This window comes from Streptomyces sp. NBC_00876, from assembly GCF_045207435.1.
Taxonomy (GTDB): domain Bacteria; phylum Actinomycetota; class Actinomycetes; order Streptomycetales; family Streptomycetaceae; genus Streptomyces.
Genome location: NZ_CP108800.1, coordinates 6,597,643 through 6,654,084, shown reverse-complemented (window position 1 = coordinate 6,654,084; position 56,442 = coordinate 6,597,643). Strand labels below are relative to the sequence as shown.

Below are 56,442 nucleotides of genomic sequence, written 5' to 3'. Positions count from 1 at the left end.
GTGCGGGCGATTACAGAACGAGCAGAGTGCACTAAATACAGATATATCCCCGACCCTGCTTCACCCGTACGGCGCGCCGCGCCCGTCGCCGCGCACTGCGATCAGCCGTGGTCGGCGCAGTTGCCGCTGTGGTCGCAGTAGGGGGTGTTCCGGGTGCGTCCACAGCCGCACAGCATCACCCGGGTCTCCTCGCGGGGACCGGCGGGAGTGTCGACCTCGAGATCGCCGCGCAGGTGGAGTACGCCATCGGGGTGCAGCGAGACACGGGTCGGCGCCTCCGGCTCCTCGTCGGGCCCGCCGTCGGTGCGGTGGTACTGCAGGGCGCCGCTCGGGCAGCGGTGGATGACGTCGGCGATGTCGTCGGCGACGGCTTCGCCCGGCCGGATCCAGGGCCTGCGGCCGGTGTCGAACACGGTGGGGAGGCCGCGGACGCACTCGGCGGCGTGCAGACACCGGTGCACGTCGTACTCGACGGTGATGCCGTCACCTTCGTACGACCTGGCCGCGGGGTGCGGGGGCGGTTCGGTGGTCACCGGAGACCTTTCTGGGGCAGTGCCGGACTCCGCACGGACAGCTCCTCACTCCGTACGGACGTCTCAAGCGTCTCCCCGAACCGCCCCCTCCGCTACTCGCACCGAGCTCCGTAACGTCACTTTCCGGACAGCTCCGCACGTTGATGATGAATCCGTGTGTGATCGGTGTTGCACATGTGAGCCCGCGTCCTTCCCGTTTTTGCAATATGACTAATATCTATCTGTCGAAGTTCTAAATGGAATTGACCAGTCGTGAGACTGGCACCATCCCCAAGGAGCATGCCCTGCGCACGCGCGCGTCTAGGCGGAGCGACTCGACCACAATGTCGCTGCGGACGGCCCTGCTCGTACTGGCCATCGTCCCCGGTGTCGCACTGGCCGCCCTCTGGGCCGTCACCAGTGGTCAGACTCTGCTCGACTTCCAGAAGCAGGCAGCCCAGGGGCAGTTGGCCCAGAAGGCCGGCCAGCCGTCCAACATCGTGTACTACAACCTTCAGGAGGAGCGCCGGCTGAGCGCCGAGGCCCTGGCTCACCCCGGAGGTGCCACGGAGGAGCTGCGCAAACAGCGCGCGCTCACGGACGAGGCGATCAGCAGCTTCCAGTCCCTCTCCGACATCGCCACCGACGACGCACCCGCCGAGGTCCGGGACGCGGTCGGCCAGGCCCGTACCGCCATCACCCAACTCCCGGCCCAGCGCACCCTCGTCGACGAGGGTGACGACGACCAGCAGAAGGCCGTGTACGGCTACTACACGGATCTGATCGCCGTCGATCTGAAGCTCTTCACCGCGCTCAGCCATGTGGACAACGGACAGATCACCACGCTTTCGCAGCCGCTGGTCGACCTGTTCTGGGCCAAGGAGATGATCTCGCGCACCGACGCCCTGCTGGCCCGGGGCTGGCCCGAGGGAAAGCTGAGCACCGAGGATCTCCGGCAGGTCCGGCAGGCTGTTTCCGGCCAGTCGTTCCAGTACGCCACCAAGGTCGTCCCCTACCTTCCGGCGGACGAGAAGGCCACCTGGGAGAAGATCTCCACCGGTTCCGCCTGGAAGGCCAAGACCGAGGTGGAGGACGAGGTACTGCGGCCGGCCGATCCCGACAGCGCCGGATTCGTCACGCTCGGCGCGAAGGAGAAGACCTGGCGCGGCGCGATGGACGAGCTCAACCCCCAGCTGATGGAGCTGATGGAGCACCGCACCGCCATGGTCGTGGAGGAGGGCAAGGGCAGTGTCATCTCCCTGCTGATCAGGGTCGTGGTGACCACGGTCGTCGGTCTCGCGGCCGTCATCGCCGTCATCTGGATCACCTGGCGCCTCACCCGTAATCTGCGCCGCCGGATCAGCGGGCTGCAGGAGCGGGCCGAGGAACTGGAGAAGGCCCTGCCCGATGTCGTCGAGCGGCTCGCCAAGGGCGAACGCATCGACGTCGAGGCCGAGGCCCGTGCCATCGGCAGCGACGGCGGGGGCGGCAAGGCCGACGAGCTGGCACGGCTCGGCAACGCGCTCGACCTGGCCCGCACCAGCGCCCTCCAGGCGGCCGTCAAACAGGCCGACCAGCACCGCGGCTTCGAACGGCTGCTCCAGCGCATCGCGCGCCGCACCCAGCAGCTGATCGGCCAGCAGCTCAAGAAGCTCGACGAACTCGAGCGCAAGCACGAGGACCCCGAGGTGCTGGACGGCCTCTTCGACCTCGACCACCTCACCGCACGGCTCCGGCGCTACGAGGAGAACCTGGTGATCCTCGCGGGCGGTTCCCCGCACCGGCGCTGGCGCAAGCCCGTACCGCTGCTGGACGTCATGCGCTCCGCCCAGGGTGAAGTGCAGGACTACCGTCGTGTGGTGCTGGACCTGGACGGCGCGCCCTGGCTCTCCGAGCGGGCCGTCGGCCCCGTCTCGCACGTCCTGGCGGAACTGATCGAGAACGCCCTCAGCTTCTCCAGGCCGCCCAGCCCGGTCGAGGTCAGGGCGGCCCGGGTGAGCCGGGGTCTGGCCATCGAGGTCGAGGACCGCGGACTCGGCATGGAGGAGAACCAGCTCGCCGAGGCCAACGAGCTGATGAGCCACCCGCCCCGGATGGACGTGCTGGCGCACTCCGACGACATCCGGCTGGGTCTGTACGTGATCGCGCGCCTCGCCGACCAGCACGGTCTGCGGGTGGAGTTCCGCCACTCGGCGTTCGGCGGCACCCGGGTCGTCGTGCTCGTCCCCGACTCGCTCACCGTCCCCGGACCGCACTCCGGCCCGGTGGCCGTGCCGTCCCTCGAGCCCGAGGGCGCCGCACCGGCCCCGGCGCCCGAGCCGACCCACGACAACGAGGCGCTGCCCAGCCGGGGCCGCGGCCAGGCCCTCGCCGGGGTGACGGCGCTGCACGCGTCGGGCGCACCGTTCGACACCACCGGCGCCCCGTACACGGTGGCGGACGAGCCCTTCCCCGACCGGGAGGAGCAGCCGCAGCCGGCCCCCGCCGGCGACCCGTTCGGCGACGCCTTCGGCGATCTGCAGCAACCGCACACGCCGTACGCCGACACCGCCCAGGGAACCCCGTACGGCTCCGCCGCTCCCGCGTCGCCGTACACCGGACCGGGCGAGAACACGTACGCCGGGCCCGGCGCGCCCGCGTACGGCGGATCCCGCCAGGACACGTACGCCCCGGCCGAACAGCCGTACATGAAGGCCGAAGGCCAGTACCCGGTGCCGCACCAGTCCTACCCGGCGGCCGAGGCACCGTACGCGGCTCCGCAACAGCCCTACCAGGGAACGTATCCACCCGGCGCCGCCATGGACTCGGCCGGATTCCCGATACCCGGGCCCCGGCAGCCGGAGCAGGCAGCCGGGCGCCACGGACGGCTGCCGGTGGCCGAACCCGACCACCCCGCTCCGCCCGCTCCCGGGACCACCGGCCACGGCGGTCCCGGCCGGCCCGCGCTGCCGGCGGCACCCGCGGCGGAACCCCCGTTGCCGCGCCGGGTACGCCAGGCCAGCCTCGCGGACGAACTGCGGATCACCCCGGCCGCCGGGCCCGCCGCGCCTCAGCCGCCCAGGCAGTCCGAGAACCCGCTGCCCCGGCCGGCCCCCCGCCGGGCGGGTGCCGCCATCGGAGCCTTCCAGCGCCGGTCCCGCGCCGCCCGTGCGACCGACGAACCGCCGACGCAGGCCGGGGCCCCCGCCCCCCTTCCCACGAGAGAAGAACGGTAATGAATCGCACAACCGCCACGCACCAGGATCTCGACTGGCTGCTGGACGGCCTGGTGGACTCGGTGGCCGAGACCCTGAACGCCGTCCTGCTGTCCGACGACGGTCTGGTGGTCAGCCATTCGCGCACCGTGGAGCGGGCCGACGCCGAGCGGCTGGCCGCCATCTGCACCGGCCAGCAGAGCCTGGCCCGCGGTGTCGGCCAGCTCTTCAACGGCGGCGGCGTGCACCAGGTGATCGTCGAGCTGTCGGAACTGTGGCTCTTCATCATCTCGGCCGGCCAGGGCACGCACCTGGCCGTCGTCGCCTCCCAGGAGGTGGACGCCGAGATCATGTCGCTCGCCATGCACAACCTCGTCCAGCAGGTCGGCCAGAAGCTCAGCACCCCGGTGCGCAGCGACTTCGACGCCTTCGGCGGCGGGGACGGGCCGCGCGCGTGACCCCGCACTGGGAGGAGGAGTCCGAGGAGGACGGGGCGGGCACCATGGTGCGCCCGTACACCATCACCCGTGGCCGGACCGCGCCCGAGCGGGACGACCTCACCCTCATCACCGTGCTGACGTCCGCGTACGACCCGCGGGACGGCAGCGGCGCGGCGGTCATGCCGGGGCGGCTCCAGCCCGAGCACCGGATGATCCTGGAGCGCTGTCTGCGCCCCGCGGCGGTGGCCGAGGTGTCCGCGGACCTCAACCTCCCGGTGTCGGTGACCAAGATCCTGCTGGCGGACCTGGTCGCCCACGGCCTGCTGATCGCCCGCGCCCCCCTGTCGGTGGCGCGGGCGTCCGGCGGTGCCCGGATGGGCGTGCTGGCCGCTGTTCGCGACGGACTCCGGAGACTCTGAGCCAAGATGACCATCAGTCAGGCGGCCCCCGCCGCCGTCAAGATCCTTATCGCCGGAGGTTTCGGCGTCGGCAAGACCACGCTGGTGGGCGCCGTCAGCGAAGTCGCGCCCCTGCGTACCGAGGAGTTCCTGACCAAGGCCAGCATCGGCGTCGATGACCTGGCCGGTGTCGGGCAGAAGGACACGACCACCGTGGCCCTGGACTTCGGCCGGATCACGGTCAGTCCGGAGCTCGTCGTCTACCTGTTCGGCACACCGGGCCAGGAACGCTTCTGGTTCATGTGGAACGACCTGGTCAACGGGGCACTGGGCGGCGTCGTGATCGCCGACACCCGGCGGCTGGAGACGAGCTTCGCCTCGATCGACTTCTTCGAGAGCCGGGACATCCCGTTCGTGGTGGCGATCAACTGCTTCCACGGCCACAACACCCGCACCACTGACGAGATCAGGGCCGCCCTCGACCTCGACCCCCATGTCCCGCTGCTGGTCGGCGACGTACGGGAGCGGTCGTTCGGCCGGGACGTACTGCTGGCCCTGGTGGACCACCTCATGAGCCTGCCCGTCGCGGCCGGCTGACCCTTCCGAGCCTGCCCGTCGCGGCCGGCTGACCCTTCCCCCGACTTTTCTCGCTCTGGAGAGATCCGAAATGGCAACATCGCTGCGCGTCCTGATCCACGGTGGCGGCATCGGCGGGCTGACACTCGCCACCGCCCTGGCCCGGCGCGGCCACACCGTCGAGGTCGCCGAGCTCCGTGACGAGCTGGACGCCCTGGGCGTCGGCATCATCCAGCCGTCCAACGCCCTGCACGTCATGCGGGAGATCGGGGTGCTCGACGACTGCCTCAAGGCGGGCTTCGAGTGGGAGGTCCTGACCATCGCCGACCCCGCCGGCAACACGCTGGCGGCCATACCGCAGCCCCGGATGGGCGACGCGCCCTCCAACAACGGCATCCCCCGCCCCGCGCTGGCCCAGGTGCTCGGCGCGGCCGCCACCGCTGCCGGGGCCACCATCCGCTTCGGCGCCACGATCACCGGACTCGACGACGACGGCGAGGGCGTGGACGTCACCCTGTCCGACGGCTCGGCCGCCCGCTGGGACCTGGTCGTCGGCTTCGACGGCATCGGATCGCCGCTGCGCACCCGGCTGTACGGCGACCGCTACGCCCCCCAGTACACCGGCTTCGCCAACTGGCGGGTCACCATGCCCCGTCAGGAGCAGGTCAAGGGCGTCGTGATGAGCAGCGCGGGCCAGGACGCCAAGGCGCTGCTCACCCCGATCACGGACGAGCTGATGTACCTGGGTGCGGTGTTCGCCGAGAACGAGGACTTCCGGCCCGACCCGGAGAAGGCCCACGAGCAGCTCAAGGAGCGGCTGCCGATGTTCTCCGGTCCGGTCGCCGAGGCGCTCGCCGCGGTCACGGGCCCGCAGGACGTGGTGTATTCACGCATCTCCCAGGTGACCGTCGAGGAGCCCTGGCACGTCGGCCGGGTGGTCCTGGCCGGTGACGCGGCGCACGCGAGCACCCCGCACATCGCGCAGGGTGCGGCGATGGCCGTGGAGGACGCGCTGGTGCTCGCCGAGTCGCTGGACGCCGAGGCTGATGTGCCGGCCGCGCTCGACGCGTGGGAGGACCGCCGCCGTCCGCGCGCCATGTGGGTGCAGGCCATGTCGCGTGCCGTGCTCAAGCAGGAGACGGGCGGGGAGACGACGCCCGAGGAGGACGAGCTGCTGAAGGTCGGCATCCCGGGTGCGGCGCACGTGCTGGTGCAGCCGTACTGATCATGCGCTGACCTCCCGAACCGCCCTTGAACGCCTGAACGCCCCGCGCCCGCCCGGATTCCCGGGCCCGCACGGGGTGTTCGGGTGTCCGGGCAGCCGGGTGTCAGGGCAGGACCGCCACCCCGTCGATCTCGACGAGTGCCTGTTCGTCCCAGAGCCGCACGGTGCCGATGACGGCCATCGCCGGGTAGTCGCGGCCGGCGAGCCGCCGCCAGATCCGGCCCAGTTCGGCGGCGTTCGCCCGGTAGTCGGCGACATCCGTGGCGTAGACGGTGACCCGGGCCAGGTCAGCCGGGGAGCCGCCGGCCGCGCGCAGGGCGGTCAGCAGGTTGGTGAGGGCGGTGGCGAACTGTTCGGGCAGCGTGCTCCCGGTGAGCACGCCCCGCTGGTCCAGCGCGGTCTGCCCGGCCAGGAAGACCAGGTTGCTCCCGGTGGCGGTGACCGCGTGCGAGAAGCCCGCGGGCGGGGAGAGTTCGGCGGGGTTGATCCGGTGGACCGGGCTCATGCGGACGGCTCCCGGTTCGCGTACAGCTCCTTGGCGATGATCGTGCGCTGGACCTCGCTGGCGCCCTCGTAGATCCGCGGGGCGCGGACCTCCCGGTAGAGGTGCTCGAGCAGATGGCCGCGGCGCAGGGCACGGGCGCCGTGGAGCTGGACGGCGGTGTCCACGACGTACTGCGCGGTCTCGGTGGCGAACAGCTTGGCCATGGCGGCCCGCCGCGGGACGCCCGGCTCCCCCGCGTCGTACGCGGCGGCGGCCGCGTACACCAGGAGCCGGGCGGCCTCGGTGCGGGTGGCCATCTCGGCGACCTGGTGGGAGACGGCCTGGAGGTCCCCGAGCGGCCCGCCGAAGGCGGTGCGGGTGGCGGTGTGCTCCACGGTGGCGTCGAGGGCGGCGCGGGCCATGCCGACGGCGAAGGCGCCGACGCTGGGCCGGAACAGGTTGAGGGTGTTCATCGCGACCCGGAAGCCGCGGTCCGGTTCGCCGAGGACGTCGTCGGGGGTGACGGGGACACCGTCGAAGCGCAGGGTCCCGATGGGGTGCGGGGAGAGCATGTCCAGCGCGGTGCCGGTCAGGCCTGGGCGGTCGGCCGGCACCAGGAACGCGGTGACGCCGCGGGCTCCGGCGCCCTGCGTCGTCCGGGCGAAGACCGTGTAGAAGTCGGCCTCCGGGGCGTTGGAGATCCAGCACTTCTCGCCGCTCAGCTGCCAGCCGTCCGGCGAGCGGGCGGCGTCCAGCGCGAGGGCCGCCGCGTCCGAGCCGGCCCCCGGCTCGCTGAGCGCGAACGCGGCGACGGCGCGGCCCGCACGGACCTCGGGGAGCCAGCGCTCGCGGTGGGCGGGGGTACCCGCCTGGACCAGCGGGTACGTCCCGAGGCCCTGGAGTGCCAGCGCGGTCTCGGCCTCCGTGCAGCCGCGGGCGAGCGATTCGCGCAACAGACAGAGATCGAGGGCACCGGAGCCGAACAGCCGCTCCAGCAGCCCGAGTTCGCCGAGCGCGGCCAGCAGCGGGCGGTTGACGCGCCCCGGCTCGCCCTTCTCCGCGAGCGGGCGCAGCCGCTCGCCGGCCAGGGTGCGCAGCTCCTCGCACCAGGCGGTCTGTGCCGGATCGAGTGAGAATGCCGTCATACCGGCGCCTCTCCTGTCGAAAGTCCCGGTGCCGTCCCCTTCGGGCCGGCTCCGTTTATCGCGGACCGTTGACTACCGTCACCCAAACGATACGCTCCAAGGGCGACAAGGGGGCGATCCTTCATGGACCCGAATACCTCAGCGCACATCGACAGCTTCGCCAGGGAACATCTGCCACCCGCCGACCAGTGGCCGGATCTGGTCTTCGACCTGCCCGAGCTGCACTATCCGGACCGGCTCAACTGCGCCGCCGAGCTCCTGGACCGCACGGCCGAGCGCCTCGGACCGGACCGGCCGGCCTTCCGTACGCCCGACGGCGGGGTGCTGAGCTACGGGGAGTTGCGCGACCTGGTCGACCGGATCGCCCATGTCCTCACCTCGGACCTGGGAGTGGTGCCCGGAAACCGGGTGCTGCTGCGCGGGCCCACCACGCCCACGCTCGCCGCCTGCTGGCTCGCGGTGCTGAAGGCCGGTGCGATCGCCGTCACCGTACTGGCCCAGCAGCGGGCCGCCGAACTCGCCACGATCTGCTCGATCGCCCGCATCAGCCATGCGCTGTGCGACGTACGGTCGGTCGACGACCTGGTGAAGGCGGAGGTGCCGGGGCTGCGGATCACGGCGTACGGGGGTGACGCACCCGACGACCTGCTGCGGCTGGCCGACGGCCGGCCGGGCCCGTACCGGGCCGTGGACACCGCGGCGGACGACGTGGCGCTGATCGCGTTCACCTCGGGAACCACCGGCCGCCCCAAGGGCTGTATGCATCTGCACCGCGATGTGCTCGCCATCGCGGACACCTTCTCGCGGCACGTCCTGCGGCCGGTGCCCGACGACGTGTTCGCGGGCAGTCCACCACTCGGTTTCACCTTCGGCCTCGGCGGTCTGGTCGTCTTCCCCCTGCGGGCGGGCGCCTCGGCTCTGCTGCTGGAGCAGGCGGGCCCCAAGCAGCTGCTGCCCGCCCTGGCCGCGCACCGGGTCTCGGTGCTGTTCACCGCCCCGACCGCCTACCGGGTGATGCTGGACCAGCTCGACGGCCATGACCTCTCCGCGCTGCGCCGCTGCGTCTCGGCGGGCGAGAACCTGCCCGTCGCGACCTGGCACTCCTGGTACGAGCGGACCGGTCTGCGCATCATCAACGGCATCGGCGCCACCGAGCTGCTGCACATCTTCGTCTCCGCCGCGGACGAGGCGATCCGCCCCGGCACCACCGGCGTCCCGGTCCCCGGCTGGCAGGCGCGGGTGGTGGACCGGGACGGCGAGCCGGTACCGGACGGCGAACCGGGACTGCTCGCCGTGCGCGGGCCGGTCGGCTGCCGCTACCTCGCCGACGAACGGCAGCGGGAGTACGTACAGCACGGCTGGAACCTCACCGGCGACACCTATGTGCGCGACGCCGACGGCTACTTCCGGTACGTGGCCCGCGCCGACGACATGATCATCTCCTCCGGGTACAACATCGCCGGCCCCGAGGTGGAGGACGCCCTGCTGCGCCACCCCGAGGTGGCGGAGGCCGCCGTGGTGGGCCGGGAGGACGAGCTGCGCGGCCGGATCGTGGCGGCGTACGTGGTGCGGCGCGAGGGCTCCGCCCTGTCGGCCGACGCGCTGCGTGCCTTCATGCGGTCCGAACTGGCCCCGCACAAATGCCCCCGCCTCATCACGTTCCTGCCCGCACTCCCCCGTACCGCCACCGGGAAACTGCAACGGTTCCGGCTGCGCGCGGACGAACCCGGTGCGGACTCCGGCACACCGGACCGAGAATGATCACATGATCGAACCGCACTCCCCCCGCTCGCTGATCGTCACCCTCTACGGTGCGTACGGCCGCACCCCCGGCGATGCCCCGATGCCGGTGGCGGAACTCGTCCGGCTGCTCGGCGCCGTCGGTGTGGAGGCCCCTGCGGTACGGTCCTCCGTCTCCCGGCTGAAGCGGCGCGGTCTGCTCGTCGCGGCCCGGACACCGGGCGGGGCGGCCGGGTACGCGCTCTCGGCCGACGCCCGCCAGCTGCTCGACGACGGGGACCGGCGGATCTACCGGCATCCGGACCCGCGCATCGAGGACGGCTGGGTGCTCGCCGTGTTCTCCGTACCGGAGGCCGAACGCCACAAGCGGCACCTGCTGCGCTCACGGCTGTCCGGGCTCGGCTTCGGCACGGCCGCACCCGGCGTGTGGCTCGCACCGGCCGCGCTGTACGAGGAGACGCGGCACACCTTGGAGCGCCTCGGACTCGCCCCGTACGTGGAACTGTTCCGCGGTGACCACCTCGGCTTCGCGGCCACCGGGCAGTCGGTGGCGCGCTGGTGGGACCTCGACGCCGTGGCCCGGGTGCACGACGGTTTCCTGGAGCGGCACGAGCCGGTGCTGCGGTCCTGGGAGGCGCGCCCGGACGAGCCGCCTGCTCCGGAGACGGCGTACCGGGACTACCTGATGGCACTGGACTCCTGGCGGCAGGTGCCGTACGCGGATCCGGGGCTGCCGAAGGAGCTGCTGCCGGCGAACTGGCCGGGCGGCAGATCGGCGGAGGTGTTCGGACTGCTGCACGAGCGGCTGCGGGACGCGGGGGCGGAGTTCGTCGGCGGATAATCCGATGCCGCGTCGGCGGTCCGCCCGGCAGAATGCCTCTGCATGACCTGGACCTTCACGGATGATGTCGAAACCTTTCTCGATGCGGCCGGCGCGTCGCTGACGGCCCGCCCGGCCGAGAGCACGGTCATGCTGACCGTCACCGCGGCGCTGCGCCGCCACGGCCCGCACGCCTTCGGCGACCACGCCCCGGTCTTCGGCTGGTGGCGCGGTGCCGACGGCGAGGTGGCGGGCACCATGCTCCAGACGCCGCCCTACCCCGCCTCGTTGAACGCGCTCGCCCCGGAGGCGGTGGGCCCCTTGATGGCCGCCCGCCCGCTCACCCACGTCAACGCGGACCGGGTCACGGCACTGGCGGTGGCGGCCCATTGGCCGGGGCACCGTGTCGACGAGGAGGAGCGGCTGTACCGGCTGGGCGAGCTGGTCCCGCCGTCGCCCGCTCCCGGCGGCCGGGCGAGGGCCGCGACCCCTGCGGACCGGGAGCTGCTGCTGCGCTGGTTCGCCGCGTTCGCCGTCGACATCGGTGGGCCGAACGCCGGTCAGAGCGAACGGCAGGGGCGGGCTGTCGACGAGCGGACGGCGGACGGCCGGCTGACGCTCTGGGAGCACGAGGGCGTCCCCGTGTCGATGGCGGGCATCTCGCTGCAGATCGCGGGCAGCGCCCGCGTCGCTCCGGTCTACACGCCGCCGGAGCACCGTGGCCGCGGGTACGCGGCGGCGGTGACCGCCGAGGTCAGCGCCGCGGCCCGGGGAGCGGGTGCGGACGAGGTGCTGCTCTTCACCGATCTCGCCAACCCGACGAGCAACGGCGTGTACACGCGCATCGGCTACCGGCCCGTCTCGGACCGGCTGGTGGTCAGCGCGCAGGAGAGCGATGGATGACAGGACCGAGCCGCTCTGGCTGGTCGCGGCACACGTCGTCCTGTGGCGGCGGTACGGGGATCTCGGGCAGGAACTCCGGCCCGGCACCAAGGCGTTCCGGGGCGGGGCGAAGGTCTACGTCGTCGACACCCACCCCGGGACGGGGAACGAGCAGCTGACCGCGGTGGGCCACGGCCGGCACACCGGGCGGTGGATCGCCATCGACACCGGAACCCGTCATCTGCACACGTTCAGGGCCCGGTTGGTCTACAGCCCGGCGGTTCTGAGGCGGTGCGGAACACGGCCGCGGACCCGTGAGGAGGCCGAGGAGCTGGCCGCACTGCTGGAGCGGGTCGCGCGTCACGAGCGGCACGCCCATCACGCCGCCCCGCACCCCGATCCCTGCCTCTGCCACGCGTGCCTGCCGCTCAGCCCAGCGTGAGCCGCGGCTTCGGTGCGTCCGTGCGGCCCGTCGGCGGGGTGCGGCTGCCTGCGCGGTACGGGAGGGGCCAGGGCGCGCCCGGTCCGGTGTAGCCCTGGTCGGCCGCCGCGTGGAGCGTCCAGTGCGGGTCGTACAGATGCGGGCGGGCCAGGGCGCAGAGGTCGGCGCGGCCCGCGAGGAGCAGGGAGTTGACGTCGTCCCAGGAGGAGATGGCGCCGACGGCGATGACGGGCACGCACAGGGTGTTGCGGATCCGGTCGGCGTACGGCGTCTGGTAGGAGCGCCCGTACTCGGGCCGCTCGTCCGGGACGACCTGGCCGGTGGAGACGTCGATGGCGTCGGCGCCGTGCGCGACGAACGCGCGGGCGATCTCGACGGCGTCCTCGGCCGTCGTGCCGCCCTCGGCCCAGTCCGTCGCGGAGATCCGGACGGTCATCGGCCGGTCGTCGGGCCACCGTTCGCGGACCGCGTCGAAGACTTCCAGCGGGAAGCGGAGCCGGTTCGCCAGGGTGCCGCCGTAGGCGTCGGTGCGGTGGTTGGTGAGCGGGGAGAGGAATCCGGAGAGCAGATAACCGTGGGCGCAGTGGAGTTCGAGGAGGTCGAAACCGCAGGTGTCGGCCCGCTCGGCGGCGGACGCGAACTGCTCGCGGACGGCGTCCAGGCCGGCGCGGTCCAGTGCGTGCGGGATCTGGTTGACGCCCGGCGCGTACGGGAGCGGGGAGGCGGCGGTGAGGGGCCAGTTGCCGTCGTCGAGCGGCTGGTCGATGCCGTCCCACATGAGCTTGGTGGAGCCCTTGCGGCCGGAGTGGCCCAGCTGGATCCCGATCGCGGTGCCGGGCGATCCGGCGTGCACGAAGTCGGTGATCCTGGTCCAGGCGGCGGACTGCTCGTCGGTGTAGAGGCCGGTGCAGCCGGGGGTGATCCGGCCCTCGGGGCTCACACAGACCATTTCCGTCATGACCAGCCCGGCGCCGCCGAGCGCCCTCGCCCCGAGGTGGACGAGGTGGAAGTCGCCGGGGACGCCGTCGGTGGCCCGGTACATGTCCATGGGCGAGACGACGACGCGGTTGCGCAGCTCCAGTCCGCGCAGCCGCAGCGGGGTGAACATCGGCGGGGTGCCGGGGGCGCAGCCGAACTCGTCCTCGACGGCCGCGGTGAAGGAGGCGTCGCGCAGCCGCAGGTTGTCGTGGGTGACGCGGCGGCTGCGGGTGAGGAGGTTGAAGGCGAACTGGCGGGGCGGCTGGTCGACGTAGGTGCCCAGCTCCTCGAACCAGCGCAGGCTGGCCGCTGCGGCGCGCTGGGTCGATTCGACGACGGGGCGGCGTTCGCTCTCGTACGCGGCGAGGGCGGCGGGCAGTCCTGGCTGTTCCTCGATGCAGGCGGCGAGGGCGAGGGCGTCCTCGACGGCGAGCTTGGTGCCGGACCCGATGGAGAAGTGCGCGGTGTGGGCGGCGTCGCCGATGAGCACCGTGTTCCCGTGCGACCAGCGCTTGTTGACGACGGTGCGGAAGGTGAGCCAGGAGGAGTTGTTGGAGCGCAGCGGCCGGTGGCCGAGGGCGTTGGCGAAGATCTTGGCGCAGTGCCGGGTGGACTCCGCCGGGTCGCAGGTGTCGAATCCGGCCGCACGCCAGACCTCCTCGCGCATCTCCACGATGACGGTCGATGCATCGGCGGAGAACGGGTAGCCGTGGAGCTGCATCACGCCGTACGCGGTCTCGGCGGTCTCGAAGCGGAAGGCGTCCAGGGCGAAGTCGGCGGCGAGCCAGATGTAGCGGCAGCGGTGGCCGGTGAGGCGGGGTCCGAAGCGGTCGGCGTGGGCGTCGCGGGTGAGGCTGTGCACCCCGTCGGCGGCGATCACCAGGTCGTACGAGGCGGCGAGTTCGGCGGCGGGCGGCGCCTCTTCGCGGAAGCGGAGCCGGACGCCCAGGCCGGCGCAGCGCTCGTGCAGGATCTCCAGCAGCCGGCGGCGGCCGAGCGCGGCGAAGCCGTGGCCGCCGGAGGTCTGGGTGTGGCCCCGGTGGACGATGTCGATGTCGTCCCACCGGACGAACTCGCGCTGGAGCGCGGCGTGCACGGTGGGGTCGGCGTGCTCGATGCCGCCGAGGGTCTCGTCGGAGAGGACGACACCGAAACCGAAGGTGTCGTCGGGGGCGTTGCGCTCCCACAGGGTGATCTCGCGCTCCGGGCCCAGCCGCTTGAGCAGCGCCGCGGCGTAGAGCCCACCGGGGCCGCCGCCGATGACCGCGATACGGCGCGGTGCGGGCGGGTCCGTGGGGGGCCGGCCGGTGGCCGTCATCGCGTTACCGGCCCTGCCACTTCGGCGGCCGCTTCTCGGTGAAGGCGGCGTGGAACTCGGCGTAGTCCTCGCCGTGCATCAGGAGGGCCTGGGTGGCTGCGTCCATCTCGACCGCGGCGGCCAGCGGCATGTCGAGTTCGGCCGTGAGCAGCGCCTTGGTCTGGGCGAGGGCGAGCGCGGGTCCGTCGGCGAGGCGGCGGGCGAGCGCCGCGGCGTGCTCGTCGGCCCTGCCCTCCTCGGCCAGGTCGCTGATCAGCCCGATGCGCTCGGCCTCGGGAGCGCGCACGGGTTCGCCGAGCATCAGCAGCCGGGTGGCGTGGCCGAGGCCGACCACCCGGGGCAGCAGGTAGGCGGCGCCCATGTCCCCGCCGGAGAGTCCGACCCGGGTGAAGAGGAAGGCGAACCGGGCGGAGGGGTCGGCGACCCGGAAGTCGGCGGCCAGCGCGAGAACGGCGCCGGCCCCGGCGGCGACCCCGTGGACGGCGGCGATGACGGGGAACGGGCACTCCCGCAGGGCCCGTACGACCTGTCCGGTCATCCGGTTGAAGTCGAGCAGCTGGGCGGTGTCCATCGCGAGGGTGGCGCCGATGATCTCGTCCACGTCACCGCCGGAGCAGAAGCCCCGCCCCTCACCGGCCAGCACCAGGGCCCGCACGGAGCGCTCCCGTGACAGTTCGGCCAGGAGGTCGCGCAGATCCGCGTAGGCGCCGAAGGTCAGCGCGTTCAGTTTCTCGGGGCGGGCGAGGGTGACCGTGGCGACACCGTCCCGCGTCTCGACCCGCAGATGGTGCCAGCGCTCCGTGCGCGGCGCTGAGCTGGGAAACGGACTCATGGAGGGTGATCCCCTTCAGCCGTCGGGCTGCTGCTTGACCCGAATTTATCACCCGTACGTGACTCTCGTCACGAGTACGCGATATGTGGAGCGTAAGGCGGTAGTGACGAAGGTCCCCTTCGTACCGGTCAGCAGGCCCTTGCCCGTCTCGTGCGGCTTCGTATGGTTGAAACCAGGAAGTCTTGAGCGCCAGCCACCTCGGGGCCCAGGACAGTCCGTGCTCCCCGGATCCGCGCTCGCCAGAAAGGAGGCCGCCGTGCCGTCCGATGCCCCCGCCCCCGGCTCCTGGCGAGTCGCACTGCCGCACTCCGCGGCCGCCGTGCCGATCGCCCGCGCGCTGATCCGGACGGCACTGGCTGACATCGACGCCCCGGCCGACACGGACACCGCCGAACTGCTGACCGCCGAGCTGGTCGCCAACGCCGTGGAACACACCCCGGGCGACGAGCCCGTCGAGCTGGTGGTGGAGCTCCTGCCGAGCGGCTGCCAGGTGGAGGTGCACGACCGGGATCCGGCCCCGCCGGGCGATCTCTCCCGCCCCGAGCCGGGCAGTGAGCCCGACCCCTGGCAGGAGCACGGACGGGGGCTGCTGCTGATCCGCACCCTCAGCTCGTCCTGCGGCCACCGCCCGACGGAGCACGGCAAGGCGGTCTGGTTCACCCTGCCGTCGCTCTGACCGGGCGGCGGACTCAGCCGGCGGCCGGGGCGGCCAGCCGCGAGCGGCTGCGCCCGTAGCAGGCGTACACCACCGCACCGGCCAGCAGGAACACCGCGAACTGCACCCAGGTCGTCCAGCCGGTCCCGTACATGAGGTAGACGCAGAAACCGACGCCGAGGAGCGGGCTGAGCGGGTACAGCGGGACCCGGAAGGAGCCCTTCACCTCGGGGTTGCGGCGGCGCAGCACGATCACGGCGATATTGACCGCGACCATGGTGGCGAGCGTCCCGATGGTCGTCAGGTTCACCACCACGTCCAGCGAGGAGAAGGCTGCCGGGACGGCGAAGACGGCGGCGACGATCCAGGTGTTGGCGACCGGGGTCGCGGTGCGCGGCGAGACCCGTTCGAAGACCCGCGGGACCAGGCCGTCGCGCGACATCGACATCAGGATGCGGGTCTGTCCGTACATCACCGCGAGGACGACCGAGGCGATGGCCACGACCGCGCCGAAGGCGATGATGCCGCCGCCCACCGTCGAGTCGGTGACCTGGTCGACGATCAGGGAGAGCGCGGCCGGCTTGTCGGAGACGGCGTCCGGGCCCAGCGCGCCGATCGCGGCCAGGGCCACCGCGCAGTAGAGCAGCGTGACCAGGCCGATGCAGATCATGATCGCGATCGGGATGTTCCGCCGGGGGTTCTTGACCTCCTCGCCCGCGGTGGTGATGGCGTCGAACCCGATGTACGAGAAGAACGCCAGCGACGCGCCCGCGGTGACGCCGCCCGGGCCGTGGGCCACGAACGGGGTGAGGTTGCCGGCCTCGAAGGCGGTGAAGGCGATGACGCAGAACAGGATCAGGATGGTGATCTTCAGAACCGCCATCGCCGCCGTGGCCCCGGCACTCTCCCGGATACCGCGAACCAGCAGGGTGGCCGCCATCATGACGACGATCACCGCGGGCAGGTTGATCACGCCGCCGTCACCGGGTCCGGCGGAGAGCGCGGCGGGCAGCTGCCATCCGAAGAGGCTGTTCAGCAGTTCGTTGACGTACTGGCTCCAGCCCACCGCCACGGCCGAGACCGACACCCCGTACTCCAGGAGCAGACACCAGCCGACGAGGAAGGCGAGCCGCTCCCCGAGTGTGGCGTAGGCGAAGGAGTAGGAGCTGCCGGAGACCGGGATCGCGCTGCCCAGTTCGGCGAAGGAGAACGCGGTGAAGATACAGGTGACCGCCGCGAGGACGAACGACAGCACGACGGCGGGACCGGCCTCGGCCACGCTGTCGGAGAGGCCGACGAAGATGCCGGTGCCGACGACGGCGCCGACCCCGAAGCACACCAGCTGGAAGAGGCCCATGGTGCGCTTGAGACCGTGGCCCTCCAGGTCTGCGCCCGATTCGGCGATCAGCTGGTGGGGGTCCTTGACGCGGTGCGGCGGGCCGGGCAGGCGCAGGGGGCTCACGGCGGTGATCTCATCTCTGGCGGTACACGTGGGGGGTGTGGTGCGGCTGAGGCAGTGGGGGCCGTCGCGCACACGAAAATGGGGTTCGAGCGTGCGAGCTCGAACCCCACCAAGGGGAACCATCATAGGCACCCAGGCGCATGTTCACCCAAACGGGTGCATGACCATGCGATACGGACGGGTCAGCGCGTGGCCATGGTCGCCACGAGGACGGCCTTGATCGTGTGCATCCGGTTCTCCGCCTCGTCGAACACGACGGAGTGCGCGGACTCGAAGACCTCGTCGCTGACCTCCAGCTCGGTCAGGCCGTGCCGGGCGTGGATCTCCCGGGCGACCTTGGTGCCGAGGTCGTGGTAGGCCGGGAGGCAGTGCAGGAACTTCACGCCGTCGTTCCCGGTGGCGCGCAGGACGTCCATGGTGACGGCGTACGGCACGAGAGCGGCGATGCGCTCGTCCCAGACCTCCTTGGGCTCCCCCATCGAGACCCAGACGTCGGTGGCGACGAAGTCGGCGCCGCGCACACCCTCGGCGACGTCCTCGGTGAGGGTCACGGTCGCCCCGCTCGCCTCGGCGAGCCGGTGGGCCTGCGCCACGACCGCCTCGGCGGGCCAGTAGGCCTTGGGCGCGACGATACGCACGTCCATGCCCAGCAGGGCGCCGGTGACCAGGTAGGAGTTGCCCATGTTGAAACGGGCGTCGCCGAGGTAGGCGAAGGCGATCCGCTCGACCGGCTTCTCGCTGTGCTCGGTCATCGTGAGGACGTCCGCGAGCATCTGGGTGGGGTGCCAGTCGTCGGTGAGCCCGTTGAAGACCGGCACTCCGCCGTACGCCGCCAGCTCCTCGACGGCCTCCTGGCTGTCGCCGCGGTACTCGATCCCGTCGAACATCCGGCCCAGGACACGGGCGGTGTCGCGCACGGACTCCTTGTGGCCCATCTGGGAGCCGGAGGGGTCGAGGTACGTGGTGGACGCGCCCTGGTCGGCGGCGGCCACCTCGAAGGCGCAGCGGGTGCGGGTCGAGGTCTTCTCGAAGATCAGCGCGATGTTCCTGCCGCGCAGCCGCTGGACCTCGCTCCCCGACTTCTTCGCCGCCTTGAGCTCGGCGGCCAGGTCGATCAGGCCGCGGAACTCCTCGGCCGTGAAGTCCAGCTCCTTGAGGAAGTGGCGGCCTGCGAGGTCTATGGCCATGGTGACTGCTCCTGGGTCGGGCGGGGGGACGCATACGGTAACCCTGGAAGTCTATACGATGCAATGCATCGCTATACAGAACCTTTCCGGTCTCTCCCCCGCACCCCGCCTACACCGGGTCACGGACCACCGGGCAGCTCATGCAGCGGGGGCCGCCGCGCCCCCGGCCCAGTTCGCTGCCCCGGATCTCGATGACCTCGATGCCTTCCTTGCGCAGGTGGGTGTTGGTGGTGGCGTTGCGCTCGTAGGCGACGACGACGCCCGGCTCGACGGCCAGGACGTTGCACCCGTCGTCCCACTGCTCGCGCTCGGCCGCGTGCACGTCCTGGGTGGCGGTGAGGACCCGGATCGAATCCAGCCCCAGCGCCTGGGCGATGGCGCTGTGCATGTGCTCGGGCGGATGGTCGGTGACCTTGAGGTCCCGCGGGCCGTCCCCGGGCTCGATGGTGTACGAGCGGAGCATGCCCAGGCCCGCGTACTTGGTGAAGGTGTCCCCGTCGATCATCGTCATCACCGTGTCGAGGTGCATGAAGGCCCGGCTCTTGGGCATGTCGAGCGCCACGATCGTCCGGGCGGAGCCGGCGTCGAAGAGCCCGCGGGCCAGCATCTCCACGGCCTGCGGGGTGGTGCGCTCGCTCATCCCGATGAGCACCGCGCCCCGGCCGATGACGAGGACGTCGCCGCCCTCGATGGTGGAGGGGTAGTCGTCCTGGCCCTCCGACCAGTGGTGGAAGGCGCCCGCCTCGGGTCCGGTGAAGAGTGGATGGTGCCGGTAGATCGCCTCGAAGTGGACGGTCTCGCGCTGCCGGGCCGGCCAGCGCATGGCGTTGATGGAGACGCCGTCGTAGATCCAGGCCGAGGTGTCGCGGGTGAAGAGGTGGTTGGGCAGCGGCCCGAGCAGGAAGTCGTCCAGGTCCATGACGTGGAAGCGCACGGAGGTCGGCTCGCGGTGCCGCTCCAGGAACTCCCGTTTGGTCATCCCGCCGACCAGGGCCTCACAGAGTTCGGCGGCGTTCAGCTCCTCGAACGCGGCACGCAGGTGCTCGGTGGCGAGGGGGCCGTACTCCTTCTCCGCGAAGACCCGGTCGAGCACGAGGCGCCTGGCCACGGGGATCTCCAGCGACTCGCGGAGCAGATCGCCGAAGAGGTGCACCTCGACTCCCCGGTCGCGCAGCACGTCCGCGAATCCGTCGTGCTCCTGGCGGGCCCGGCGTACCCAGAGCACGTCGTCGAAGAGGAGCGCGTCCTTGTTGCTCGGGGTGAGGCGTTTCAGTTCCAGATCGGGGCGGTGCAGGATGACGCGGCGCAGCCGCCCGGCCTCGGAGTCGACATGGAATCCCATGCCCGTATCCTCACCGCGCGGAGCGCCGTTCACCCGGCGAATCGCCAGCCGGTTCTTCCGGCGGGCCGGGACCTGTCATGGTCCCGGCCCGCCGGCAGGCCCTACAGCCGGGGGTCCACCGGCTCCGACTCCAGGGCCAGGACCGCGAAGACGGCCTCGTGGACCCGCCACAGCGGCTCCCCCTCGGCCAGCCGGTCCAGGGCTTCGAGGCCCAGGGCGTACTCGCGCAGGGCGAGCGACCGCTTGTGGCCGAGGAAGCGGCCGCGCAGCCGTTCCAGGTTCTCCGGGCGGGTGTACTCGGGGCCGTAGATGATCCGCAGGTACTCCCGTCCGCGCACCTTGATGCCCGGCTGCACGAGGCGGTCCTTGCCGTCCCTGACCAGCGCGCCGAGCGGCTTGACCACCATGCCCTCGCCGCCGCGGCCGGTCATCTCCAGCCACCAGTCGATGCCCGCGCGGACCGATGCCTCGTCGGTGGTGTCGACGACGAGGCGCCGGGTGACCTGGAGCAGGCCGGTGGGGTCGTGCTCCACGAGCCGGTCCAGCCAGGCCAGCTGCTCGTCATGGGGTACGGAGGCGAGCGAGCGGCCCTGGACGGCCAGGATCTGGAACGGTGCCAGCCGCACCCCGTCCAGGCCCTCGGTGCTCCAGCAGTAGCGGCGGTAGGCCTCGGTGAACGCCGCCGCGTCCTCGGCCCGGCCCTTCTGCCGGTCCGTCAGCGCGCCGACGTCGAGGCCGCGCGCGGCCGCTGCCTCGAGCGCCGCCCGGGCCGGTGGCAGGACCGCGCCGGACGCGGCACCGACCGCCGCGTACTGCGAGCGCAGCAGTCCGGCCGCCTTGAGGGACCAGGGCATCAGCTCGGCGTCGAGCAGCACCCAGTCGGTGTCCCACTCCTCCCACAGTCCGGCAGCGGTGACCGCCTCGCGCAGCCGGCCGAGCACGGTCTCGGTGAGCGCGGCGTCGTCGAGGAACGGGCGTCCGGTACGGGTGTGCAGCGCGCCCGTCGGGCCCGCCCCGCCCTCCAGGGCCCCGCCTGCCCCGAAGCGCTCGCGCGCCACGTCGGCGTCCCGGCAGACCAGGGCCACGGCCCGCGAGCCCATGTGCTTCTCCTCGCACACGACCGCGGTCACGCCGTCCGCCCGGTACTGGGCGAACGCCTCGGCCGGGTGCTCAAGATAGCCCTCCTCCTGCGAGGTGGCGGTCGGTGCCATGGTCGGCGGCAGATAGGCGAGCAGCCGGGGGTCGACCGCGAACCGGCTCATGACCTCGAGCGCGGCCGCCGCGTTCTCCTCGCGGACCGCGACGCGGCCCATGTGCCGGGTCTCCACGACCCGGCGGCCCTGCACATCGGCGAGGTCCAGCGGCCGGCCCTCCCGGCCGCCCGGCGCCTCGGTGGTCAGCGGCTTCACGGGCTCGTACCAGACCTGCTCGGCCGGTACGTCGACGAGTTCGCGCTCCGGCCAGCGCAGCGCGGTCATCTTCCCGCCGAACACGGCCCCGGTGTCCAGGCAGATGGTGTTGTTGATCCACGAGGTACTGGGGACCGGCGTGTGGCCGTAGACCACGGTGGCGCTGCCCCGGTAGTCCTCCGCCCACGGATAGCGCACGGGCAGGCCGAACTCGTCGGTCTCGCCCGTGGTGTCGCCGTACAGGGCGTGCGAGCGGACCCGGCCGGAGGTGCGTCCGTGGTACTTCTCGGGCAGTCCGGCGTGGCAGACGACCAGCTTTCCGTCGTCCAGCACGTAATGGCTGACGAGCCCGTCGATGAACTCCTTGACCTGCTCCCGGAATTCCGGGTCCTTGGCGTCCTCCCGCTCCAGCTGCTCGATGGTCTCGGCCAGCCCGTGGGTCTGCTGGACCTTGCGGCCCTTGAGGTAGCGGCCGAGTTTGTTCTCGTGGTTGCCGGGCACGCAGAGCGCGTTGCCGTCCGACACCATGGACATCACGCGGCGCAGCACGCCGGGGCTGTCGGGGCCGCGGTCGACGAGGTCTCCCACGAAGACCGCCGTGCGGCCCTCGGGGTGCGTCCCGTCCACGTATCCGAGCTTGCCGAGCAGGGTCTCCAGTTCGGAGCTGCAGCCGTGGATGTCGCCGACGATGTCGAACGGGCCGGTGAGGTGGCGGAGGTCGTTGTAGCGGCGCTCCAGCACCACTTCGGCGTGCTCGGCGTCCTCCTCGGTACGCAGGATGTGGACCTTGCGGAAGCCCTCGCGCTCCAGGCCGCGCAGCGAGCGGTGCAGCTCGCGGCGGTGGCGCTGGATCACATGGCGCGGCATGCCGGCGCGGTCCGGGCGGGCCGCGTTGCGGGCGCGGCAGACCTCTTCGGGCAGGTCCAGGACGATCGCGATGGGCAGCACGTCGTGCTCCCGGGCCAGCTTCACCAGCTGCCGGCGGCTCTCGGACTGGACGTTGGTGGCGTCGATGACGGTCAGCCGGCCGGCGGCCAGGCGCTTGCCCGCGATGTAGTGCAGGACGTCGAAGGCGTCGCGGCTGGCGCCCTGGTCGTTCTCGTCGTCGGCGACGAGGCCACGGCAGAAGTCGGAGGAGACGATCTCGGTCGGCTTGAAGTGCCTGCGGGCGAAGGTGGACTTGCCCGAGCCGCTCGCCCCGATGAGGACGACGAGGGAGAGGTCGGTCACCGGCAGGGTGCGCGTGCGGCTGGTGGTGCTTTCACCGGTACTGCTCATGCGGCTTTCGCCTCCTTCTCGGTCGTGCCGGTCTCGGTCGTGCCGGTCTCGTTGGTGTCGGTCTCGTTGGTGTCGGTGGTCCCGGTCGTGCCGGTCCCGCCGGTCCCGGTCGTGCCGGTCCTCGGAGCTGCTGCGGGCTTCCCGGTTCCGTCGGCCGCGGTCATCGTGAAGACGGCCATCTGGGTGGGCGGCCCCACCTCGGGGTCGTCGGGTCCCACGGGTACGAACTCCACCTCGTACCCGTGCCGGCCGGCCACTTCGCCCGCCCAGTCCCGGAATTCGGACCGGGTCCATTCGAAGCGGTGGTCACCGTGCCTGACGTGCCCGGCCGGGAGGGTCTCCCAGCGGACGTTGTACTCGACGTTCGGCGTCGTCACCAGCACGGTGCGCGGGCGCGCCGAGCCGAACACCGCGTACTCCAGCGCGGGCAGCCTCGGCAGGTCGAGGTGCTCGATGACCTCGCTCAGCACCGCGGCGTCGTAGCCCCCCAGCCGCTTGTCCGTGTACGTGAGCGAGCCCTGCATGAGCGTCACGCGGGCAGCCTGCCGCTCCCCCATCCGGTCCAGCTTCAGCCGGCGCGAGGCGATCGTGAGGGCGCGCATCGAGACGTCGACGCCGACGATCTCGGTGAAGCGCACGTCCTTCAGCAGCGCCTGTACCAACTGGCCCTGGCCACAGCCCAGGTCGAGCACCCGGCTCGCCCCGGCAGCGGTCAGCACCGCCAGGACCGCGGCCCGCCGCTGCTCGGCGAGCGGCACCGGCCGCTCCTCGGTGTCGGCCGTCTCGTCGACGGCGTTGTCGATGCTCTCGACGTCGAGGTCGTCCGACTCCGCGAGCCGCACCAGTTCCAGCCGCTGCATCGCCTGCCGGGTCAGCCCCCAGCGCCGGGACAGATAACGGCTGGTGATCAGCTTCTGCTCGGGGTGATCGGCCAGCCAGCCCTCACCGGCCCGCAGCAGCTTGTCCACCTCGTCCGGCGCCACCCAGTAGTGCTTGGCGTCATCGAGCACCGGCAGCAGGACGTACAGCTGGCGCAGCGCGTCGGCCAGCCTCAACTCGCCCTCGAGCACAAGCCGTACGTAGCGCGAGTCCCCCCACTCGGGGAACTTCTCGTCCAGAGGTACGGCCACCGCCTCCACCCGCGACCAGCCGAGTGGCCCGAAGAGTTTCTGCACCAGCTCGGCACCACCACGGGCCGGAAGGGCAGGCACCTCGATCCGCAGCGGCATCGGAGCCGCCGCGCGCTCCGGCATCGCCTTGCAGGTGCCGCTCAGCGCGGACTTGAAGACGGTGCTCATCGCGACGGACAGCAGCGAGGACGCCGCGTAGGGGCGGTCGTTGACGTACTGCGCGAGGGCCGCGTCGGGGGCGCCGCCCCGGCCCTTGCCCTTGCCCCGACGCACCAGCGCCACGGGATCCACCTCCAGCAGCAGCGCCGCCGTGCAGTGCTCCGCGGATGCCTCGGGGTAGAAGACATGCGCGGTGCCATGGGAGGTGGAGAACGTCTGCGCCTTCTCGGGATGCTTGTGCAGCAGAAATCCGAGATCGGTGGCGGGACGCTCCGGGATGCCGGTGGTACTGATCGTCAGGAACACACGTCCGAGTATGGTCCGGTTCGCTTGCTCCGACCAGGCAATTTCACTCCTCCCCAGGTCCGGTTGTCCCTTCCGCGGCCAGCAGTACGGCCAGTTCCGCGATGGCGGCGGGACCGACCCGGCAGCAGCCGCCGACCAGCCGCGCGCCCGCGTCCTGCCACTCCCGCAGCCGACCGGGGCCGAACGTGACGTCCCCCGTCCACCCGCGCCTCCCGGCACCCCAGCGCTCCCCGCTGTTCGGATAGACGACGACCGGTTTTCCGGTCACCGCCGCCGCCGTCCGGGCAGCGTCGTCCACGTCCGCCGGGTCGCAGCAGTTCACCCCGACCGCCACCACCTGTTCGTCTCCGGCGGCGAGACCGAACGCCTCCTCCAGCGACTGGCCGGCCCTGGTACGCCCTCCGGCCACGGTGTAGGACAGCCAGACCGGCACCCCGCACTCCCCCGCCACCCGCAGCAGCGCCCGTGCCTCGTCCGTATCCGGCACCGTCTCCAGCGCCAGGACATCGGGACCTGCGGCGGCGAGCGCCTCGATCCTGGGGCGGTGGAAGCCCTTCAGCTCCCGGACCGACAGCCCGTAGCGGCCCCGGTACTCCGCCCCGTCCGCCGTCACCGCCCCGTACGGACCGACGGACGCTGCGACCCACACGTCCCGGTCCACCGCGCCCGCCGCCCGCCGCGCCAGCTCCACGCTGCGGGCGAAGAGTCCGGCCGCCTCCGCCCGCCCGGTCCCGCGCTGCCCGAACCCCTCGAAGCTCGCCTGATAACTGGCGGTGATGAGCACCTGGGCACCCGCCCTCACATACGCCGTGTGGGCCGCCTCGATCTGCCCGGGACCGTCGGCCAGCAGCCGGGCTGACCACAGGGCATCGGACAGGTCGCAGCCCTGCGCCTCCAGCTGGTTGGAGAGTCCGCCGTCGAGGAGGACCGTGCCCTCGGCGAGCGCGGCCGCCAGGGTGCGCGACGGCGTCCCGGGATGCCGGACCGGCGCGCGGTCGGGAGCCCGGTCGGACGGGCGGTCGGGAGGGCGGACCGGCGGGCGGTCGGGGGACACAGGGGCTCCTCTCTCAGCCGAGCTGGGACTGGACCTGCGACGAGATCAGATCCAGGTGCTCCAGGTCGTCGAGGTCCAGCACCTGGAGGTAGATCCGGGACGCGCCGATCGCCCCGAACCGGCCGATCTTGTCGACCACTTCGGCGGGCGAGCCCGCCAGGCCGTTGGCCTTCAGCTCCGCCACGTCCCGTCCGATGACCGCGGCACGGCGCGCCACCTCGGCGTCGTCCTTGCCGACGCATACGACCAGGGCGTTGGAGTACACCAGGTCGTCCGGTCCGCGGCCCGCCTGAGCGGCCGCCTCCCTGACCCGGCCGAACTGCTTCTCGCTGTCCTCCAGCGAGGCGAACGGGATGTTGAACTCGTCGGCGTACCGGGCAGCCAGCCGCGGCGTCCGCTTCGCGCCGTATCCGCCGATCAGCACCGGCACCTTGGCCTGCGCGGGCTTGGGGAGCGCGGGCGAGTCCGTGAGCTGGTAATACGTGCCGTCATAGCTGAACGTCCTGCCGGCCTCGGTCGCCCACAGCCCGGTGACGATCGCCAGCTGCTCCTCCAGCCGGCCGAACCTCTCCTTGGGGAACGGAATGCCGTAGGCCTTGTGCTCCTCCTCGAACCAGCCTGCCCCCAGGCCCAGTTCGACCCGGCCGCCGGACATCTGGTCGACCTGCGCCACCTGGATGGCAAGCACACCGGGGAGCCGGAACGTCCCCGCCGTCATCAGGGTGCCGAGGCGGATCCGCTTGGTCTCGCGCGCCAGTCCCGCCAGGGTGATCCAGGCGTCCGTCGGACCGGGGAGCCCGTCACCCTGCCCCATGTGCAGATAGTGGTCGGAACGGTAGAAGGCGTCGAAGCCGAGGTCCTCCGCGGCCTTGGCGACGGTGAGCAGCGTGTCGTAGTTCGCCCCTTGCTGGGGCTCGGTGAAGATTCGAAGATCCATGCATCCATCCTGCACCTCCGGACGTCTCGCGCTCCTCTCCCGCTCCTTCCACGCGCCGCCGTGTGCGGGGCCTGAATGTCCCGCGCGCCGCCGCGTCCGGGGCCCCGGACGCCAGGCGCTCACCGCACGCCGGCTCCCGGCCCCACCGGTCCGCGCCCACTACACGCCGGCTCCCGGCCCCACCGGTCCGCGCCCAATACACGCCGGCTCCCGGCCCCACCGGTCCGCGCTCACTGCATGTCGGCTGCCGGTCCCACCGGTCCGTGGAGCACCCCATGAGGGCCGTCCCGCTCCCGGCCGCGCTCCAGATCCTGCCGGCGCTCCCGGTCCCGCTCGTCGAGCAGCCGGAGCATTCCGTGCACCCGGTCGGTCGACTCGTCGGCGGCGTCGATCGCCTCCATGCACTGCCAGTACAGGCCCTGCTCATCGGTCTCGCACGCCACGCCGACCAGGGCTATCCCGACCTCCCCGAGCAGCGCGCCCAGACCGGTCAGCGCCGTGCGCGGGTCCGCGACCTCGGAGAGCTGCACCGCCCGGGCCACCCCGGCGCGGGCCGCCGGGTGCTCCAGCGCCCCGTTGCTCCGCCCGCCGATCTCACTGAGTCCGCTCGCCTCGCCCCGTAACTCCTTGGGACCGCTCGCCGCCAGCCGGCTCCCGATCGCCTGGGCCAGGGCTTGCGCCTGCCAGGCCTCGGCGATGATGTCGGGCGTGCCCCGGCTCTGCGCCAGCGCCCTCCTGATGACCGCTACAAGCCGCTCCGCTTCCATCGGTTGCCCCCGTTCGACGCGAAAACCCGCTCACCTCTTCCATTACCCACAGTGAGGGTGGTGGTACCGAAAGGCCAGGGGATTTCGGAAATCTGTGGACACTCATTCAACTGTTCATAAATCGATCACTCCACAGAGTGACGATCTTGGTGGTCTGTCGGCTCCGGCACCGGAAAGCGGCCCTCATTCCGCTCGATCTTGGCCTCCAGTGCCGCCAGCACATCGATGCCCAGCACCTCGCAGAACTGCAGCAGATAGGCGAGGACGTCGGCGACTTCGTCCGCCACCCGGGGCCCCGTCGCGGGGTCCCTCATCACCCGCGCCGACTGTTCCGGCGTCAGCCACTGGAAGATCTCCATGAGTTCGGATGCCTCGACGCTCAGCGCCGACGCCAGATTCTTCGGGGTGTGGTACTGCCCCCAGTCGCGTGCGGCCGCGAATGCGGCGAGCCGTTGCTGCAGTGCCTGTACGTCGCGTTCTGTCACGGCCCCAGGTCTACCACCGCCGCGCCTGCGCCCCGCGGGCCCCCGGCGCGCGGGCGCGACGCCCCGCGCACCCCGCACAGCCGCACCCCCGCCGCGCAGCCGGGACGCCCGCGCATCCGCCGCGGCACCCCTGCGCCTCCTACGCCCCCGGCACGCCCGCAGCCGTCACGCCCTCGACCTCCATGCCGATGGGCGACAGCAGGAAGACATTGCGGTCCACCCGGTGCATCCCGCTGCCCAGCCCGAAGACGACACCGCTGGTGAAGTCCAGGATCCGCTTGGCCACATCACCCTCGGCGCTGGTCAGATCGAGGAGGACCGGGATCTGCGCGACCAGGTACTCGGCGACCTCGCGCGCGTCCGCGAAGATCTGGACCCGGAGCACCACCATGCGCCGCTGCTCGGCGCCCTGCGGCTCGTCCGGGACCGTGCGGTGGTCGACCCGGGAGGGCCACTCGTTGCGGCTGCGCAGCGGTACGACCTGAGCCAGCCCCTCCCACTGCTCGTCGGTGACGTCATACCTGTCGTACCTGCTCACCGGACCACCCCGTCTGTGCATCGGTTGGCGTTGCGCCGGCTGCGCTCACTGTTCATCGGGCAATTCTCTCGCCCCTCACCCGTTCGGCCTACCAGCGACACGGTTCAGGAGCCGATCGGCACGGCCGGTTCGCCGGCGCGCGCCTGCGCGGAGCTCGCAGCCGCCGTGGTGTCGAGGGGGGTGAAACGTACCGGCAGGTGTGCCAGGGCGCGGTGGAACGGTCCGGGCCGCCACAGCAGTTCACTCACCGGAACGGAGAGTTCCGCATCGCACAGCTGGCTGGTGAGCTGCTCGATCGCGGTCATCGCGATCAGCAGGGCGGGCTGCTTCGCCGGGCATCGGTGGGGCCCGGCCGACCAGGCGAGGTGGGCGCTGGCTCCGGAGCGCACACCGGTGTCCGAAGTGGCCGGTCCTGACTGGGTGTTGGCCGGTCCTGACTGGGTGTTGGCCGGTCCTGACTGGGTGTTGGCCGCTCCGAAGGAGACCAGGACGAGCTGTCCGGCGCGCAGCCGGACGCCGTGGAACTCGGTGTCGTGACGCGGATAGTGTGCGGCCAGATTGGCGATCGGCGGGGCCTGCCACAGGACCTCGTTGATCGCCTCGTGGGCGGTCATCGCACCACCGTGCAGTGAGCCCGCGTACCGCTCGTCGGTGAGCATGTGCAGGATCGCGTTGCCGATCAGATTGGTCGACGGATCATGGCCGGCGCTCATCAGCAGGGTGATCTGACGCACGGTCTCGTCGTTGTCCAGACGCGCCGGGTGGGCGAGGAAGTACGACGTCAGATCGCGGCGCGGCCGGGCGCGCCGGGCGGCGACGAGGCGGGTGACGACGTCGACGAGGTCGGCGTACGCGGCGGCGGCGCCCTCGGCCGAGTTCATCATCCCGCCGACACCTGCCACGATCCGTTCGCCGTCCTCGGGATCGACACCGAACCAGGTGACGAAGACGTGCAGCGGGAGCAGCCGGGCGTACTGGGCGATGAGGTCGCCGCTGCCGGTGGCGGCGAACTCGCCGATCAGCTGCTGGGCGACCCTGGCCACCTCGGCCCGCAGGATATGCGGTTCGATCAGGGCCAGGGTGTCGTTGATGGCCTCGCGGTAGCGGGCGTGCTCGGCGCCGTCGCTGAAGAGCGCGGTGGGCCGGTGGCCGAGCACGGGCAGCACCGGCGAGTCCGGGGGGACGGTCTTCTGCCAGGCGCGTGGGTCCTTGCTGAAGGTGTGGGTGTCGCGCAGCAGGTCGATGGCCGCCTGGTAGTCGGTGACGAGCATCGCCTCGACGCCGGGGGCGATCCGGACCGGTGCGATCGGGCCGTGCTCACGCAGCCTGCGGTAGTGCCCGAGCGGGTCGGCCGCGAAGCCCGGTCCGTAGAGGGCAAGGGGCTGCGGAGGCTGGACATACGGTGTCATGACGGGTCCTCGGGCTGCGGCATGCGGGTCAGCGCGTGTTCGGCCAGCGCGATCAGGGCGTCGATGCTGCCGCGGCGCTCCCTCGCGTCGCACTGGACCAGGGGGGTCCCGGCATCGAGGTCGAGGTGCTTGCGCAGGACCTCGTCGGTGTGGGCGGGTGCGTCGGGGAAGCGGTTGACGGCCACGGCGTACGGGAGTCCCTGTTCCTCGACCATGTCCATGACGGCGAAGGAGTCCCCGAGCCTCCGGGTGTCCACCAGGACGAGCGCGCCCAGCGCTCCGCGTGCGATGTCGTCCCAGAGCGGCAGGAACCGCTCCTGGCCGGGCGTGCCGAACATGTAGAGCACGAGGTCGTCGGGGACGGTGAGCCGTCCGAAGTCGATGGCGACCGTGGTGGTGGTCTTCTCGGGGAGTCCGGCGGTGTCGTCGAGCAGGGTGCTGGACTGGGTCATCGCCTCTTCGGTGTGCAGGGTGGCGATCTCGGAGAGCGTACGGATCAGGGTGGTCTTGCCCACGCCGAAGGGACCCGTGACGACGAGCTTCATCAGGGTCCGGGCGGCGGCGGGCAGATAGCCGACGCCGGTCCGGTCAGGGGAGGGAGCGGAGTCCAACGAGCAGCCTCTCGACAAGTGACCGGTCGATCTCCCCGGCACTGGGTATCGGCGGTCGGATGAGCAGAAGTCCGGCGGCCGCGAGATCCGTGGCCAGGAAGACGGTGGCGCTGACCGGCAGGTCCAGATGGGCCGCGCACTCGACGACGGTGAGGGCTCCCGGTTCCAGCAGTTGGCACAGTCGGCGCTGCTGGGAGCCGGTGTCGTCCGGCAGGGAGGCATCGGTGCGTACGAGCACGGCGAGCCGGTCGAGTGCGGGGCCGGCGGGGCGGGACCGGCCGCCGGTGACCAGATAGGCGGGGATCAGACGGCGTGCTGGGCCGGGGGTCATGGCCGGGCGGTGGTGTCCGGTTGGCGGGCGGGTGCGTGCATCGCCCGGGTCAGCGCGGTGACCTGCACCTGCATCTGGTAGGCGATGTCGCCGAGTTTGGCGCCCGGTTCGGCGAACAGGGCGAGCGTGGTGTTCTTCCCGGCCGGGACGACGATGGCGAAGCCCAGGTCGGACTCGACGACCGTCTGGGCCAGTTGCGGGGCCTCGATGTCGGTGAAGGCCGTGGTGAAGGCACGGGCCGCGGCGTGCAGCGTGGCCGTCATCGCGGCGACCCGTTCGCCGGAGGCCCGGTCGAGGCCGGCCGACGCGCCCTCGACGAGGCCGTCACCGGTGGCGACCACGGCATGCTGGACCCCGGGCAGTTCCAGCAGCGGGGTCAGCACCCATGCGAGGTCACCGGTGGTCGGGCTGGGGGCGCTCACGTCTCGTCGTCTCCTTGGTCGTCCTGGTCGTCCAGGTGTTCGTGGCCGTCCGAATCCGGTGCGGGGGCCCGCCCGGTGACGCTCCTGCCGTTGAGGGTGCCCTGCTGGAGCGCCGCCCAGGAAGACTCGGCCTGCTCCGGTGTACGGGAAATCTGTACGGGGGCCGGGGCGGCGGCCAGGGCAGCGGCCGGGGCGGGGCGCGGTGCGCGCCGGCGCCTGCTCGGCAGCCCCGAGGGTTCCGCGGGGGCGGGCTCCGGCGCGTGGTGTTCGGGCGCGGCCGGGGCGGCCGGTTCCGCGGGAGCCGGCTTCGACGACACGGGTGCCGGTACCAGGGCGGAGAGGTCGCGGTCCCCCTCCAGCACGGTCAGCAGGTGCGCGGGGACGCGCAGGATGGTCCGCATGCCGCCGAACGGCGAGGCCTCGATGTGGCAGTGGAAGCCGTACTGCACCACGAGCCGGCCGATGACCGCGAAGCCGGTCTGCGGCGGGTCGCCCAGCTCGGTCAGCAGCACCTCGGACGGGCCGGCGAGCAGGGCGCGGGCCCGGTCGAGTGCGTCGTCGTCCATGCCGATGCCCGCGTCGTCGACGACCAGGAAGGCGCCCCGGCCGCCGCTCTGCTGGACCGTCACCTGCACATCGGTGTCGGGGTGCGAGTACGCGGTGGCGTTGGCCAGCAGTTCGGCGAGTGCGATCGCGAGGGGTTCGGCGGCCCGGGCGGCCAGCGCGAGCCGCTCGTCGCGCAGATGGTTGGCGACCTTGATGCGCTCGTAACCGGCGACCCGGGACTGGGCACCGAGCACGACCTCGACGAGCGGGGAGTTCTGCCGGGCCAGGCCGGGCCAGGCGTCGCAGAGCACGGCGGTGGACTGGGTGCGGCGCAGCGCGAGTTCGTTGCGGAAGTCCAGTTGCAGGATGCGCGGGTCGTCGTACTCGTGCTGGAGCTCGTGCAGCAGCTGCTGGGACTGGTTGAGCAGGGACTGGATCTTGGCCGAGGTGCCGCGCATCGCCGCGCGGGCGGCCGCGTCGACGCGCTGCCGCTCCTCGGTGACCGCGGTCCGGGCGGCCTGTACGGCCTCGGTGAGCAGCAGGGCGGCGGCGCCGTCGACCTCGGCCGCCTCCCGCAGTCCGGGAACCTGCGCGCTGGGGTGGGAGAGGGCGAGCGCGGCGGCCGGTATCCGCTTGCGCGCCAGCTGCCGTATCTCGTCGACGAGCGCCGCGGTCCGGGCCTCGGCGGCCTTCGCCTGGCGGTCGGACAGTTCGGCACGGGCCACGGCCAGCTGTTCCGAGCGCGCGGCCCCGTACGAGCGCGCCGTCGCCGTCACAGCGGCTATGACGGCGATCACCGCCAGGATCCATCCCATGCCGTTACCGCGTTTCTGTCGTCGGGTCGGTCCTGCGGCCGGGGCGGCGGAGGACCTGGCGGTCAGCCCGCCCGGCCTGCCGTGCCACGGGCCTGCTCCACTTCCTGCGCGATGGCGGCCACGTCCGACATCACCTGGAGCACGCTGGGCAGTTCGGATCCGTCGAGCCCGCGGTACTCGCTGCCTATCGTCACCACCAGCCGCTCGGGGAGCCCCAGTTCGGGGTGGCGTCCCTCGCCGATCACCCGGCGGGCCGCCTCGATGGCGGGCACTCCGGCGGCGTGGAACGCGTGGGCGCGCTCCCGCACGTACTCGAGGTAGACGATGTGGTCGCGGACCCCGGCCCGGTCGAGAACGGGGCCGTGGCCCGGTACGACGGTCTCGGCGCCGGTGTCCAGGATCTGCTCGCAGGCCGCGATGATGTTGCCGATCGGGCCGGCCCAGTGGATCGGGTGGTCGCCGGGCTGCTGCGGCGTCGACGAGAAGATGATGTCGCCGCTGAACACGACGCCCTGTGCGGGCAGGTGGACCATCAGGTCCCCCACGGTGTGCGCGGGCGGCAGGGCCGAGATGTGGACGGGGTACTCGCCCAGGGTCAGTTCGAGCTCCCCGGTGAAGTAGGTGGTCGGCCGGACCGGTTCGGTCTGCGACCAGTCGAACGGGCCGAAGTGACGCCCGAGGTACGCGCCGAGGTCGGTGGCCGGATCACTGCCGTTGACCAGTGCGTGCTGCTGCTGCGGGGTGGGCTCGTAGTGAATGTGCTCCTTGGCCTCACGCGTCGCGATGATCTCCGCGTCCGGGAGGACCCCCGCGCCCCAGAAGTGGTCGCCGTTGGCGTGCGTGACGATCACCCGGTCGATGGAGACCCCGTCGGGGAGCAATTTCGTGCTCTCGGCCAGGAACTGCCCCGCCAATACCGCGTCATAGGGGGTGTCGATCCAGAGCGCACCACGGGGCGAGACGAGCAGACCGCAGTTGGCCAGCCCCCAGCCCCGCTTCGGCGGGAGCCATGCGTACAGGCCCCGGCCCAGGTCAACGACGTCTCCACCCGTGATCGGCATGGACGCGATTATGCCGACCGGTTTCCGGCCGCGCGTTCGAACCCGGCCACATTGCTCACCGGTTGGCGTGAAACCGACCCTTACGCACGCCTACGGCCGCTGGCCGGTGACCGTACGAGACCGGGGAAGCCCTGCACCACAGGGAATGATTCGGATGATCAGGCGGAAAGCGACCGGACATGTTCACTTGCGTCACCGGTGCGCGGCGGGCCGCCGTCAAACCGGAAAGGGCCGATTACCCACCGAGCATGGCTGAAAACCGACGCTGAAAACCCCCCGCCGGACCGCTGGGAACGGTCCGCCGGGGGGCTCGTCGCTCAGGGCGCCGCGCTCGAACTCGAACGAGAGGCCCTAGTAGGTCGCGGGCACGCTCCACTGCTGGTTGGCGCCGCCGTGGCAGTCCCACACCTCGAGCGCCGTCCCGTTCGTGGTGACGCTCCCCGGGACGTCGAGGCAGCGGCCGGAGGCCTTGTTGACGAGTGCGTGCGTGGAAGCGCTGTACGTCCACTGCCGGGCCGGATCGGTGACCGCCCCGCCCGCACCGGTTCCCGCACAGTCGCGCACCCGCACGGCCGCGCCGTTGCCCGTGCCGTCCGCGGTGAGGCAGTAGTCGGACGGCAGGCGCAGCGTGCCGTCGGCCGCTCTCACCCAGGCCTGGTTGGCGCCGCCCGAGCATGTGTAGAGGTCGGCGGCGACACCGTCCGCGACACCGCCGAAGGCGTCCAGGCACTTCCCGGCGGGCCCGGTCACCGCGCCACGCACCGAGTTTCCGACGGAGAGGTTCTGCACGGTCGCACCGGCGGCGACATCGATCCGGGTCGCGCAGGCGTTGTCGCTGCTGGACGTGGCGGCGACCGCGCCGGTGACCGTACCGCCGTTACCGGTGGGCACCCCGAAGCGGGCGTCGCTGAACGGCTGGTCGTAGCAGGTGGCGCGCGGGTTGTTCCACTCGAAGTACTCGGTCCAGTCGACCATCCCGGACGGCGAGATCGCGGTGGCCGGGGTCTTGACGGTGCCGAGCTTGTACGAGGCGCCCGTGGTGGCGTCCGCGACGGTGGCGCCGAACCAGCCGCCGCCCTCGGCCGCGACCTTGAAGGTGTAGCGGTGGCCGGCGGTCCAGTCGAGGTTCATCCGGCAGCTCATGCCTTCGCCCTCCCCGCCGAAGGACTGGCACCAGCTCCCGGTGGAGCCCGCCGTGGCCTCGGAGACGTCCCAGACGGAGAAGAGGAACGTCCGCTTCGACCCTCCGTTGGACTGCATCCCGATGTACGCGCCGCTGCCCTTGTCGAAGCCGAACTGATGGCTCCAGAAGATGTTCGCCCGGTATCCGGGGTCGTGCAGGACGGTGGTGGACCAGGTGACGTCGGTCAGTACCGGGGCACCGGAGAAGGAGTAGTTGGTGTAGGTGCCGGGAGTCGTGCCGAGTTCCGCGGCCTGTGTGGGGGGCGCCGTGCCGAGCAGGGCCAGAGCGGCTGCCGCGGCGGTGGCGGTGATCGTGCCGAACAAGTGGCGCAGGGTCATGCGTTGCACCTGCTTCTGATGGGGGGAATGGGGATCGTTGCTCTTGCATGCACCGGCTCGGTGCATCTCGTGCGGTGAAACCCGCCGGACAGGGCCGGGGCCCTGTCCGGCCATCCCGGTCAGATCCTCAGGAACGGACCTGACCGCGTTCGAAGTACGCGATCAGCTCGGGGTCGAGGGCCGGCACGTCGTGGGGCGCACCGCCCTCGCGCAGGGAGCGGGTCGCGAGGACACCGGCGGCGACGCTCATCCGGGCGGCGACCGGCGAGGTGTCGGTGACGCCCCCGTCGCGCACGAACCGGCAGAACTCCTCCATGATCCGGGTGTCGCCGCCGCCGTGCGAACCGCCGGCCTCCGGCACCCGGTAGGTGATGTCGGCGTCGGCGCGGTAGCCGCTGGGGCCGGTGTTCCACACCTTGACCTCGTCACCGGGGCTGTCGCCGAAGTTCTCCAGCCGCCCCTCGGTACCGATCACGGTGTAGTTGCGCCAGTAGTCCGGGGTGAAGTGGCACTGCTGGTAGGCGGCGACGACGCCGTTGTCGAGCTGCATGTTCATCACCGAGACGTCCTCGACGTCGACGATGTGGTGCAGGTCCTTGCGGGCCGTCGGCGGCCAGTCGAACTCGCGCAGCCAGTTGTCCGGGCGCGGGGTGCCGGCCTCGCGACGCGGCAGGTCACCGTAGACGAGCAGGTCGCCCAGCGCGTTGACGCGCTTGGTGTAGCCGCCGGCCAGCCAGTGCAGCACGTCGATGTCGTGCGCGGCCTTCTGGAGCAGCAGTCCGGTGGTGCGGGTCCGGTCGGCGTGCCAGTCCTTGAAGTAGTAGTCGCCGCCGTAGCCCACGAAGTGGCGTACCCACACCGCCTTGGGCTCACCGATGTCGCCCCGGGCGATGATGTCGCGCATCAGCCGCACGACGCCCATGTGGCGCATGTTGTGGCCGACGTAGAGCCGGGTCCCGGTCTCGTACGCGGCGCGCAGGACGTTGTCGCAGCTCTCGACGGTGATACCGAGCGGCTTCTCGACGAAGACCGCCTTGCCGGCCCGCAGCGCGTCGATCGCGATGACCTCGTGGGTGTCGTCCGGGGTGGCGATGATGATCGCGTCGAGGTCGTCCCGGTCGAGGAGCAGCTTGTAGTCCTCGACCGCGACATCGGTGCCGAAGCGCTCGGCCTCGCGCCGGCGCACCTCGGGGTCGAGGTCGCAGACGGCGGTGATCGCCGATCCCTGTCCGGGGTGGTGGGCGGACATCGCGATGGAACGGCGCAGGCCGAGTCCGATGACACCGAGTCGCAGGTCTGACACGGGAGTCCCTTTCTCTGTATGTACGGGTCGTGCGGGCGGAGACTACTTTCCGGCGAGCGAGGCCTCGAACTCGGCGCGCATCCTGTCGCCGCCGCCGGAGCGCCACTTGCTCAGCTGCTCCTTGAAGGCGGAGAGCGGCTTGCGGCCGGCGACGATGTCCAGCTGGCAGTCGCTCATCGCGGTGGTGAGCGAGGGGCTCTTGCTGGTGGACGTGTCGGAGAAGTGGCCGCTCGTCGGGTTGGTCTGGCTCATCTTGAGGAGCTCCTGCTGCCAGCCGTGGATGTCCGCGGCCAGCTCCGGCTGGCCCGGCAGGTAGATGTACTCGGGACCCGCGGCGAGGAAGGCCAGCGGCATGGCCGTGGTCACCGCCTCGGAGTTCCCCTTGGCCGTGAGCTTGACATCACCCTTCGCCGTACGGGTGTAGTGCTTGCCCTCGATGCCGTTGTCGAGGAAGAGCCGCTCCTCGGTACCGAAGGGGGCGGCCAGGTAGTCCATGACGCCCAGCAGCATCTTCACACGCTTGGCGTCCGCCTTCTTGCTGATGGCGGTGTAGCCGACCGAGCCGTAGCCCATGCTGTACCTCGGCCGGGCACCGGCCTTGGCGGCGAAGGGCACGATGACGCCGAACGGGAAGTCGTACGTCTTGACGTCCACCAGGAAGCTGGGGAAGGACTGCACATAGGCGCCGAGGGAGCCCTGCGCCATCTTCTCCATGGTGGTGCTGAGGTTGGGGTCCGGCCAGAAGAGACCGGCCTTGGCCACCTTGACGGCGAAGGCCAGGGCCTCCTGGTACTCCTCCGTCTCGTACATGTGCGTCAGCTTGCCGCCCTCGAGCCGCCAGCCGCTGGGCGCGCCGAACCACTGGGCGAACTGGCCGATGTGGTTCACGTACGCCGGCTCCAGGACGTACTTGTTGCGCTTGGGGTCCGCGAGCTCCTTGCCCTTGGCCAGGAAGTCCTCGGCGCTGCTGAACTCGGCGCCGCCGACCGGCTTCCAGAAGTCCTGGTTGACGACGTAGACCTGGCCCATGGAGCCGTAGGCCACGGTGACACCGCGGATCTTGCCGTTGACGACGGCGGTCTTCCACGCGGTGGTCGGCAGGTTCGCCAGGTTCGGGTAGTCCTTCACCGCGTCACCCGAGAGCTGCGGGGTGAGGTCGTGGAACTTGGCGTCCAGCAGCTCGGGAACCCGCTGGATGCCCTGGTTCGGCGGGAACCAGACCAGGTCGGGTATGTCCCCGCCGGCCATCATCGCGTTGAACTTCGTCAGGTAGGCGTCCACGCCCTGGTCCACGACGATCGTCATGTCGAACTGCGCCCCGAGACGCTTGTTCAGCTCCTGCCAGTAGGCGTTCTTGGCCTGCGGCGGGGCGGGGGTGGTGAACGTCTCGGTGAGGGCGGTGATGCGGCTGCCGTCACCGGGCGCCTTGGCCACCGACTTGGTGAGGGCCTTGGGGTAGCGCAGATAGGTGGCGTCGAGACCTGCGGCGTTGCCCGCCAGGTCCGCGGGGGCGGTCTGGGCGGGAACGTACGTCGGCAGCTTGAGCTTGGCCGACGCCTTGGAACCGCCCTTGCTGACCGTGGCTCCGCTGCCGCAGGCGCTCAGGGTCGACAGACCGGCCACGGTCAGGCCGGCGATTCCCGCGGCGCCCATGAAACCGCGCCGGGACAAGTGGGTGGACATGGGGCTCCTTGAGGTGTGAGGGGTGCGGGACGGCGGCGCGGGGGCTGATCAGCCCTTGATCGCACCGGTGAGGACGCCCTTGACGAAGAACTTCTGCAGGAAGGGGTAGACGCAGAAGATGGGCACGATGGCGATGATCAGCACGGCCATCTGCAGCGAGGTCGCGGGCGGCACCGCGTGGACGCCCATGGCCGAGGCGTTGATGCTCTGCCCGTTCAGGACGTAACTGCGCAGGATCACCTGGATGGGGAACTTGCTGGAGTCGTTGAGGTAGAGCACCGCGTTGAAGAAGCTGTTCCAGTACCCGACCGCGTAGAACAGGCCGACCACGGCGAGGACGGCCTTGGACAGCGGGAGGACGATCCGGAAGAGGACCGTGACCTCACCGGCGCCGTCGATCCGCGCCGCGTCGTACAGCTCCTCGGGAATGCTCTGGAAGAAGGAGCGGACGACCACGATGTTGAACGCGTTGAGCAGCACGGGAAGGATCAGCGCGGCGTAGGTGTCCAGCATCTTGAACTGCTGGACCGCCAGGTACGTCGGGATGATGCCGGGCGCGAAGAGGAAGGTCCCGAGCACCAGGAGCAGGATCGGCTTGCCGAGGACCGTGCCGGGGCGCGAGGTGCCGTACGCGATCATCACCGTGCACGCCAGGCTGAGCGCGGTGCCGACGAGGGTGATGAAGATGGAGACCAGCGCGGCCTGCGTGACGACCCCGCCGGAGAGGATGACGCGGTACGCCTCCAGCGTCGGGTGGTGCGGCAGCAGTACGTAACCGCCGTTGGCGTTCAGCTCCTCGCGGCCGGCCAGGCTGGTGCCGATGGCGAGGACGAACGGGTAGAGCACGATCACGGTGAGGACGACCAGGGCGGCCGCCTTCGCACCCTGCCCGTACCAGTGCGGGCGCTCCATCCACGGCGGCCTGCCGTGGGAGGCGCGGGGACGCCGGCCCCGGTCGCCGGACCGCGCGGTGCGCAGCCGGGTCGCGACGGACTGCTGACTCATCGGTAGACTCCCTGCTCGCCGAAGCGGTGGGCCAGCTTGTTGGCGGCGAGGATGAGGGCGAATCCGATGACGCCCTTCATCAGGCCGGCGGCGGTGCTCATGCCCCAGTCGCCGTCCACGACGCCGTGGAAGTAGACGTAGGTGTCCATGACTTCGGAGGCGTCCGGGCCGACGGCGTCACGCTGCAGGATGATCTGCTCGAAGCCGACCGAGAGGATGTCGCCGAGCCGCAGGATCAGCAGCATCAGGATCACCGGCCGGATGCCCGGCAGGGTGATGTGCCAGATCCGGCGGAGCCAGCCGGCGCCGTCCATCGCGGCGGACTCGTACTGGCCCATGTCGATCGAGGCGATGGCGGCCAGGAAGATGATCGTGCCCCAGCCGCAGTCCTTCCAGATGGCCTGCGCGGTGATCAGGAACTTGAAGGTGCCGGGGTCCGTCATCACGTTGCCGATGCTGACCCCGTGCTCCATGAGCAGCGTGGTGACCGAACCCGCGCCGCCGAGCACCTGCTTGAACATCGCGACGACGACGACCCAGGACAGGAAGTGCGGGAGGTAGACGACGGTCTGGATGAACCGCTTGATCTTCTCGCTGATGAGCGAGTTGAGCAGCAGCGCCAGCGCGATCGGTGCGGGGAAGTACAGGAGCAGCTGGATCGCCGTGATCTGCAGCGTGTTGGAGACCGCGCTCCAGAACTCGGGTTCGGCGAGCAGCGCGGTGAAGTTCGCGAGGCCGACGAACGGGCTCTGCTTGAAGCCCAGGAACGGCTGGTAGTCCTGGAAGGCAATGACGTTGCCCGCGAGCGGCAGGTAGAAGAAGAGCGCAAAATACAGCACACCCGGCAGACAGAAGAACAGGAGCGCCCGGTCCCGTTTGAGGCGGTATCGGAGCGGCTGCCGTATTCGGTTCTTCCTGTCCTTCCTCTTGGCGGGGCGGTCCGCGTCGCCGGGGTCGCGGGGCTGCGGCACGGACGACCGCACCGCTGTGACCGGCGCATCTGCCATCGTCACAGGCACCTCCAGAGCTGATGGAGCAAGAGAAACGTCCCGCATACGTGGAGGCGGCGCACACCGGAACGAGGTGTGGCCGCTGCTCCTTCGCGGCGACAGGCACATAGTTCACGACTGCGCACCCCGATGGCAAGAGTTGTTCATTTCACAGAGGTAACGAACATCTATTGGCAGGGAAAAGTCAGCCCGATCAAGATCGCAAAGCACCCCAGGACTCGAAAATAGGCACAGAAGAGACACCATTCGGTCACACAGCGTGCACATAGTTCGCCGACCGCCTGCCGGAATCGATCACATGACGCTCCGTCATGCTCGATCCTGCATGCTCCGTTGCATGATCCATCACATCGGAGCATGGGCGGGCGGACGCACAACGGCGGGTCGCCGCACACAGGATGTGCGGCGACCCGCCGTCGGGTGGAGCGCTCGAACGGGAGGGACGGACAGGACAGTTCAGGTGGTTCGGACGGACCGGACAGTTCAGGTTGTTCAGACAGACCGGACGGTTCAGGCGGTTCAGGCGGTTCAGACGGCGATGACCGTGACGCCGGCCTCCGTGAAGCGCGCCGACGCCTCTGCCGAGATCCCCTTGTCGGTGACCAGGACGTCGACCAGCGCCAGGTCGCAGACCCGCGCGAAGGCCCGCTTGCCGATCTTCGACGAGTCCGCCGCCACCACGACGCGCTGGGCCTGCTGCGCGAGCAGCCGGTTGATGCTGGCCTCGCCCTCGTGATGGACGTACGCGCCGCGTTCGGTGTCGATCGCGTTGACGCCCAGCACGGCGACGTCCAGCGTTATCTCGCCCAGCACACCACTGGCCAGCGGGCCCGTCAGCTCGTACGACTGGGGCCTGGCCACACCGCCGGTCACCACGATCTTGATCTGCGGCCGGATCACCAGCTCGTTGGCGATGTTGAGGGCGTTGGTCACCACCGTCAGCGTCGGCTGGCCGGCCACCCCGGCCGCGCCTTCACCCACGAGGTCGGAGCGCACGGCGAGCGAACGGGCCACCTCCGTGATCGTGGTCCCGCCGGTCAGCCCCACCACCTCGCCCACCGCGACCAGTTCGGCGACCGCGCGGCCGATGGTCTGCTTCTCCGGAGCGTTGCGTCCGGTCTTGTAGCGCAGGGCCAGTTCGTAACTGACCCCGTGCGCGACCGCGCCGCCCCGGGTACGGGTGAGCAGTTGCTGCTCGGCAAGCTGGTCCAGGTCACGGCGGATGGTCGCGGCCGAGACATCCAGCGCCCTGGCGGCGTCCTCGACGTCCACCCGGCCGTTCTTACCGACGAGTTCCAGCAGTGCGTTCCACCGGGCATCCCTGGACAAGAGAACTCTCCTTACAGGTCCGGGCTCTGAGCACCCATCCCCTTGGGTACGGTCACCGGACACGCGCAAGCGTCGCACAAGGCTCCGCCGAGTCAAGTCTTCTGCAAGAAGAATGCTTGATAATGCTCGCACCTCCCGTATAACGTGCGTAAACGAGCATCCCATCACCAGTACGGAGTGCAAAAGTGTCATTTGTCGAGATCGAGACCGCCAGTCAGCCGGACTGCTGGCGCCGCGCCGCAGACCTGGCACCGAGCCACGCGGCCGCACTGCCCGCTCCCGGCGAGCGCATCGCCGTGGTCGGCTGCGGCACCTCGTTCTACATGGCTCAGGCATACGCCTCCCTCCGCGAGGAGTCCGGGCAGGGCGAGTCCGACGCGTTCGCCGCCTCGGAGTTCCCGTTCGGCCGGCGCTACGACCGGGTCGTCGCCCTCACCCGCTCCGGCACCACGACCGAGGTGCTCGAACTCCTCGACCGGCTGCGCGGGACCACGCCGACCGTGGCCATCACGGCCGACCCGGACACCCCGGTGATGACGTCCGCCGACGCGGTCGTGGTCCTGGACTTCGCGGACGAGCAGTCCGTCGTGCAGACCCGCTTCGCCACCACCCTGCTGACGCTGCTGCGCGCCCACCTCGGCCTGCACACCGACGCCGTGGTGCGCGACGCGGAGACCGCGCTGGCCGAGCCGCTGCCCGAAGGCCTGCTGGAGTGCACCCAGTTCACCTTCCTCGGCCAGGGCTGGGCGGTCGGTCTCGCCAATGAGGCCGCGCTGAAGATGAAGGAGGCCTCGCTGTCCTGGACGGAGGCGTACGCCGCGATGGAGTACCGCCACGGCCCCATCAGCATCGCCACCACCGGCACCGCGACCTGGATGTTCGGCACCGCGCCCGAGGGCCTGCGCGAGCAGGTCCTGGAGACCGGCGCCCGCTGGGTGGAGAGCGGACTGGACCCGCTGGCCGAACTGGTCCGTGTCCAGCGCCTGGCCATCGCCCGCGCCGCCGCCCGCGGCCTGGACCCGGACAGCCCCCGCCACCTGACCCGCTCGGTGGTGCTGGCGGACGCCTGAGTCCGCCATGGACATCGTCGAGCGCACGGTGCGGGCCGGGCCGGGCGACGGTGCGGACGCCTGGACGGGCTTCCTCGCCGCGCCCGTGCACGGCAGCGGCGTCGGCGTGCTCGTCCTCGCCGGGTCCAGCGGACGGGTCGAGGACGAGCGCTGCCGGCTGCTGGCACGGGAGGGCATGACCGCCCTGTCCATCCAGTGGTTCGGCGGGCCGGGACAGCCGCCCGGCATCTGCGAAGTCCCGCTGGAGACGTTCGTGTCCGCGATCGAACGGCTCCGCGCGCAAGGCGCCCGGCGCATCGGTGTCCTGGGGGTCTCCAAAGGCGCCGAGGCGGCCCTGCACCTGTCCGTCCTGCAGCCCGGGATCGACGCCGTGGTGGCGTTCTCTCCCACTTCGCTGACCTGGGCGAACGTGGGCCCCGGCCGGGACGGTCTGACGCGGCCTCACCGGTCCTCGTGGACCTGGCGGGGAACGCCGCTGCCGTTCGTCCCCTACGACGACGCCTGGATACCGTCCGAGCCGGAGGGCGCCCCGGTCTCGGTCCTCGGCTGGTACGACCAGAGCCTGCGGACGTACACCGGCCGCGTCCCGGCCGCGGCCATCCCGGTGGAGCGGTCCCCCGCCGCACTCGTGCTGGTCGCGGGCGGGGACGACCTGATGTGGCCCTCGCTGCGGTACGCCGGTGAGCTGGCCGCCCGGCGCCGGGCGGCCGGCCTCCCCGTCCGGCTGGTCACCCGCGCCGACGCGGGACACCGCCCGCGTCTGCCCGGCGAGACCCCCGCCACCGCGTCCGGCCTCTTCCGGCACGGAGGTTCTCCCGGGGCCGACGCGGCGCTCGGAGCGGCCGCGTGGCCCCACGTCCTCGACGCACTGCTCGGCACGGGTACGCAGGCGTGACAGCCGGTCAGGGCGCCACGTGGCGCCCCAGGACCTGCGGCGGTGTCAGGACTCCTCGAAGTAGGCGTCCAGGACCGCGTCGAAGCCTTCCGTCCACTCCTTGAGGCTGCTCCTGGCGGCCGCCTCCACCTCGGCGTTGAACCACCGCCTGGTCGACATGTGGACGGTGATCGTGAACCGGCGGCCGAACCGGGCCGGCTTCAGTTCGACCGCGCCGATCTCGTCCCAGCGGAAGTCGGCCGCCTGGTCGTCCAGCGTGAACCGGATCCCCTCACGGTCCGCGGCGATCGAGCCCCGGCGGTCGCTCACCTCGAACGAGGGCCCGTCGTCGGCCCCTTCCCCGGGTGCGTCCTCGTGTCCGTCCTCCTCGTCGTCCGCCGCCTGCTCGGCGACGGGCTCACCGTCGGAGGCCGCATCCTCGGATACGGCCTCCTCGACGGCATCGTCGGGCGCGGCATCCTCGGGTGCCGGCGTCTCGGTCTCCTCCTGGTCCTCGTCCGCCTTCGCGGCGGTTCGGGGGGCCGTGAGACCAGGGATGTACGCCGGGTCTGTCCCTGCGGCGTACGCGGGCTGAGTGTTCGGATCTATGCGCTGCTCCACGGCGGGCAGTATGGCCGACGAACCTGTACGGGGCCAGTGAGCCCGTGTTCACCGCCCCCGTCCGGGTCGCCGGGACCGGGGGCGGAACGGCACGGGCGGGCCGCAACGGCCGGCCCGCCCCGCCTTGTCGACCGCCGGTCAGCCGACGGTGCAGACCTCGTCGTCCATGGTGAACGCGGCCGGTCTGCCGTTGCCGCCCGACAGGGTGCCGGTGAGGCCGAAGCCCGCCGAGGCCCCCGCCGCCACCTTGCCGTTCCAGGAGACGTTGGCCGCCGTCACCTTCGCCCCGTCCTGGGTGGAGGTCGCGTTCCACATCTGGGTGACCTTCTGGCCGTCCGGGAAGGTCCAGCCGAGCCGCCAGCCGTCCAGGGCCGTGTCCCCGGTGTTGGTGAACGTCACATCGGCCTGGAAGCCGCCGGACCACTGGTTGGTCACGTCGTACGTCACCGAACAGGCCGCGTCCCCGGGCGGGTTACCGGGATCGGTGCCGGGGTCCGTACCCGGGTCGGTGCCGCCGCCGTCGCTGTCGGAGGAGTCGCCGTACATGATGCCGCGCCCGTTGGTCGACACGTACACCCGGCCGTAGACGCGCGGGTCACCGGTGATCGAGGCGCCGATCCAGCCCCACTGGTGTGCGTCGTCGTTGATCCGCGTCCAGCCGGTGCCCGCGTCCGTGGACCGGAAGACACCGCGCACCCCGCCGATCTTCGCGGTGACGAAGAGCGTCTGGTACGAGGCTCCCGCGGCCGCCTTCCCGAAGCCGACCGAGTCCGCCTGCTCCACCCCGGACAGCTTGGTGAACGTCGCGCCCGAGTCGGTGGAGTGCCACAGGCCGTACGCCCCGGTCGTGCTGCCGCCGGCGAGCCATACGTCGCCCTCGATGCCCGGTACCGCCTTGAAACGGACGTTGCCCTCGGTGGGCAGGCCGCTCGATGCCTTCGCGGTGAAGGTGGCGCCGCCGTCCGTCGAGAGGTAGAGGGTGCCGGATTTGTACCCGTAGAACTTCTTCGGGTTCTTCCGGTCGGACTCGACCGTCGCCCCGGCCGGGATCCCGGTGGACGCCGACCACGAACTCCCGTAGCCGGTGGTGTGCTGCACGCCCACGCCCTCCGGGCTCCATACGAAGCCGCTGCCGTCGGCCGCCGCCGCGACGGTGCCGCCGCCCGTCACTCCGGAGGGTTCGGAACCCTGGAACCAGTTGGCGCCGTTGTCCGTGGAGAAGCCGATGTGCGGGGCGGCGTCGGCGCTGCCGACCCGGACCACCGTGCCCGGACTGCTCTCCGCGAAGTCGAGGCTGGTGGTCGAGGTGAGGTTGGGCGAGGTGAACATCATGGACGGCACGGCGTCGAGACCGGTGTGCCGGAAGCCCCCGATGTCGCCGAGCGCGCTGAGCAGCGGGGCTCCGGACGGCGGGCTCGCCAGGTCGTTGACGGCCGTCTCCTCCAGGCCCTTGACCATCGGGGTGATCCTGAACTGACTGCCCGCGTCCCAGTTCTTCAGGTTCTCGGTGCCGTAGACCGTCGCGCCGGTGCCGTACATCATCCGGTTCGAGTCGAACGGGTCGATCTCCAGCGCCTCGGTCATCCAGCCCAGCTTGGGCGTGGTCTCGGGCGGCGCCGGGTTGGCGCCCCAGGTCAGCCACGGCACGGAGGAGACGTCCTGGGTGTAACGGTTGGTGCGGTTCGGGTAGCCGCTGTAGTCCCAGGCCTGCGTCCAGGTCGCCCCGCTGTCCGTGGAGCGGAAGATCTGGGTGTCCGGCCACCAGGAGCTGTACGCGGTGGCCATCAGGGTGCCGGGCTGCTGCCGGTCCACGGACAGTCCGCTGAAGCCGTAGTAGGTGTCGGCCTCGGCTACCGGGCTGACGTCCTTCCACTCACCGGTGGCGGTGGTGTACCGCCAGATCCGTCCCTTGCCGCCGTCGTACGGGCCTCCGGTGTCGCTCAGCGTCAGATACAGATATCCGTTGTCCGAGTCGAGCACCCCCTTGTGGGCCAGGTATCCGGTCGGCTGTCCGGCGATCCGCGACCAGGTGGCTCCGCCGTCCGTGGAGCGGTAGACGGTGTTCTCCTTGTCGGCGACCCCGACGTAGATGTCCTGGGTCGCGCTGCCCGCACCGCCGGTGCGCTCGTCGAAGGTGACCCAGACGATGCCCTGGTTGTCGTTGCCGTACCCGCTGGTGTCGGTGGGGTCCTGGGCGTAGTTGCCAGGGTTGGGGAAGGCCGTCACCTGGGACCAGGTCACGCCCGAGTCGGTGGACCGCCACAGCCCCTTGCCACTGGGCGCGCCCAGGTACAGCACGGTGTTCTTGTTCGGGTCGACCGCCAGGCGCTCGCCCATTCCGCGCCCCGGCATGTTGCCGCCGAGCTTGAACGGGAGCGTGCTCGCCTTCCAGGTGGCACCCCGGTCCGACGAGCGCAGGACCGCACCGTTGGCCGGGTCCCAGCTGTTCGTGTACGTGCCCACGGCGGCGTACACCTTGTCCGGATCGGCCGAGTCGGAGGCCAGGCTCACCACTCCCGACCAGCCCCAGTGGTCCCAGTCCACCCAGTCGAGCAGCGGTGTCCACTGCTTGCCGGTCTGGTCCCAGCGATAGGCGCCGCCGATGTCGGTGCGCGCGTAGGCGAGGTTCTTCTCCGACCGGTTGAAGACAATGCCGGGGACGAACCCGCCGCCGTCGATCCGTACGTTCTTCCAGTCGTAGGTGTCCGCGGCGATGGACACATCGGATGCCTCGGCCATGGGCGCGGCCTCGCCGGTTCTCGCCGAGGCCGGGGCGCCGGCGGCGAACAGCCCGGCGGTGAGAGTGAGTGCTGCCACCAGGGCAGCAAGGGGTCGGGCGCTTGAGCGCACGGAAACGTCCTCTCCGAGCATGACCGCCGACAGGGGCGGTACGGGGCGGGTACGGATGTGGGAGCGCTCCCATTCGCGTCCCGATGGTAGCGGCGCGAACCCGCCGGGAGAAGAGTTGGTACACGGGGTTCATCGGATGACTTGGCCGCGTGCGGGAGTGAACAGCGCGGCAGCGTCAGGCAATTCACCCGTCACACCGCCGGCGGTGCCGTGCTCCGCCGTGCCGCCCGAAGGTGTGACGGCGCCCGGCACCGGGGCCGGGCGTCGGGTCGTCAGTACCAGTCGCCCCGAAGGGGCGGGTCGCACAGTTCGAGCACCACCTCGCCCGCCTCGGAGGTTCTGCCGCCTACGGGCCTGACCCGGTCTCCGACGCATACGAGGTGCGGCGCGGCGCCCACGATCCGGCACCGGTACACAAAGCCTTCGGGGAACCGGACCAGGGATTCGTTGCGCATCACCCGCGAGTAACGGTTGACGACATGGGACCGCACGACGACGCCGTGTCCGTCGCTGTGCTCCGACTCGAGGTCGCTCGACGCGCAGACGGGGCACAGGAGTTTACGGAAGGACGTGGTGCCGCACCACCGGCACACCTGGTAGACCAGGCCTTCCGTGCTCTGCGGATCCGCGCTGCCGCGAGCTGTCCGCCCCACGTCGATTCCGGTACTGAACACGTCTCGGCCTCCCGCGCTCGACTCGGCGCGCCGCATCTCCGGCGGCACACCGGCACCGTATGGCACTAAGTTCCGCGAAGTAAAGGTACTGAGTGCCCAAGGTGAGTGAATCACCTCTCAAACAAGGCTCATTGCCCGCCGAGAGCCGCTTCGATGCGCTGCACGACGCGCCACATCGGGGCGCCCTTCGACGCGACCATCACGATCACGTCCTCCTCCTCGGCCGCGGGCGCGGCCGGCCGCTCGGCCGCCGGGCCCCAGACGGTACGGACGAGTTCGAGCGCCCGGTCCACCTCGGCGCCGGCATCACCCCGGCCGCCCGAACGCAGCCAGGACCGCAGTCCGTTGTTGTGCGCCGCGACCACCGAGGCGGCGATCACCTCGGCACGCAGGGCCGCGTCCGGGGTGTCGGCGCACCGCCGCTCCAGATACCCGGCGAGGGTCCGCTCGTAGCGGCGCACGACCGAGAGTTCATAGGTGCGCAGTCCGGGCACCTCCCGGGTGAGCCCGTACCGCTGCACGGAGAACTCCGGGTTCTCGGCGTACATCCGCAGCACCAGCCGGGCCGCGTCGCACACCGTACCCACCGGATCGTCCCCATCGGCGGACTCCAGGAACGCCTTCATGTCCGCGAGACACCGCTCGTGGTCGGGGAAGACCGCGTCCTCCTTCGAGGGGAAGTAGCGGAAGAACGAGCGCCTTCCCACCCCCGCCCTGGCGACGATGTCGTCCACCGTGGTCCGCTCGTACCCGTGCTCCATGAAGAGCGCGAAGGCAGCCTCGGCGAGCACATCACGCATGGGCGGCTTCTTGGCCGGTCCGCGGTCCTCAGTCATGCCGGGACCGTAGCACCAGGAGCGCTCTACCGGCACTGGGTACCTTTACGTAGGGTACTGAGTGCCATAGGATCGCCGCAGAGACACCACGATGTACAGGGAGAGCCGGCGTGAGCTTGAGGATCGTTGTCTGTGTGAAGTACGTGCCCGACGCGACCGGTGACCGGCATTTCGCCGATGACCTGACGTTGGATCGTGAGGATGTCGACGGTCTGCTGTCGGAGCTGGATGAGTACGCGGTCGAGCAGGCGTTGCAGATCGCGGACGGGGCGGACGATGCGGAGGTCACCGTGTTGACGGTGGGTCCGGAGGATGCCAAGGACGCGCTGCGCAAGGCGTTGTCGATGGGTGCGGACAAGGCTGTTCACGTCGAGGACGACGATCTGCACGGTACGGACGCGATCGGTACGTCGTTGGTGCTGGCGAAGGCCATCGAGAAGACGGGTTACGACCTGGTGATCTCGGGGATGGCGTCGACGGACGGCACGATGGGTGTGGTTCCGGCGCTGCTGGCCGAGCGGCTGGGTGTGCCGCAGGTGACGCTGCTGTCCGAGGTTTCGGTCGAGGGTGGTGTCGTGCGGGGCCGCCGGGACGGTGACACGGCGTCGGAGCGGCTGGAGGCGTCGTTGCCTGCGGTGGTGTCGGTGACCGACCAGTCGGGCGAGGCCCGTTACCCGTCGTTCAAGGGGATCATGGCGGCGAAGAAGAAGCCGGTCGAGTCGCTGGATCTGGATGATCTGGGGATCGACGCGGACGAGGTGGGTCTGGCGGGTGCGTGGTCGGTGGTGGATGCGGCGGCGCAGCGTCCGGCGCGTACGGCGGGCACGATCGTGAAGGACGAGGGCGAGGGCGGCAAGGCGCTGGCCGGGTTCCTGGCCGGCCAGAAGTTCATCTGATCCGCTCGTTTCCCGTTGTTCCGTCTCGATCTGCAGGAGTTGGAAGTTCCATGGCTGAAGTTCTCGTCTTTGTCGACCACGTGGACGGTGCGGTCCGCAAGCCCACGCTGGAGCTGTTGACGCTGGCGCGTCGGATCGGTGAGCCGGTCGCGGTGGCGTTGGGTGCGGGTGCCGCTGCGACGGCGGGTGTGCTGGCCGAGCACGGTGCGGTGAAGGTGTTGGTGTCCGAGGCGTCGGAGTATGCCGACTTCCTGGTGGTGCCGAAGGTGGATGCGCTGCAGGCGGCGTACAGCGCGGTGTCGCCGGTGGCGGTGCTGGTTCCGTCGTCGGCGGAGGGCAAGGAGATCGCGGCGCGGCTCGCGGCGCGGATCGGGTCGGGGATCATTACCGACGCGGTGGATCTGGAGGCCGGTGAGGCGGGTCCGGTCGCGACGCAGTCGGCGTTCGCGGCGTCGTTCACGACGAAGTCCCGGGTCTCGCGCGGCACGCCGGTGATCACGGTCAAGCCGAACTCGGCCCCGGTGGAGCCGGTTGCGGCCGCGGGTGCGGTCGAGGAGCTGGCGGTCTCCTTCTCGAAGCTGGCCACCGGCACCAAGGTCGTCTCCCGTACCCCGCGCGAGTCGACGGGCCGTCCGGAGCTGACGGAGGCCGCGATCGTGGTCTCGGGCGGCCGCGGGGTCAACGGTGCGGAGAACTTCCACATCATCGAGGCGCTCGCGGACTCGCTGGGTGCGGCGGTCGGTGCCTCGCGCGCCGCGGTCGACGCGGGCTGGTACCCGCACACCAACCAGGTCGGCCAGACGGGCAAGTCCGTCTCGCCGCAGCTGTACATCGCCTCGGGCATCTCCGGCGCGATCCAGCACCGGGCCGGCATGCAGACCTCCAAGACGATCGTCGCGATCAACAAGGACGCCGAGGCCCCGATCTTCGACCTCGTCGACTACGGCGTCGTCGGCGACCTCTTCAACGTCGTCCCGCAGCTCACCGACGAGATCACCGCCCGCAAGGGCTGACCCCGCCGGCACGGCTGCACCACACGCACGATTCAACGGCCCGGGGCCGCGCGGTGAACCCACCGCGCGGCCCCGCACCGTTGTGCGCGGGGATCTCAGCCCAGCAGCTCCTCGATGAGGCCGGCGGCCCGCGGGGTGCCGCCCTCGGCCCGCACCTCGGCGCGCAGCTGCGCCGAACGGCGGGCGACGTCCGGGTCGGCGACGAGTCCGGCCAGGGCGCCCCGCAGCGCCTCGGCTGTGGCGTCCGCGGTGTCGATGCGGCGGGCCACGCCCAGTTCCACGAGCCGGTCCGCGTTCATGAACTGGTCGGCGCCCTGCGGGACGGCGATCATCGGCACTCCGGTGTACAGCCCTTCGGCACTGCCGCCCATCCCGGCATGGGTGACGAAGGCGTCAGCCTGCTCCAGGATCGCGAACTGCGGTACCCAGGAGTGCACTTCGACGTTGCCCGGGATCGTCCCGAGCTCCGCCCGGTCGGTGTGCCGGCCGATCTGGAGCACGACGTGCCAGCCGGGCAGGTCTCCGTACGCGGCCAGGCACTGGCGGTAGAACTCGGGCCGGTTGGTGTACGCCGAGCCCAGCGAGACCAGCAGCACGCGCTCCGCGTCCGCGGGGCGGGTCCAGCTCTGCTCGGCGCCGCGCCCGCCGAAACAGGGGCCGACGAACGTCACGGTGTCCGTGTCGACGTCCTCGCCGTGCGGCTGCATCGCCCGGGGGATGAGGGCGAGGGTGTGCTCGGGACGCCCGGCAAAGGCGTCCATGTCGGTGGTGGACGCGCCGCAGTCGGCGAGCCACCCGGTGAACTTCGCCCGGTACGCGTCGGCTCCGGGCAGCGCCCACAGGTGGGCCGCCACGTCCTGCTCGTACCCCTCCCAGGCGACCATGGCCGGGGAGAGCTGCATGAGCGGGCGCTTCTGCGCCTCGGCCAGCGCACGCGCCGCGTACGCCCCGATGTCATACAGGTACAGGTCGGCGGGGTCGTCGTCGTAGAAGGCCCTCAGTTGCGGGAGCGCCTGGACTGCGTCGTCGAGGAAGAGGCCCATGGCGCCGATGGCGTCGTCGGGCCAGTTGTTGTCGGCGACCGGCAGGGAGGAGCCGTACGGGACGAACTCGGCACCGGTGGCCTCGATCCGGTCGGCCACGGCCGGGTCGTTGGCGTACGTCACCCGGTGGCCGCGGGCCACCAGTTCGCGGATGACTTCGAGGCTCGGCAGGACATGACTGACGGCGGGGATGCCGACCATGGCGATGTGCGCACGGCGACGTGACATGGAAGATCACTCGATTCAGGTCTGCGGCGGAAGGACACGGCAAACCGGCGCGTCGGCCACCCCGGACGGGGCCGGGCCGTGGGCGCGCGCAGGGCATGCCGGACGGGGGCGGGGCTCTGCCCCGTCCCGCGTCAGCCGTAGATCTGAAGGAATTGCATGCCGGAAACCCTAGCCCCGGCCCGCGTTCCCGGCATGTGGTTTTCGACGGGCCCGCGACCGCTGTGTTCCGGCGACCCGCCGGGGTGTCACACGGCCGGATGTCACACGGCCGGGTGTCACACGGCCGGGGCGGCGGCTTCGAGTTCGTCTAGGGTGCCGGACATGATCGTGCGTACGTGTGCGGTGATGTGCTGCGCCGGCCAGTGCCACCAGGCCACGGCGAGCAGCCGGGCGATGTCCCGGTCGTCGTACCGGGTGCGCAGGAGGCGGGCCGGATTGCCGCCGACGATGCCGTAGTCGGGCACGTCCTTGGTGACCACGGATCCGGTGCCGATGATCGCGCCGTTCCCGATCCGTACACCGGGCAGCACCGTCGCACCGTGGCCGAACCAGACGTCGTGACCGACGACGGTGTCGCCCCGGTTCGGCAGACCGGTGAGCAGGTCGAAGTGGTCGGCCCATGAGCCGCCCATGGTGGGGAAGGGGAAGGTCGACGGGCCGTCCATGCGGTGGTTGGCGCCGTTCATGATGAACCGCACCCCCGTGCCCAGCGCGCAGAACCTGCCGATGACCAGCTTCTCCGGCCCGTAGTGGTAGAGCACATTGCGGGTCTCGAACGCGGTGGCGTCGTCCGGGTCGTCGTAGTAGGAGTACTCCCCCACCTCGATCAGCGGGGACTTCACCAGCGGTCTGAGCTGCACCACTCGCGGCTGGCCGGGCATCGGATGGATCACCGTCGGGTCGGCAGGCACTGGCATGGTGCGCAATTCCTTACGGAGTACGGAGACGGGTTACGGGTTACGGGTTACGGGTTACGGGTTACGGGTTACGGGTTACGGGTTACGGGTTACGGGTTACGGGTTACGGCGTACAGGTCCGGTCCCATGATCGTGGAGCGGAGCCCGCCGGGAAACTGATTTCCGGCGCAACCCTGGGGTTGCTCCTGATCTCCTTACGTGCAACCCTGAAGTTGCACGTAAGGAACGGCGACGAAGGAGTCATCCCATGAGCGAGGACCGGATCGAACGCGAGACGCTGATCGAGGCGCCCCTGGAGCGGGTCTGGACCCTGGTGGCCCAGCCCGGCTTCTGGGTGGCGGACCCGGCGAGCCTGCCCGGCACCGTGGCCGTGGAGGGACAGTCGATGGTGGCGAAGAACGCCGAGTACGGCGAGTTCCCGGTACGCGTGGAGAAGGTGGCACCGCCGACGTATCTGGCGTACCGCTGGGCCAGCGCGTTCCCCGGCGAGGAACTGCGTGAGGACAACAGCACGCTCGTGGAGTTCACGCTGGTTCCCGAGGGCCCCAGCACGCGGCTCCGCGTCGTCGAGAGCGGATTCGCGGCACTGGCAGGCTCCGAGGAGCTGCGCGGCAAGGCGCTCGAGGACAACACCGGCGGCTGGCCCCAGGTGCTCGACGCGTTCCGGGCGCGTGTCGAGGAGGCGTCCGTGTGACCGACGAACGGAGCGGCGCAGCCGATGCGGTCGACAGTGTGCTCGCCGCACTCGCCGACCCGACCCGGCGGCAGCTGCTCGATCTGCTCGCCGCCCGGGGCGAGGCCACCGCGACGACGCTCGCCGAGCGGCTTCCGGTGTCGCGGCAGGCGGTGGTGAAGCATCTGGCCGTCCTGGACGCCGCCGGGCTGGTCGCCGGGGGCCGGGTCGGCCGTGAGGTGCGGTACTCGGTGCGGCCCGCGGCGCTCGACGCGACAGCGCGGTGGATGGCCGGGCTCGCCGCCGACTGGGACAGGCGGCTGGCGCGCATCAAGGCCGTCGCGGAGGCGGCGGAACGGGACGCGTCGTAGCACCCACCGGCCGGCAGGGGCGGGGCGCGCGGTACGGCAAGGGCCGTGGCCGCCGCCCACGCCCACCGGTCGGCCGGGTGGGCGCGGACGGTAGGCGCGGGCGGCGGGTGTCAGGGCTGGATCGGCATCGTCCAGCAGTTGGAGGTGGCCGGCCTGCCCGAGAGGCGGTCGGTCATCCAGGAGATCGCATCGCCCTGGTCGGTGATGAGCGGGACCACGTGATTGGTCAGGAGCTTGTCGCCGAGGTTGGGCAGGGCGATGGCGTCGTAGGTGACGCTGCCGCCCTTGCGGCACCAGTCCACGGCCAGTTGGCGCGCCTGGGCGTGGGGCACGATGTCGTCCTGGATGCCGGTCGCCAGCCGCACCGGGCCGGCGGGCTTCAGCGTGCCGATGCGCTGCCGGTCGAGCGCGGCCTGTGCACGGGGCTCGGCGGCGATGACATCACCGAGGGACTTTCCACCGGTGGTCCACTTGGCGCTCCTGGTGAAGCCGTAGCCGAAGATCGCGTCGCCGACGCACATCGTGGAGGCATCCTTCAGCGCGGTCCGGCCGACGGCGTTGATGTTGGCCTCCACGACGTCCCTGACGTCGGGATCGGACTGGGCGAAGCCGTTGACCGACCAGGCCAGGGCGCCGGCCAGAGCGCTGCCGTCGATCCCCTTCATGACGGCGGTCAGATCCGCCGGCGGCGCACCGGCGTACGTACCGGCGAGTTTGACGTCGGGTGCGTAGGACGGCTGAAGTTCGGCGGCGGAGGCGCTGGCCCCGCCGCCCTGGCTGTAGCCGTACAGACCGGTGCGGGAGTCGGGCGTGATGGACGCGCCGGGCAGCTGGTGGGCGGCGCGCGCCGCGTCCAGCAGGGCGTGGCCCTGGTCGAGCCGGTTGACGTAGGTGTGGAGCCGGTCGGTCGTGCCCAGGCCGACGTAGTCGGTGACCACGACGGCGACACCGGCGGAGAGCAGCCGGTACATCGCCAGGATCTCGTACCCGACCGATATGGTCTCGCCGCTCAGGGTCAGCGGGTGCTGGAGGGTCATGGAGGGCGCGCACTGGTCGCCCTGGCCCATGGTGCCCGAGGCCAGTGCCACCAGCGGTCGCGGACCCGATCCCTTCCAGGCGGCCGACGGTTCGATGTAGGCGCCGGTCACCGCGACGGGCTGCCCGCCCGAGTCGGTGGAGCGATACATCAGCCGGGTCGCCGAACCCGGCATCGGACGGCCGTCCAGCCCCGGCAGGCCCAGCCCGAGGGGCAGGGGCTCGTGACGGATCACCGCGCCGTTGGCGGCGGGCAGTTGGGCGGGCGGATTGTAGAAGTCGGGGATGGTCACCCCCCGGGACACCACGGGCTGCGACCCGTCGGTGGCGGACGCGGGTGCGGCGTACGCGGCCACACAGGCCGCAGCGGTCACGGCGACGGCTGCCGCGCGCATGACGCCGGGACGTTGCCGGCGGGCGGGGACGGCCACCGGGGACGTGGCGGGGACGGTGGAAAGCGAACGCGTGCTCTTGCGGCTCACAGCTCACTCCTCGCTCTGCTCCGAATACAGGTGGACGCAAGCTAGCAGCGGCACTTACCGCAAGTAACCCATCAGTAAGTTACGCAACGGTAACTATCGGCGGCGGGGCGGACGTCCGGAGCCGGGCCGGCCGGGGCCGGGCGGACGTCCGGAACCGGGCCGTTCGGGGCCGGGCGCGCGGCCGTCCCCGCCAACCAGGCGGTCCGGCGGACGAATTCGGTATCCGGGGCTGCCGAGTTCCTTATCCTGGGGCCGAGCTGATCATCCGCTGCCTCACGCACCCTGGAGTTCGCCATGTCCCGACCGGAGACCGACCCCACCGCTCTGCGCATCGACACCAGCAAGCCGCATCCCGCGCGGATGTACGACTGGTTCCTCGGCGGCAAGGACAACTACCCGGTGGACGAGGTGATGGGCCGGCAGATGCTCACCGTCGAACCCTCGATCCCGGTGATGGCGAAGGTGAACCGGGCCTTCATGCACCGCGCCACCCAGTGGCTGGCCGGCCAGGGCGTCCACCAGTTCCTCGACATCGGAACGGGGATACCCACCGAGCCCAACCTCCACCAGGTGGCCCAGCAGGCCGTGCCCACGACGCGAGTCGTCTACTGCGACAACGACCCGATCGTGCTGGCCCATGCCGAGGCCCTGCTGAAGGGCACGCCCGAGGGTGCCATCGACTATGTGCAGGCCGACGCGCGGGACGTGGACGCCATCCTCGAACGCGCCGGAAAGACCCTGGACTTCAGCCGGCCCCTCGCGCTCTCGCTGATCTCGCTGCTGCACTTCGTGAGTGACGAGGACGGCGCCTACGAGCTGGTGAGCAGGCTGACCGGGGTACTGGCCCCGGGCAGTCATCTGGTGATCTCGCACCTCACAGCCGACTTCCACCCGGAGGAGGCGCGCAAGGTCGACGAGATGTACAAGGCCAACACCCTCACGCTGGCACCGCGCAACCGCGCGCAGTTCGCCGCGTTCTTCGACGGCCTCGACATCGTCGAGCCCGGCATCGTGGCCGCCGAGGCCTGGCACCCCGAGCTCGGCGAACCGGTCCCCGGCCAGGAGGACATCGTCAGCGCGGGGTACGTGGCCGTGGGGCGCAAGCCGTAGGGTCCGCCCCCGGCCGTCCCCCCGCCGGCGCTCCGCACCGCCGGGGGGAGGGAGCCGGACCGCTCCGGAACCCGCGAACGCGGTCCGCCGCCCGCTCCCCCCTCGCCCCTGCCTCGCGGCGCGGAAGCCGGGGCGGGCGGAAGCCGTGCGACGTACGCTTCCGTATGTGACCAGCAAACCCGACACCTCTCAGCAGTTGCGCGATCTCGCGAGGCTTCGCCGGGTCCGCGACCGGATGGACCGGGAGTACGCGCAGCCGCTGGACGTCGAGGCACTGGCCCGCGGCGCGCACATGTCGGCCGGGCACCTCAGCCGCGAGTTCCGGCGCGCCTACGGCGAGTCGCCGTACGGCTACCTGATGACGCGGCGCATCGAGCGCGCGATGGCGCTGCTGCGGCGTGGCGACCTCAGCGTCACCGAGGTCTGCTTCGAGGTCGGCTGCTCGTCACTGGGCACCTTCAGCACGCGCTTCACCGAGCTCGTAGGTATGCCGCCCAGCGCCTATCGGCAGCAGGCCGCGCTCGCGACGGCGGGGATGCCGTCGTGCGTGGCGAAACAGGTGACCAGGCCGGTCAGGAATCGAGAAGCGCGGTCACCGGGCCGCGGCTAGCCTGGCGGCCATGGACCTCGCGCCGCACCCGGCCCTGCTTCCGCAAGCCGCCCCGGACACCGCCCGGGGCGGCTTGCGCGGTGCCGGCTCCGAGGCCCGCGTCAACGAGATCCGCTGAGCCGCGCGCGGCGACCGCAGCCGCAGCCTGCGCGGAGGGCACCGTGGAGAGCCACAGCCCGTCCGGAGTCCCGCGGGCCGTCGGGGCGGGCCGCCCGAGCCGGCCGGACCGGGACAGGTGACACCGACGGAGACCGCGGAGACGGTCCCGCCAACCGAGGGAGACACGATGACCAGGGCCAAGAGGGCGGACACGCAGTCGCCCGCGCCGCACGCGGGCGACAGCCACGATGTGATCCGTGTGCACGGCGCGCGCGTGAACAACCTCAAGGACGTCAGCA

Annotated in this window: 53 protein-coding genes (1 of these 53 only partly in view); 19 read left to right on the top strand and 34 right to left on the bottom strand. The window is 71.1% G+C overall.

Annotated features, from left to right (window positions below):
• Positions 1-101 precede the first annotated feature (101 nt).
• Complete coding sequence (locus OG782_RS29195; RefSeq protein WP_406455957.1) at positions 102-533, bottom strand: (4Fe-4S)-binding protein; 432 nt, start codon at positions 531-533, stop codon at positions 102-104.
• Positions 534-856: 323 nt separating this feature from the next.
• On the opposite strand from OG782_RS29195, the gene OG782_RS29190 reads away from it, so the two are divergent.
• The 5 genes from OG782_RS29190 to OG782_RS29170 all read left to right on the top strand — a co-directional run bounded on the left by OG782_RS29190 (position 857) and on the right by OG782_RS29170 (position 6,345).
• A complete protein-coding gene (locus tag OG782_RS29190; RefSeq protein ID WP_406455955.1) occupies positions 857-3,727 on the top strand; it encodes a nitrate- and nitrite sensing domain-containing protein in 2,871 nt (956 codons plus the stop codon).
• A complete protein-coding gene (locus OG782_RS29185; RefSeq protein WP_406455953.1) occupies positions 3,727-4,164 on the top strand; it encodes a roadblock/LC7 domain-containing protein in 438 nt (145 codons plus the stop codon). The genes OG782_RS29190 and OG782_RS29185 overlap by 1 nt, the downstream gene beginning before the upstream one ends.
• Complete coding sequence (locus tag OG782_RS29180) at positions 4,161-4,565, top strand: DUF742 domain-containing protein (protein ID WP_406455951.1); 405 nt, start codon at positions 4,161-4,163, stop codon at positions 4,563-4,565. The genes OG782_RS29185 and OG782_RS29180 overlap by 4 nt, the downstream gene beginning before the upstream one ends.
• Positions 4,566-4,571: 6 nt before the next feature.
• Complete coding sequence (locus tag OG782_RS29175; protein ID WP_406455949.1) at positions 4,572-5,141, top strand: GTP-binding protein; 570 nt, start codon at positions 4,572-4,574, stop codon at positions 5,139-5,141.
• 70 nt (positions 5,142-5,211) lie between these two features.
• Positions 5,212-6,345, top strand: coding sequence for an FAD-dependent monooxygenase (locus OG782_RS29170; RefSeq protein WP_406455947.1), 1,134 nt, complete (start codon positions 5,212-5,214; stop codon positions 6,343-6,345).
• A 103-nt stretch (positions 6,346-6,448) separates the two neighbouring features.
• On the opposite strand, the gene OG782_RS29165 is transcribed toward OG782_RS29170, so the two are convergent.
• Positions 6,449-6,850, bottom strand: a complete 402-nt coding sequence (locus tag OG782_RS29165) for a RidA family protein (RefSeq protein ID WP_406455945.1) — start codon at positions 6,848-6,850, stop codon at positions 6,449-6,451.
• Complete coding sequence (locus OG782_RS29160) at positions 6,847-7,974, bottom strand: acyl-CoA dehydrogenase family protein (protein ID WP_406455943.1); 1,128 nt, start codon at positions 7,972-7,974, stop codon at positions 6,847-6,849. The genes OG782_RS29165 and OG782_RS29160 overlap by 4 nt, the downstream gene beginning before the upstream one ends.
• A gap of 123 nt (positions 7,975-8,097) precedes the next feature.
• Here OG782_RS29160 and OG782_RS29155 point away from each other — a divergent pair, with 123 nt between their 5' ends.
• From OG782_RS29155 to OG782_RS29140, 4 genes are read left to right on the top strand one after another with little or no spacing between them, the layout of a single operon-like run.
• On the top strand, positions 8,098-9,735 hold the full coding sequence (locus OG782_RS29155) for an AMP-binding protein (RefSeq protein WP_406455941.1): 1,638 nt from the start codon (positions 8,098-8,100) through the stop codon (positions 9,733-9,735).
• Positions 9,736-9,739: 4 nt separating this feature from the next.
• Positions 9,740-10,555, top strand: a complete 816-nt coding sequence (locus OG782_RS29150) for a PaaX family transcriptional regulator C-terminal domain-containing protein (RefSeq protein ID WP_406455939.1) — start codon at positions 9,740-9,742, stop codon at positions 10,553-10,555.
• Positions 10,556-10,597: 42 nt separating this feature from the next.
• Positions 10,598-11,437 (top strand): GNAT family N-acetyltransferase, encoded by an 840-nt coding sequence (locus tag OG782_RS29145; protein ID WP_406455937.1) that lies wholly within the window; start codon positions 10,598-10,600, stop codon positions 11,435-11,437.
• Positions 11,430-11,858 carry a hypothetical protein gene (locus tag OG782_RS29140; protein WP_406455935.1) on the top strand — a complete coding sequence of 143 codons (429 nt, stop codon included), beginning with the start codon at positions 11,430-11,432 and terminating at the stop codon, positions 11,856-11,858. Before OG782_RS29145 ends, OG782_RS29140 begins: the two co-directional genes overlap by 8 nt.
• Here OG782_RS29140 and OG782_RS29135 read toward each other — a convergent pair.
• Both OG782_RS29135 and OG782_RS29130 read right to left on the bottom strand, forming a co-directional pair.
• Positions 11,845-14,154 carry a bifunctional salicylyl-CoA 5-hydroxylase/oxidoreductase gene (locus tag OG782_RS29135; protein WP_406455933.1) on the bottom strand — a complete coding sequence of 770 codons (2,310 nt, stop codon included), beginning with the start codon at positions 14,152-14,154 and terminating at the stop codon, positions 11,845-11,847. The genes OG782_RS29140 and OG782_RS29135 overlap by 14 nt on opposite strands.
• A gap of 4 nt (positions 14,155-14,158) precedes the next feature.
• Positions 14,159-14,986, bottom strand: a complete 828-nt coding sequence (locus OG782_RS29130) for an enoyl-CoA hydratase family protein (protein WP_406455931.1) — start codon at positions 14,984-14,986, stop codon at positions 14,159-14,161.
• Between the two features lie 256 nt (positions 14,987-15,242).
• Between OG782_RS29130 and OG782_RS29125 the strand changes: the two genes are divergently transcribed.
• Entirely contained in the window at positions 15,243-15,662 is a 420-nt protein-coding gene (locus OG782_RS29125) for an ATP-binding protein (protein WP_406455929.1), read from the top strand.
• Positions 15,663-15,675: 13 nt separating this feature from the next.
• Here OG782_RS29125 and OG782_RS29120 read toward each other — a convergent pair whose 3' ends face one another.
• The 22 genes from OG782_RS29120 to OG782_RS29015 form a co-directional block, all read right to left on the bottom strand.
• Complete coding sequence (locus OG782_RS29120; RefSeq protein ID WP_406455927.1) at positions 15,676-17,103, bottom strand: amino acid permease; 1,428 nt, start codon at positions 17,101-17,103, stop codon at positions 15,676-15,678.
• A 182-nt stretch (positions 17,104-17,285) separates the two neighbouring features.
• Positions 17,286-18,290, bottom strand: coding sequence for an ornithine carbamoyltransferase (argF, locus tag OG782_RS29115; RefSeq protein WP_406455925.1), 1,005 nt, complete (start codon positions 18,288-18,290; stop codon positions 17,286-17,288).
• A gap of 109 nt (positions 18,291-18,399) precedes the next feature.
• On the bottom strand, positions 18,400-19,632 hold the full coding sequence (locus tag OG782_RS29110) for an arginine deiminase (protein WP_406455923.1): 1,233 nt from the start codon (positions 19,630-19,632) through the stop codon (positions 18,400-18,402).
• A gap of 101 nt (positions 19,633-19,733) precedes the next feature.
• The gene (locus OG782_RS29105; protein WP_406455921.1) at positions 19,734-22,319 is read right to left on the bottom strand and encodes a polynucleotide kinase-phosphatase; all 2,586 of its coding nucleotides are present in this window, start codon (positions 22,317-22,319) and stop codon (positions 19,734-19,736) included.
• Positions 22,316-23,914 (bottom strand): 3' terminal RNA ribose 2'-O-methyltransferase Hen1, encoded by a 1,599-nt coding sequence (locus tag OG782_RS29100; RefSeq protein WP_406455919.1) that lies wholly within the window; start codon positions 23,912-23,914, stop codon positions 22,316-22,318. The genes OG782_RS29105 and OG782_RS29100 overlap by 4 nt, the downstream gene beginning before the upstream one ends.
• 43 nt (positions 23,915-23,957) lie before the next feature.
• The gene (gene mmuM / locus OG782_RS29095; protein WP_406459330.1) at positions 23,958-24,869 is read right to left on the bottom strand and encodes a homocysteine S-methyltransferase; all 912 of its coding nucleotides are present in this window, start codon (positions 24,867-24,869) and stop codon (positions 23,958-23,960) included.
• 112 nt (positions 24,870-24,981) lie between these two features.
• Positions 24,982-25,905, bottom strand: coding sequence for an LLM class F420-dependent oxidoreductase (locus OG782_RS29090; RefSeq protein WP_406455917.1), 924 nt, complete (start codon positions 25,903-25,905; stop codon positions 24,982-24,984).
• A 230-nt stretch (positions 25,906-26,135) separates the two neighbouring features.
• Positions 26,136-26,672: a DUF6099 family protein gene (locus OG782_RS29085; protein WP_406455915.1), complete on the bottom strand. Its 537-nt coding sequence runs from the start codon at positions 26,670-26,672 to the stop codon at positions 26,136-26,138.
• 125 nt (positions 26,673-26,797) lie between these two features.
• Positions 26,798-27,157 (bottom strand): nucleotide pyrophosphohydrolase, encoded by a 360-nt coding sequence (locus OG782_RS29080; RefSeq protein WP_406455913.1) that lies wholly within the window; start codon positions 27,155-27,157, stop codon positions 26,798-26,800.
• 139 nt (positions 27,158-27,296) lie between these two features.
• Positions 27,297-27,716, bottom strand: a complete 420-nt coding sequence (locus tag OG782_RS29075) for a cell division protein SepF (RefSeq protein ID WP_406455911.1) — start codon at positions 27,714-27,716, stop codon at positions 27,297-27,299.
• Between the two features lie 83 nt (positions 27,717-27,799).
• On the bottom strand, positions 27,800-29,104 hold the full coding sequence (locus OG782_RS29070) for a cytochrome P450 (RefSeq protein WP_406455909.1): 1,305 nt from the start codon (positions 29,102-29,104) through the stop codon (positions 27,800-27,802).
• A complete protein-coding gene (locus tag OG782_RS29065) occupies positions 29,101-29,715 on the bottom strand; it encodes a GTP-binding protein (RefSeq protein ID WP_406455907.1) in 615 nt (204 codons plus the stop codon). The genes OG782_RS29070 and OG782_RS29065 overlap by 4 nt, the downstream gene beginning before the upstream one ends.
• Complete coding sequence (locus OG782_RS29060; RefSeq protein ID WP_406455905.1) at positions 29,693-30,046, bottom strand: DUF742 domain-containing protein; 354 nt, start codon at positions 30,044-30,046, stop codon at positions 29,693-29,695. The genes OG782_RS29065 and OG782_RS29060 overlap by 23 nt, the downstream gene beginning before the upstream one ends.
• Positions 30,043-30,468 (bottom strand): roadblock/LC7 domain-containing protein, encoded by a 426-nt coding sequence (locus OG782_RS29055; protein ID WP_406455903.1) that lies wholly within the window; start codon positions 30,466-30,468, stop codon positions 30,043-30,045. The genes OG782_RS29060 and OG782_RS29055 overlap by 4 nt, the downstream gene beginning before the upstream one ends.
• Positions 30,465-31,829 (bottom strand): ATP-binding protein, encoded by a 1,365-nt coding sequence (locus tag OG782_RS29050; RefSeq protein WP_406455901.1) that lies wholly within the window; start codon positions 31,827-31,829, stop codon positions 30,465-30,467. The genes OG782_RS29055 and OG782_RS29050 overlap by 4 nt, the downstream gene beginning before the upstream one ends.
• Positions 31,830-31,891: 62 nt before the next feature.
• The gene (locus OG782_RS29045) at positions 31,892-32,890 is read right to left on the bottom strand and encodes an MBL fold metallo-hydrolase (RefSeq protein WP_406455899.1); all 999 of its coding nucleotides are present in this window, start codon (positions 32,888-32,890) and stop codon (positions 31,892-31,894) included.
• 351 nt (positions 32,891-33,241) lie between these two features.
• A complete protein-coding gene (locus tag OG782_RS29040; RefSeq protein ID WP_406455897.1) occupies positions 33,242-34,411 on the bottom strand; it encodes a ricin-type beta-trefoil lectin domain protein in 1,170 nt (389 codons plus the stop codon).
• Positions 34,412-34,538: 127 nt separating this feature from the next.
• Positions 34,539-35,714 (bottom strand): Gfo/Idh/MocA family protein, encoded by a 1,176-nt coding sequence (locus tag OG782_RS29035; protein ID WP_406455895.1) that lies wholly within the window; start codon positions 35,712-35,714, stop codon positions 34,539-34,541.
• A 42-nt stretch (positions 35,715-35,756) separates the two neighbouring features.
• On the bottom strand, positions 35,757-37,397 hold the full coding sequence (locus OG782_RS29030) for a twin-arginine translocation signal domain-containing protein (protein ID WP_406455893.1): 1,641 nt from the start codon (positions 37,395-37,397) through the stop codon (positions 35,757-35,759).
• A 48-nt stretch (positions 37,398-37,445) separates the two neighbouring features.
• The gene (locus OG782_RS29025; protein ID WP_406455891.1) at positions 37,446-38,402 is read right to left on the bottom strand and encodes a carbohydrate ABC transporter permease; all 957 of its coding nucleotides are present in this window, start codon (positions 38,400-38,402) and stop codon (positions 37,446-37,448) included.
• Complete coding sequence (locus OG782_RS29020; RefSeq protein ID WP_406455889.1) at positions 38,399-39,409, bottom strand: ABC transporter permease; 1,011 nt, start codon at positions 39,407-39,409, stop codon at positions 38,399-38,401. Before OG782_RS29020 ends, OG782_RS29025 begins: the two co-directional genes overlap by 4 nt.
• A 531-nt stretch (positions 39,410-39,940) precedes the next feature.
• On the bottom strand, positions 39,941-40,741 hold the full coding sequence (locus tag OG782_RS29015) for a DeoR/GlpR family DNA-binding transcription regulator (RefSeq protein ID WP_406455887.1): 801 nt from the start codon (positions 40,739-40,741) through the stop codon (positions 39,941-39,943).
• Positions 40,742-40,926: 185 nt separating this feature from the next.
• On the opposite strand from OG782_RS29015, the gene OG782_RS29010 reads away from it, so the two are divergent.
• Together OG782_RS29010 and OG782_RS29005 are read left to right on the top strand one after the other, a co-directional pair.
• The gene (locus tag OG782_RS29010) at positions 40,927-41,811 is read left to right on the top strand and encodes an SIS domain-containing protein (RefSeq protein ID WP_406455885.1); all 885 of its coding nucleotides are present in this window, start codon (positions 40,927-40,929) and stop codon (positions 41,809-41,811) included.
• 7 nt (positions 41,812-41,818) lie between these two features.
• Positions 41,819-42,706 (top strand): acyl-CoA thioester hydrolase/BAAT C-terminal domain-containing protein, encoded by an 888-nt coding sequence (locus OG782_RS29005; protein ID WP_406455883.1) that lies wholly within the window; start codon positions 41,819-41,821, stop codon positions 42,704-42,706.
• A gap of 45 nt (positions 42,707-42,751) precedes the next feature.
• On the opposite strand, the gene OG782_RS29000 is transcribed toward OG782_RS29005, so the two are convergent.
• The 4 genes from OG782_RS29000 to OG782_RS28985 all read right to left on the bottom strand — a co-directional run bounded on the left by OG782_RS29000 (position 42,752) and on the right by OG782_RS28985 (position 47,666).
• Entirely contained in the window at positions 42,752-43,306 is a 555-nt protein-coding gene (locus tag OG782_RS29000) for a hypothetical protein (protein WP_406455881.1), read from the bottom strand.
• Between the two features lie 138 nt (positions 43,307-43,444).
• Positions 43,445-46,177 (bottom strand): cellulose binding domain-containing protein, encoded by a 2,733-nt coding sequence (locus OG782_RS28995; protein ID WP_406455880.1) that lies wholly within the window; start codon positions 46,175-46,177, stop codon positions 43,445-43,447.
• Between the two features lie 251 nt (positions 46,178-46,428).
• Positions 46,429-46,830 (bottom strand): Zn-ribbon domain-containing OB-fold protein, encoded by a 402-nt coding sequence (locus OG782_RS28990; RefSeq protein WP_406455878.1) that lies wholly within the window; start codon positions 46,828-46,830, stop codon positions 46,429-46,431.
• Between the two features lie 128 nt (positions 46,831-46,958).
• On the bottom strand, positions 46,959-47,666 hold the full coding sequence (locus tag OG782_RS28985) for a TetR family transcriptional regulator (protein ID WP_406455876.1): 708 nt from the start codon (positions 47,664-47,666) through the stop codon (positions 46,959-46,961).
• Between the two features lie 110 nt (positions 47,667-47,776).
• Between OG782_RS28985 and OG782_RS28980 the strand changes: the two genes are divergently transcribed.
• Together OG782_RS28980 and OG782_RS28975 are read left to right on the top strand one after the other, a co-directional pair.
• Positions 47,777-48,562, top strand: coding sequence for an electron transfer flavoprotein subunit beta/FixA family protein (locus tag OG782_RS28980; protein ID WP_406455874.1), 786 nt, complete (start codon positions 47,777-47,779; stop codon positions 48,560-48,562).
• Positions 48,563-48,612: 50 nt separating this feature from the next.
• Positions 48,613-49,575 carry an electron transfer flavoprotein subunit alpha/FixB family protein gene (locus OG782_RS28975; protein ID WP_406455872.1) on the top strand — a complete coding sequence of 321 codons (963 nt, stop codon included), beginning with the start codon at positions 48,613-48,615 and terminating at the stop codon, positions 49,573-49,575.
• Positions 49,576-49,670: 95 nt separating this feature from the next.
• Here OG782_RS28975 and OG782_RS28970 read toward each other — a convergent pair whose 3' ends face one another.
• Both OG782_RS28970 and OG782_RS28965 read right to left on the bottom strand, forming a co-directional pair.
• Positions 49,671-50,846, bottom strand: coding sequence for a macrolide family glycosyltransferase (locus tag OG782_RS28970; protein ID WP_406455870.1), 1,176 nt, complete (start codon positions 50,844-50,846; stop codon positions 49,671-49,673).
• A 275-nt stretch (positions 50,847-51,121) separates the two neighbouring features.
• Positions 51,122-51,763, bottom strand: a complete 642-nt coding sequence (locus tag OG782_RS28965) for a CatB-related O-acetyltransferase (RefSeq protein ID WP_406455868.1) — start codon at positions 51,761-51,763, stop codon at positions 51,122-51,124.
• 247 nt (positions 51,764-52,010) lie between these two features.
• Here OG782_RS28965 and OG782_RS28960 point away from each other — a divergent pair, with 247 nt between their 5' ends.
• Together OG782_RS28960 and OG782_RS28955 are read left to right on the top strand one after the other, a co-directional pair.
• Entirely contained in the window at positions 52,011-52,457 is a 447-nt protein-coding gene (locus OG782_RS28960) for an SRPBCC domain-containing protein (RefSeq protein WP_406455867.1), read from the top strand.
• Positions 52,454-52,807 carry an ArsR/SmtB family transcription factor gene (locus OG782_RS28955; protein ID WP_406455865.1) on the top strand — a complete coding sequence of 118 codons (354 nt, stop codon included), beginning with the start codon at positions 52,454-52,456 and terminating at the stop codon, positions 52,805-52,807. The genes OG782_RS28960 and OG782_RS28955 overlap by 4 nt, the downstream gene beginning before the upstream one ends.
• Positions 52,808-52,917: 110 nt before the next feature.
• Here OG782_RS28955 and OG782_RS28950 read toward each other — a convergent pair whose 3' ends face one another.
• Positions 52,918-54,324, bottom strand: coding sequence for a lipase family protein (locus OG782_RS28950; protein ID WP_406455863.1), 1,407 nt, complete (start codon positions 54,322-54,324; stop codon positions 52,918-52,920).
• A gap of 294 nt (positions 54,325-54,618) precedes the next feature.
• Between OG782_RS28950 and OG782_RS28945 the strand changes: the two genes are divergently transcribed.
• From OG782_RS28945 to OG782_RS28935, 3 genes are all read left to right on the top strand, one after another.
• Positions 54,619-55,434 (top strand): SAM-dependent methyltransferase, encoded by an 816-nt coding sequence (locus tag OG782_RS28945; protein ID WP_406455861.1) that lies wholly within the window; start codon positions 54,619-54,621, stop codon positions 55,432-55,434.
• 166 nt (positions 55,435-55,600) lie between these two features.
• Positions 55,601-56,044: a helix-turn-helix transcriptional regulator gene (locus OG782_RS28940; RefSeq protein WP_406455859.1), complete on the top strand. Its 444-nt coding sequence runs from the start codon at positions 55,601-55,603 to the stop codon at positions 56,042-56,044.
• Between the two features lie 286 nt (positions 56,045-56,330).
• Positions 56,331-56,442 carry the 5' end (the start) of an ATP-binding cassette domain-containing protein gene (locus OG782_RS28935; protein ID WP_406455857.1) on the top strand. 2,279 nt of this gene lie beyond the right edge of the window, so 112 of the gene's 2,391 nt are visible here — the first part of the coding sequence; the start codon lies at positions 56,331-56,333; its stop codon lies off the right edge, out of view.

Bases quoted from the DNA above. Each gene is read 5' to 3' on its own strand.
- OG782_RS29160 (WP_406455943.1), bottom strand. From the start codon at position 7,974: ATGACGGCATTCTCACTCGATCCGGCACAGACCGCCTGGTGCGAGGAG.
- OG782_RS29175 (WP_406455949.1), top strand. From the start codon at position 4,572: ATGACCATCAGTCAGGCGGCCCCCGCCGCCGTCAAGATCCTTATCGCC.
- OG782_RS29060 (WP_406455905.1), bottom strand. From the start codon at position 30,046: ATGACCCCCGGCCCAGCACGCCGTCTGATCCCCGCCTATCTGGTCACC.
- OG782_RS28960 (WP_406455867.1), top strand. From the start codon at position 52,011: ATGAGCGAGGACCGGATCGAACGCGAGACGCTGATCGAGGCGCCCCTG.
- OG782_RS29155 (WP_406455941.1), top strand. From the start codon at position 8,098: ATGGACCCGAATACCTCAGCGCACATCGACAGCTTCGCCAGGGAACAT.
- OG782_RS29135 (WP_406455933.1), bottom strand. From the start codon at position 14,154: ATGACGGCCACCGGCCGGCCCCCCACGGACCCGCCCGCACCGCGCCGT.
- OG782_RS29025 (WP_406455891.1), bottom strand. From the start codon at position 38,402: ATGAGTCAGCAGTCCGTCGCGACCCGGCTGCGCACCGCGCGGTCCGGC.
- OG782_RS28995 (WP_406455880.1), bottom strand. From the start codon at position 46,177: ATGCTCGGAGAGGACGTTTCCGTGCGCTCAAGCGCCCGACCCCTTGCT.
- OG782_RS28970 (WP_406455870.1), bottom strand. From the start codon at position 50,846: ATGTCACGTCGCCGTGCGCACATCGCCATGGTCGGCATCCCCGCCGTC.
- OG782_RS29105 (WP_406455921.1), bottom strand. From the start codon at position 22,319: ATGAGCAGTACCGGTGAAAGCACCACCAGCCGCACGCGCACCCTGCCG.
- OG782_RS29070 (WP_406455909.1), bottom strand. From the start codon at position 29,104: ATGACACCGTATGTCCAGCCTCCGCAGCCCCTTGCCCTCTACGGACCG.
- OG782_RS28985 (WP_406455876.1), bottom strand. From the start codon at position 47,666: ATGACTGAGGACCGCGGACCGGCCAAGAAGCCGCCCATGCGTGATGTG.
- OG782_RS29190 (WP_406455955.1), top strand. From the start codon at position 857: ATGTCGCTGCGGACGGCCCTGCTCGTACTGGCCATCGTCCCCGGTGTC.
- OG782_RS29090 (WP_406455917.1), bottom strand. From the start codon at position 25,905: ATGGATCTTCGAATCTTCACCGAGCCCCAGCAAGGGGCGAACTACGAC.
- OG782_RS29085 (WP_406455915.1), bottom strand. From the start codon at position 26,672: ATGGAAGCGGAGCGGCTTGTAGCGGTCATCAGGAGGGCGCTGGCGCAG.
- OG782_RS29075 (WP_406455911.1), bottom strand. From the start codon at position 27,716: ATGCACAGACGGGGTGGTCCGGTGAGCAGGTACGACAGGTATGACGTC.
- OG782_RS29110 (WP_406455923.1), bottom strand. From the start codon at position 19,632: ATGGGATTCCATGTCGACTCCGAGGCCGGGCGGCTGCGCCGCGTCATC.
- OG782_RS29130 (WP_406455931.1), bottom strand. From the start codon at position 14,986: ATGAGTCCGTTTCCCAGCTCAGCGCCGCGCACGGAGCGCTGGCACCAT.
- OG782_RS28945 (WP_406455861.1), top strand. From the start codon at position 54,619: ATGTCCCGACCGGAGACCGACCCCACCGCTCTGCGCATCGACACCAGC.
- OG782_RS29165 (WP_406455945.1), bottom strand. From the start codon at position 6,850: ATGAGCCCGGTCCACCGGATCAACCCCGCCGAACTCTCCCCGCCCGCG.
- OG782_RS29140 (WP_406455935.1), top strand. From the start codon at position 11,430: ATGGATGACAGGACCGAGCCGCTCTGGCTGGTCGCGGCACACGTCGTC.
- OG782_RS29185 (WP_406455953.1), top strand. From the start codon at position 3,727: ATGAATCGCACAACCGCCACGCACCAGGATCTCGACTGGCTGCTGGAC.
- argF (WP_406455925.1), bottom strand. From the start codon at position 18,290: ATGGCCATAGACCTCGCAGGCCGCCACTTCCTCAAGGAGCTGGACTTC.
- OG782_RS28965 (WP_406455868.1), bottom strand. From the start codon at position 51,763: ATGCCAGTGCCTGCCGACCCGACGGTGATCCATCCGATGCCCGGCCAG.
- OG782_RS29020 (WP_406455889.1), bottom strand. From the start codon at position 39,409: ATGGCAGATGCGCCGGTCACAGCGGTGCGGTCGTCCGTGCCGCAGCCC.
- OG782_RS29005 (WP_406455883.1), top strand. From the start codon at position 41,819: ATGGACATCGTCGAGCGCACGGTGCGGGCCGGGCCGGGCGACGGTGCG.
- OG782_RS29170 (WP_406455947.1), top strand. From the start codon at position 5,212: ATGGCAACATCGCTGCGCGTCCTGATCCACGGTGGCGGCATCGGCGGG.
- OG782_RS29145 (WP_406455937.1), top strand. From the start codon at position 10,598: ATGACCTGGACCTTCACGGATGATGTCGAAACCTTTCTCGATGCGGCC.
- OG782_RS29030 (WP_406455893.1), bottom strand. From the start codon at position 37,397: ATGTCCACCCACTTGTCCCGGCGCGGTTTCATGGGCGCCGCGGGAATC.
- OG782_RS29050 (WP_406455901.1), bottom strand. From the start codon at position 31,829: ATGGGATGGATCCTGGCGGTGATCGCCGTCATAGCCGCTGTGACGGCG.
- OG782_RS29045 (WP_406455899.1), bottom strand. From the start codon at position 32,890: ATGCCGATCACGGGTGGAGACGTCGTTGACCTGGGCCGGGGCCTGTAC.
- OG782_RS29040 (WP_406455897.1), bottom strand. From the start codon at position 34,411: ATGACCCTGCGCCACTTGTTCGGCACGATCACCGCCACCGCCGCGGCA.
- OG782_RS29150 (WP_406455939.1), top strand. From the start codon at position 9,740: ATGATCGAACCGCACTCCCCCCGCTCGCTGATCGTCACCCTCTACGGT.
- OG782_RS28975 (WP_406455872.1), top strand. From the start codon at position 48,613: ATGGCTGAAGTTCTCGTCTTTGTCGACCACGTGGACGGTGCGGTCCGC.